Source organism: Acinetobacter johnsonii (assembly GCF_048551975.1).
Classification (GTDB): domain Bacteria; phylum Pseudomonadota; class Gammaproteobacteria; order Pseudomonadales; family Moraxellaceae; genus Acinetobacter; species Acinetobacter johnsonii_A.
The window spans coordinates 57672-115342 of sequence record NZ_JBIMCF010000009.1 but is presented as its reverse complement, the minus strand read 5'-3'; the positions used below and the strand labels follow the sequence as shown (position 1 = coordinate 115342).

Sequence of the window (57671 nt, the reverse complement as noted above, 5' to 3'; positions counted from 1 at the left end):
AATACTACTTGGATCCTTTAACCCGTTCTGCGGTTGCTGCTCCAGGTGGTGCGTTTAAAATGGCACTAAGCTATAAGTTTTAACGCGGCATAAAGGTTTTACTACATTGATTAATATATGAATATTGATGAGTTAAGATACTTTGAAATATTCATAGGAGATACCGAAGGTTGGGCACTCTATATCGGCTGAACCTTCAGTAGGAAGTCCATGTATTCATAGGTGGATGTATGGAAAATAACAAAGCTGTATTCGTACAGTTTAATTGACAATTTACATAGCCCGATCTTTTTTATGCTTTACATCTAGAGAATTGAATCAAGCATAAATACAATCTAAATATATAAATAATAATTATTAATATTAGCATTTAATTATTGCTAATCTTAAATTCTAAATAAAAGTAAATGAACAAATGAAAGTTAAGCAACTTACACTGGCATTGATTGCGTCTTTGGGCGTAGTGGGTTCTGCACAAGCAGCCTTGGTTTATGGTCAATCGGACACGACCAATTTATTATTGGGCTCAGCCTATAATCTTTCTGGCACAGCAGCAGCAGGGGGGGGGCCAAGGTCAGTTATTAAATTTGAAAGCATCATTTGAGGATCATCTGGTTAGCTTTATTAATAATCCAAATTATGGCGGTACTTATGATCCTGCAACAGGTATTTATGGGTTGGCTGCAGGGATTGATTTAGCCAGTATTCCATTTCCGCATACAGGTCTCGGTGTTTGGAAGTTCAAAAATGTAAGCCCCGCTGCAAGCAATGATGTTTGGTTTGGCGAGTGGGCAAAAGAAGTGAAAGATGGTGCAGGAAACTATACAGGTGCTGCTGATGCAGCAACCCGTACAGTCTTCTATATTGGTAACAATACTGGCGCGTCGGTACCCAATGCAGGTACTGCAACGTATAGCGTGAGTGGGATTAATAATGGAAACAACCTCACGGCCACGGGTGCCAATACATTTACTGCAAACTTCAATAATGCAACTTTGACGGGTCAATTAACGGGTACAGGTACGGTGACCAGTTTACAAGTAAATGCTGATATTGATGCAAGCTCAGCAAGCTTCTATGGAACTGCCACTGCAAATGGTTCAATCGCAGGTGATGCATCGGGTCACTTCTTTGGTAACCAAGCGACAAATACAGGCTCTTTAGCTGGTATTGCTCAGTTTGATAACCGTAACTTAGATACGGCCTTTGGTGGTGCCCAAACTTCATATACCCCTTAATTCAAAGGCGTGAAGGACTTACTTCGGTAGGTCTTTTACATTTCTATGTTTTATCTTTTGAGTGTGAGTAATGAAAAAAAAATGGTTAATTGGCATATTCCTTTTAAGTCAACAACATATATAGTCAAATCATTATAAAACCAATACAATGGTGCAATGAGTTATTCAGAACATTTTAGACGTAAAATTTTAGCTAAGCTTGAGGAAGGTTATTCTATTCGAGCGGTAGCTGCACAATTTGAAATTAATAAAAATACCATTGTTGAATGGAAGAAACGTATAGAGATTAAAAAAACTCGTGTACGTAAACCTTCTAAAATTAACGATGATGCTTTACGTGAAGATGTTGAAAAGTATCCTGATGCTTATCAATATGAACGTGCTGCACGTTTTAATTGTGGTGTTTCATCTATTGGTGCTGCATTAAAGCGCTTAAATATTACAGTTAAAAAAAGACGTTAAGCCATCCTAAAGCAGATACAAAGCTTAGGGATAAATTTATTCAGCAAGTGAATGAATTAGAAAAAAAACCATCCGATTATTTATCTGGATGAAAGTGGTTTTAAGTCACATGATTACAGACCTCATGGCTACTCACGAAAAGGAGTACCCTGTCTAGGGCAATATAATTGGCAATTAAAGAATCAGACCAATGCCATTGGAGCAATCCATAAAGGGTAAGTTATTTTCAGTCGGTTTATTTGACTGCAAAATCAATTCAGATGTTTTTCATTTTTGGATTGAGCAATTCCTCATACCAGCATTACCAGAAAATAGTGTAGCGGTTATGGATAATGCAGCATTTCATAAAAGAGCAGATATTCAGGAGTTATTGGAACAACAAGGGCATAAAATTCTTTGGCTTCCTGCATACAGCCCTGATTTAAATCCTATAGAACAGATGTGAGCATGGGTTAAACGTAAGCGTAAAGAATGGTTGATCGATTCAGTCGATGAGTTATTTCAAGTTTTTTTCGAATCCTGTATGAATAATAAAGTAGTTTGACTATATATGCAGCAGATGACGACACTCAGTTGCGTTTGAACCAAGAATTACAACAACAGCAATTACAAATAGAACAGCAGTTCAAACAGCAACAAAACATAGACTCTCATTCATTACCGACGATGGTGATTGATGGGGAGGCCGTTCAAGTTCAGCCGAATGTGGAAGAAGTTGGACGTGCTTTATACATTGCAGTCATGCAGAAACAGTGGCAGGCCGCTCAGATCTACTTAAATCGCTATTTAAGTTTTAAAGATCATGACCTATCTTTGGCTTATTTTGCGCAGGCCTCACTGGCAAGAATACAAGGTCAGACGAAACAAGCCGAGCACCTATTTCAACACGCCTTAGAATTGCAGCCTGACAATATGATGATTCGTTTAGAATTGGCAAGATTATGGACAGAGCAACAAAAAAATAAAGAAGCCAAACAGTTGTTTGAACAGGTGAAACAGCATTTAGTCGGTGCGAATGATCAAATCAGCCAAAATATTAATCACACCATCGACTTGTATTTAAAAACTTTGAATCAAAGGGATACATGGCAAGGCAATGTTGCTTTGGGGATGCGCCATGCAACTAATATTAATAACTCCTCCGAGCGCTATACACTGGTTCCAACCATTGTCGGGGTGGATACAAATGATGAATATATTATTCGCGACTTAAAGCAAGGTACTCCAGACCCAATTGATGCAAGTGCATTCGACTATGAAACAGTCATCAGTAAACGCTGGTCACTTGTAGGGCAGCATGGACTCGCACTCAAAGCGTTGGGTTATGGTAAAAGTTACCAAAACCAAAGCGACTATAATGAAACCACGCTCAATTTTAATGCAGGCTATAGTTTTCAAAATCCACGCAATCAAATTTTAGTTGCACCTGTGTTTGAACATCGACGCTATGCCAATGATACTTTGTCAAATGCTTATGGTATACGGGCTGAATGGATGCGATTTATCGGACAGGATAAAGCCTTAAAACTGGAAGCAGAAATAGAGGATATCGATCACATTTTATATGAAAAACAAAGTGGTATTGAAAAGTCGATATTCTTGACCTTTTGGAAAGTTCTACTACAGCAGTGGACGTTGTTTTCAGGGTTAGACTATGTCGATCACAATACCGAGGAGCAGTATTTTGCAGCTTATGAACAACAAGGTGTTCGCTTTGGTTTGAGTAAACCGATTATCGATGGGATGAACTTGACTGTGTTCAGCTCTTTACGCTGGAGACAGTACGATCAATATGTCAATGGTTTTGGTTTTGATACTCGACGTCATGATTTTGAACAGAATTACACTGCTGTATTACAAATGCCTAAATTTACCATGTATGGTCTGACCCCCAATTTAACCTACAACTATAACCAAAATAAAAGCAATGTAGACTGGCTATATAGCAATGATAAGCAAAGTTTAAGTTTAAAGTTTGAATATAGGTTTTAAACTAGGAGGCTCTAATTTTGACGTAGGTGACATAGTTCCCGATTTGAAAAAAATCAATCTGAGGATACTGTAACTGGATCAATTGCAGCGTTCCGACTAAGTCTTGTTGAGGGTTAATAATCCCCGTAATTTTGATTTGACTGAGCTCTTTTTCATTAAAAATCATGTAGCCAGTCTGGTAGGCATTTAAGCGATTGAGGAGATCAGGTAAAGCCAGTTCATTGGCTTGAATTTGTTGCATGTGCCATGAGGTCTTCAACATTTGTGCATCAAAGGTTTCGATTTTTCCCAGACCACTTGCGTCAACTTGTATACGTTGACCTTCTGAAACAATTAAAGGCTTAGCTTGATCGGTCAGATTAGCACTGGATCGAACACGTGAATGCAGCATACTGAGCGTACTTGTCTCGTTATATTGGTTGATGATAAAAAGTGTACCAAGTGCTTGGTAGTCAGCTTGTTTGGTATGAACAATAAAAGGACGTGTTGGGTTTTTAGCGACATCGACATAGATATCACCTTGAATCAATTCGATTCGTCTTTGCTCTGCGGTGTAATCCACTTTTATTGCTGATTTAGGCGAGAGGCTAAGCATTGAACCATCTTCAAGCACAATATTTTTCACTTCGCTGGTTGCAGTTTTATAGTCTGCAAAATAATAAGCAAAGGGAATATAAGTAAAACTCAAATAGCCAAGACAACTGACGGCCATGAATAAGAAGAAAGTTTGGTTAAACAAGGACAGCACTTTTTGCTGTTCATGTTCAATGGCTTGAAATGTCTGTTCGACAGTCTCGCCGTGTAAATTTTGTTGGTTTGATAGGCTCTGCATCTCAAGATCAAAGTCTCGAAATTCTTCAAAATAGGGTAGATATTGTGGATGATTTTTTTGCCACGCCTGAAACTCTTGCTGGACTTGTGCACGCTCGGCAGGGTTGTCGCAGTTGAGCCGAATCACCCAGAGTGCAATTTCTTTACGAATATGTCGAGCGTCATTCATTGTTCGCATTCTGCATTCATTTTATGACGTAGCTCATAACAGAGACTCAACCCATCGGCCAAATAGCCTTGTACACTGCGCAGTGATTTTCCTGTTAATTCAGCAATCTCAGTTTGGCTATAGCCTTCAATATAATAAAGAATAAAGGACTGACGTACTTTAGCGGTGGTTTTGCCTAATGCAACCGATAGGAAATCCAGAATTTGTACCGTTTCTTCAATGGTGTTGTCTTGGATTAGCTCTTGCCCAAATTGAGCTTCATCATAAAGATTTTTTAGATAATTGGTTTCAATCACATTACGTCGATGCTGATCAATCAAAACGTGTTTGGCAATATTAATCAAATAAGCTTTCGGTTCTTGAATTGAAGCTAACTTATGTTTGGCTTGGATCAAACGCACAAAAGTATCTTGGACAATATCGGCAGCATTAAAAGGATGACGAATCCGATATCTCAACCACTGAATTAACCAATCATGGTGTTGAAGATAGAGTTCACCAATTAATTGCTGTTGTGCTTTGGAAGAGGTGGGAGGTGCCATAATACTTCCCTAAGGCTTAAATGATAGTGATTATCATTTATGATGTGTTCAAATGCAATAGCTTGTAAAGTAAAAAATAGCGAATTTTCAGTGTGCGAAAAACTTTGAATATTTTTGCGTATTTTGAGCATTTCATTCGTCTCTATGTATAAGTCCAGTTTTTATGGTTTAGGAAAAATCATCAATCTTAAAATGACCTTGGGTGTTATTTAACGTTGTATGAAATTCTAAAGGCATCGAACATGGAAATCAGCGCAGAACAGCAAAGATAGGATTTTAACGTGACTACCAGTATGAACCAGCAGCTAGAAACAAGTTTATCCCAGCGTCTAAAAACGGAAACATCGACTGAACATGATCGTATGGAACAGTTAATGGAGCAGGCAAAGGTCTTTGAAAACCAAAGCAATTATGCACGTTTTACGTTATCTCAGTACTACTTCCAAAAGGATGTTGAACATTTATATGCACATCCAGATGTGGTTCAAATTATCCCTGATTTAGATGTTCGTGGTCGTTCAGATGCGGCATTACTGGACTTAAAGGATTTGGGACTAGAGCCACAGTCCACCCGCATTGCAACAGATGGGGTCAGCTTTCCTCAAGCTTTGGGTTGGATTTATGTGTCTGAAGGTTCGACTTTAGGTGCAGCATTTTTATTTAAAGCGGCACAGCACCAATTTGGTTTTACTGCGGACTTTGCAGCGCGTAATTTGGCTGCATATCCAGAAGGCCGTGCTGTGGTTTGGAAACGCTTTAAGCGAGCTATAGATGATGCAAACTTTAGTCAAGAGCAGCAGGATCAAGTGATTGAAGGGGCGATGCAAGGCTTTTCCCGTTTTGGTCAATTGTTAGCAGACTTGGAACAGTTGAAGTAAGAGGGAAATATGCAAAATACCGAGTTAAGCTTAATATCTAAATCCAAAGATGAGTCAGATGCACATCTTGCAAAATCGATTTGGGTACGTTGGTTGTGTATTGGGCTGGCTTGGATTTGTTTATGTATTGGGACTTTAGGGATTATTATTCCTGGTTTACCCACCTTTGACTTTTATTTTTTAGCGACTTTATTTGCAACCAAAGGTTCTGCACGGTTGCATCGATGGATTATTCAAAATCGGTTGATTGGACCCATTTTACAGCAGTGGAGAGAACATAAAACTCTACCAACAAAAGCAAAAATTTTTTCGCTATTCAGCATGAGCCTTGCTGCGGGGTTCATGCTTTGGAAAGTACCTCATCCTTATTTTGTTGGTATTACTATTTTGCTCATGGTCGCTGTCCAAATTTGGATTTGGTGGAAAAAATAATCTGAGCGGCAAAAATCAATAGGTACAGAAAAGTCTCAGCATGGTATTCATTTGCTGATTCGGTATAAAAAAACTAAATAAAAATAATCAGTTTTAAATCAATAAAAAAAGATGGTTTTTATTTTTATCTTATTGAATGGATTATTCTTTTATTAAATTGCATTGCAAATTACAGCTTCTGCCACACTTGATTTTCATCCTCAAAAGACACCGTAAAATTAAAACGAGAGTCCGCCGTTACCAAGTAACCTGTAGGTGTTTTCATGAGAACTTTAAGCACAGTGCCTTCTTCAAAGTTAATGGGTGGAAAGTCTTCTTTTGTCAGTGTGAGTGGTTTGATCAGTTCAATTACTAGGGTTTCCATGTCATAGATCCAATAGTTTTTAATAAAAAAGATAGTAGCATGAAGTCATTTTAAAATGTGCAAACTTCATTCTTTTATACATAAAATCAACAAGTAATCGTATGGTTGTCAGAGAAATACCGCCATTGCACTCGCTTTAAATCCTAAGCAATTTTTCAGTTTGAAACCCAAAAGTTGTAAGCAATAAAATATTACTTTAAATCTAAGGCAAAGCCTGTTCGTATTTTCATCAGTTATTGAAATAATTTATTTTGATTGTGATATGACTGATCAAATCGGAAAATAATGTCCTGAGCTCTTGTGAAGGGGCATACAAATCAAATAACGTATAACCCAATAAGGATAAGTAAAGTGTACAAACTTGCTGTAATGCGATTGCACTAAATTAAGAAATAAGGATTAGTATGCACGGATTGCATACCTGAAACATAAAAGGGATATATATCGTTCATGTTTAAGTCATTTTTCCCAAACCCTAAATGGTTTTTTATCTCATTGATAGTGTGGTTTATTGTCAATCTTTCTTTATGGTATTCGGGTGGCAGCGGATGGGGACGTTGGATTGGCTTTCCTACAGGTTATGCCGATGCTGATTTAGTTATTGGAGTGAGCCGTTTTTGGTCTCCGTCTTTTCTGTGGTTCTATCTCTGGTTTTTTATAGCGACAACACTCTTTGCCTTATTTTGGCGTTTTGTCTCAGACAATAAATGGCAACGCTGGTCGATTTGGGGCTCCGCATTTATTCTGTTTAACATCTGGTTTGGTGTACAGGTCAGTGTTGCCATCAACGCATGGTATGGACCATTTTGGGATCTCATTCAAAGCATGCTTGGCAAAGGGGGGAGCATTAAAGACCTATATATGGGTACTTTAACTTTCTTGTATATTGCGATGGTTGCGGTCACTTTCGCAGTGATCAATGCCTTTTTCACCAGCCACTATGTATTTCGGTGGCGTACTGCAATGAATGAATACTACACCCAACACTGGGAAAAATTACGTCATATAGAAGGGGCATCACAACGTGTGCAAGAAGACACTATGCGCTTTGCTACTATTTTAGAAGATTTGGGCGTTGAGTTGATCAAGGCTGTGATGGTGTTGGTGGCTTTCTTACCAATTCTATTTGAGCTTTCAAAGCATGTTCCTGAATTGCCTATTGTGGGTGAAGTAAAGCATTCCCTAGTTTGGGCTTCTATTATTTGGGCTATTTTTGGTACGGTCTTGTTAATGGTAGTGGGAAGTAAACTACCAGGTTTAGAGTTTAATAATCAGAAGGTTGAAGCGGCTTACCGTAAAGAGTTGGTGTATGGGGAAGACCATGCAGACCGTGCCCAACCTGCAACATTGGTCGAACTGTTTAGCAGAGTAAGAAAGAATTATTTTAGACTTTATTTTCACTATGCTTATTTTAACTTAGTCGCGACATGGTATCGACAACTGGATATTTTATACAGTTTGGTGGTGTTATTTCCCGCAATTGCAGCAGGGAAAATGACTCTAGGTTTAATCAACCAAATTGGTAATGTGTTTGATAAAGTACGAGAGTCATTTCAATATCTAATTTTGTCATGGAAAACCATTATTGAACTGCTCTCGATTTATAAGCGGCTAAAAGCTTTTGAATCGACTTTGGATGACTAAATATTTTTGATGTATCTCACCTGCCTTTCACGGCAGGTTTTTTTATGTGTTCAAACATCATTTTGTCTGTAACTTTTGTTGTGTGGTTCAAACTAAATTAATGAAATGTTGTTGGGTTTATCACAAAACAAGGCAGAATGATGTGTACGTCAAGCTAAAATAAATAATAAAAACAGTTGTTTAAGTTTGTTATTTTATGAGCTTTCCGCTAATGTTTTTATGCGGGTGTTTAAGAGTAAAGTCGTAGTGAATTATAAAATTTTATGTGTATTTGGGTTTTTGGGGAGTGTGTTGCAGGGCTGTACCAGTCTGGGAAATATAGCACAAACAGCTTTTACAAATATTTCATCACCACAAGAACTCATCGTAGAACGAAAAATTAATGATACCGATAAAAACAGCAAAGAATACGTGTATCACACGGTAGGCGTAAAAAATGAAAAAGATATCGAGGTGCTATATCCACGCAGCATGTTTAGTCAGTATTGCCAAGCACATGGTGGGCGTTTTACTCAAACACAAAAAAGTAGTTTTAGCTTAGTGAAAGATCCGTGGGCGAAAAAGTTACTTCGCACTTATAACAGTTTAAAACAGGGCACGGGTGCTTTTCGTTGCCAACTCAATAATGGCGAGCAGTGGTTGGTGAGCATTGAGGCATTGTCTGAACGTAAACTGCCTAACTCAAATGATACTCGTGTGGTTAATCTACAAAGCAAAGTACTGACTGAGCCAGCACCACGGAGTATGGCACCTATTACACCAAGCAAAAAAACGGTGACGAAGGCACCTGCGATCAAGGCAGATGTGAAGAAAGAGGAAGAAAGCAAAAAAGAAGTTGAGGTTAAAAAAGAAAGCAAAAAAGAAGTTGAGGTTAAAAAAGAAAGCAAAGTTGAAGTACCACCTAAAGCTCCTAAAACTGTAGAAACACCACAGCAGCAACAGGCCAAACTGTATGTGTCTGCACGCCGTGATATTAACAGCGGACGCAACCAAGTCGCTGCCTGTAACAGTGCACAACGCGCATATAACTATGGTCGTTTGCCGGGGTCGGATGCCTCAAATGTCTATACCGAATCGGGCATATTAGTTGCACGTTGTTTAACGGGTATTCCAAGTTATAGCAGTCGTTTTTCCAACCCTAAAGGGCAGGCAAAATATGTTTTGCAGAACTTAGCCAAAAACCATAACCATACAGGTGCTAAAAATATGCTCAAGCAAATGAAGTAAGATTTTCGGCTGTTTGCGACTGAACTTCATGTGAGCACCTCAACCAAAGGAAATACATCATGAGTAATGTCCAAAAAATAGCCACCTATTTTACTGCGCCTTTGCTGGATCAGACCTTGCAAGAAATAGACGTTGATATTTCAGTTCAGCCTTAATTTACAAAAATGGCGGAACACATGAGTATTTAGCCGATGTATCAGATGCTATTGAACTCATTTCTGCATCATCGACCAATGCTAGTATGAGTATGGGGCATAAATATGCTGTGCCTGAAGAGATTGAAACGATCCAAACCGATTGGGGGGGAACAAACTCAGCTTGTGTTCGCAGGAAACACTTTTGAGTTTATGCCACTCAAAGCCACGCCTGAAACGGCAGCTGCATTTGGTATGACTTTAGTCAAAGCAGGACAAGCGATTGCAGTTATAGCAACAGAGCAGATGCTATCTCAAATTGAATATCATGATGGCATGATGGCGGGTCATTTTTTCCCTTATGATCCAACTCAAATCAATCTAGCCACGAAAACCTTATACCCCTTTGTCATCACAGACCTAGAGCATCATGACTTTTCGCATGTGTTTGCTTCGACCGATCCCAATCAATTGTCGTTGGTGATCTCAGCAGGACGATATTTTCCAAAAAAACAAAAAATTTACTTGACTGATTTGTGGGTAGAACATGGTGACGCACTTTATATTCTTGAAATGCCGAAACAAGTCGCTCCCGAATTTATCGATTTACATAATAACCGTAATACTGCTTTAGCGTGTTAGAAGGGCGAAAGTAGTCAATCTACGATTCAGATGCATACTTTGCTTGACCCCAAAGGTTATTTTTATTGGTTTTGGAATGCATGCCCGACCATACACCCACAGCTCACTGCCTTTGAAACTGCTGAGTTGGATAGGGAAATCGCTTGAATTGAACGAATCAATTTTGATCCAACTACGCGGCAATTTTACAGTTCCATAACAGGCTGATTGACGGGCTTTGTGATACAAAGAATGCAATTGTTGATTGGAGTTGAGTTTATGTCACAGCCTGTTTTAAGCGTTTTATGTGGTCGGTCTTCTGCTATTTTTCGTCATGCTGTTTTTGCAGTAGCATTGTGTGGTTCAGCCCAATTTGCAACGGCTAGTACTACAGTCGACCAACTGAGTAATTGTTTGGTGAAGTCAACGACAGCAACAGATAAAACCACTGTGTTACAGTGGACGTTTGCGGCATTGGCCGCGCATCCAGATCTAAAGGTGTATAGCAATGTCACTGATGCACAGCGTACACAGCTAGATAAAAACCTCGCACAGGTTTTACAACGCATTTTGGTGGAGCAATGTTCAGCGCAGACCAAAGCCGTGATTCAAGCTGAAGGCTTACAAGCGGTTGGAGACAGTTTTCAGGAACTTGGACAGATTACAGGTGAGGAAATTTTAAAGAACCCTGAAGTGAAAGGGCAGTTGCAAAGCGTACTGCGCTATGTGGATTTGAATAAATTGGTCGCGACTTTTTTAACCCCAGAGATTTGGAATAAGTTGGGTGTAACGAGGTAGTTCGGCCTTTGAAGATTATGAATAGTGAGAGCGATTTATAAACTGAATCGAAAGCATTAATGTTATAAAAAAGTCATTAAAAAAGCTCCTTGAATCGAAGGAGCTTTTTTATTTTTGAATCTAAAGGCTGATAGGCCATCTCATAAAAGATTCATTTGAGGAACAACACAATTAAATCGTCACAGTCGCCCCTAAAGCTCGAATAAACTGCGCCATCCAAGCAGGGTGTGCAGGCCAAGCCGGTGCTGTGATCAAGTGTCCATCGGTTACAGCTTCTGTCACTTCAATGTCTGCATAAGTTCCGCCTGCTAGTTTCACCTCGGCTGCACAGGCAGGGTAAGCGGAACAAGTACGACCTTTGAGTACATCGGCTGCCGCAAGAATTTGTGCACCATGACAAACTGCTGCAATTGGTTTTTTCGCAGCATCAAACTCACGCACAATCTCAAGGATACGTTCATTCATGCGTAAATATTCGGGCGCACGTCCACCGGGAATGACTAAACCGACATAGTCCGCAGTGTGTACCGCTTCAAAGTTGTAGTTGATGGCAAAGTTATGACCGCGTTTTTCACTATAGGTTTGCTCGCCCTCAAAGTCATGAATGGCTGTGGCGATGCTTTCGCCCTCATTTTTATCGGGGCAGACTGCGTGTACGGTATAACCTAGACCTGTTAAAAACTGAAAAGGTACCATCGTTTCATAGTCTTCGGCATAGTCACCCACGAGCATTAAAATTTGTTTTGACATCTTTAAACCCTCTTAATTGTTTGTGCAGATTTGTGTTCACTTTTGATCTAAATTAGCACAGTTCAGATGTCATCTTTAAGTGGTGGTTTGCTGTCTTTAGTCGTAAAGGTTTTTTGTTTGAAATGGAATACAGGAAGCAAGTAGCTACTAGATAAAACGTGGTGTAGGCGTTACAGCGAATTCTGATTGAGCAATATTCAGCACAGACCAAAGCCGTGATTCAGGCAGATGGCATTCAAGCGGTTGGCGAGAGTTTTCAGCAGTTGGGGCGCATTACAGGCGAGGAAATTATAAAGAATACTGAAGTAAAGCAGCAGTTGAATGGTTTGTTGCGTTATGTGGATTTAAACAAGATGGTGACGACGTTTTTGACACCTGAGATTTGGAATAAGTTGGGTGTGGTGAGGTAGTTTTATCTCTTCTAACAGAGAGGGAATCTTCATTACTCTAATTATGACATTTAATTTGTAATGAAAGTTCCTTCTCCTTGTGGGATGAGCAACACTGTTGCGCAAGGGGGGATGAGGGGGGCATTACAATAAATTAGGATAAAACTGCTCAAATTCTTTATTCATAGCCTCACCACGTAATAAATAGCCTTTAGGCTGAATATAGCTATAAATTTCTCGTGCAGGTTGTTCATGCCAGCCAATATTAAATGCACAAAGTTTTGGGAAAAATTGTAGGTGATTGTAATTCAAATTATTATGAATCCAATAGGCGAGTTGTTGCCAATTGTCTTGATCTTTTTCATACAGTGCTAAAAATGATGGAATGACAATACACGCCGTTGCCTCATAACCTTTTGCATCGGGATAGTCCCAAATATGACTCGCAAAGTTTTTTTCATTATTCGCGCAGTTATGTCCTTTTTCGTTGCCAAGTTGGTTGACGCTTGGAGAACGGTATGCCGAGCGAATCGCAATTCGTCCAAATTTATCTTGGAGTGGTTCGAGCAGTTGCTCGCACAGTTGTGTACCTGTGTAGATGGGTTTTTCAGGATGATCGGGGGAAGTTGGGTACACCGTACCAATTGGCAATTTCGCTATAGAGGAAGTCACGCATAAAAAATGACTTTGAGAGTTGGATGCGTCCTAAGTCTTCAAGTTTGGCAATGGAGGACACTTTTTTGATGGATATGTTGTTTGGGTTAGGTGTATTTCATTTTTAAGTTAAAGTTATTTTTGAAAAAAAGATCTTTGATTAAACTAGATTTTTTACATTACAAGCGGATTTTTAAATCGTATAATATAAAATTACTCTAATAATTAGATGTTTATGCTCTTAGATTTAAATGAGGGGAAATTTGTAATTGGAACTTTTTTCAAATAAATATCTTTATTATTTTACATGTTTAGTTGCTGATCTAATTTACTTAATCTGGTTCGTATGGTGTATGTTTTTTCCTAAAAAGCTCTTGCAAAAAATTGCTATTTTTATTGTAGTCTACATTTTTTTAACTTTAGCATTAACTATTCTCTATTTTTATTTAGGTAGTTTGTATCCTGAAGATCTTGGGTTAAATAGTAAGGATGTAGCTAAATGGTCGAGATATGATCTTATTTCTATATTTTTAGGTGTTGGGGCATTTATGGCACCTATTGCGGTTTTACTGGGATTTGATTTATGGAAAAGACAGTTATTTGAAACCTCTAAAATAAAAATGTTAGGTGAATTAAAGAACATCGTATCCAAACAAAGAGAAATTACAGCGAAATATAGGTTAAGTGATAATGCTGAAAATCTTCGAAATCGAGAAGATGCTGTTTTTAAAGCGAATGAGAAAAAATGGTCTGATGAATTTGAAAACTATCGTTGGGAAATTATGAAAATTTTAGAAACTGATGGTTTTTATATAGGGGTTGACAGTAACGAAATTAAAAAATTATATGAGTTGAATAACTCAACATTGGACATAATCACAAAACTTGAATCAGCAGCAATGCAACTCAGGTTTTGTTGGATTGGTAATGCTACTATTGATAAGCAAGAAGATGAAAAGGATCAGGATGATAATACAGTAATTTTGAAAAGAATCTTCTTAATAAGTCCTACTAACATGTGTGTAAAAATAAATTTAGATCGAAATCCCAATTTAAAAGAAGTTTTTTCAGACTATGAAAAAGAAGTCATTTATAAAAGACTAAATGATTTTTATGATTATTTAAATATTCTATTAAAAGAAGCATATCTTTAAGAAAAAACCCGCTCTAAAGCGGGTTTTTTATTTCAAAATCAATTGGTATTAACCAATCAATTTCTTCATTAATTCATTTACTTGTGCAGGGTTAGCTTTACCCTTCGCAGCTTTCATCACTTGACCAACAAGACCATTGAAAGCTTTCTCTTTACCAGATTTATACTCTTCAACCATCTTCTCGTTCGCAGCAAGTACGTCTTTAATAATCGCTTCAATCGCGCCTGTATCGGTTTCCTGTTTCAAGCCTTTTTCCGCAATAATTTCGTCCGCAGATTTGCCTTCGTCCCACATAAAGCCGAATACTTGCTTCGCGATCTTACCGTTAATTGTGTTGTCCACAATACGTGCGATCATACCGCCAAGTTTTTCCGCAGATACAGGAGAATCAGCCAAATCTAAGCCTGCTTTATTTAAAGCACCTGAGAATTCGCCCATTACCCAGTTTGCAGATACTTTACCTTGTGCCGCACCACCAGCCGCAGCAACTACAGCTTCGTAAAATTCTGACATTTCACGAGTCAATGTAAGCACGTGAGCATCGTACTCAGTCACACCAAAGTCCGCCACGAAACGTGCACGACGTGCAGTAGGAAGCTCAGGCATAGTTGCTTTAATGGCTTCAATTTGCGCATCTGAAATAATCACAGGCAGCAAATCAGGGTCTGGGAAGTAGCGATAGTCGTTCGCTTCTTCTTTCGAACGCATCGAACGTGTTTCCATCTTCACAGGGTCGAATAGACGGGTTTCTTGGTCAATCGTGCCGTCCCATTCCAAAATTTCCATTTGGCGTTCAATTTCGACATTGATTGCTTGTTCAATGAAACGGAATGAGTTGAGGTTTTTCAACTCGCAACGTGTACCGAACGGTTGACCCGGACGACGTAACGACACGTTACAGTCAGCACGGAACGAACCTTCCGCCATGTTGCCGTCAGAAATGCCTAACCAACGTACCAAAGTGTGAATCGCTTTAATGTAGGCAACTGCTTCTTCAACCGAACGCATGTCTGGTTCAGAAACGATTTCAAGTAAAGGTGTACCTGCACGGTTTAAGTCAATACCTGACATTCCTTCAAACTGGTCATGGATTGATTTACCTGCATCTTCCTCAAGGTGCGCACGGGTCACGCCAATGCGCTTTACCGTACCATCTTCAAGTTGAATGTCGATATGACCCAAGCCCACAATCGGGTTATCCATCTGGCTAATTTGGTAGCCTTTTGGTGAGTCAGGGTAGAAGTAGTTTTTACGTGCAAACACCGACGCTTGGTCGATGTAAGCATCAATACCCAAACCAAAACGAATAGCTAAATCGACCACTTCTTTGTTTAATACAGGCAGTACACCCGGCATCGCCAAGTCAACTAGGCTAGCTTGGGTGTTTGGGTCTTGACCAAATTCAGTCGAAGAACCTGAGAAGATTTTAGATTGGGTCGCAAGCTGAGTGTGAATCTCGATCCCAATAACGACTTCCCAGCCATCAATTAATAACGACTTGGGTTTCTTTTGAGCTTGAGCCATTATGCATTCTCCTCAGCAATAGCTGCACGTTTCGTATGCCAATCCGTTGCTTGTTGGTACTGATGTACCACAGACAACAGTTGAGATTCTGACCAATAGTTACCAATCAGCTGTAAGCCCACAGGTAAGTTGTCTTTGTCAAAACCAACAGGTGCGTTAATCGCAGGAAGACCCGCAAGGTTAACCGCGATGGTGTAAATGTCGCCCAAGTACATTTCAACTGGAGACAAGTTCGCGCCAATTTTATAAGCCGTGGTTGGTGCAGCAGGTGCAGCAATCACATCCACCGATTCAAACGCTTTTAAGAAATCTTGTTGAATCAGACGACGGACTTTTTGCGCTTTCACGTAGTACGCATCGTAGTAACCCGCAGACAACGCATATGTACCAATCAAGATACGGCGTTGCACTTCAGCACCAAAACCTTCAGAACGTGAACGTTTGTATAAGTCCATCAGGTCAACAGGGTTATCTGCACGGTAGCCATAACGTACGCCATCGTAACGAGACAAGTTTGATGACGCTTCAGCAGGGGCAATCAAGTAATAGGTCGGAACATAAGCTTCAGTCATGTTGAGGTCAATCTCAACCAAAGTCGCACCCATCTCTTCCAATTTTTTCAATGATTCTTCAACGCGGGCTTTTACGTCTGCGTCTAAACCAGCGACATTGAAGTATTGCTTTGGAATACCAATGCGTAAGCCTTTGACTGCTGTGCCGTTTAGGTTCGCCACATAGTCATCAACGTCTTTTTCAACCGATGTTGAGTCTTTCGCGTCATGACCTGCCATAACATTCATCAGGTAGGCACAGTCTTCAGCCGAATGCGCCATTGGGCCACCTTGGTCTAAAGATGATGCATACGCGATCATACCGAAGCGAGATACACGACCGTATGTCGGTTTAAGACCAGTCAAGCCACAGAACGATGCCGGTTGGCGAATTGAACCACCCGTGTCTGTACCTGTTGCAAATGGAGCAAGGTCCGCTGCAACTGCTGCCGCAGAACCACCTGAAGAACCACCCGGCACATGACTTAAGTTCCAAGGGTTCGCAGTCGCGCCGTAGAATGAGTTTTCACTTGTTGAACCCATGGCGAATTCGTCCATGTTCACTTTACCTAAAGTGACTAGACCAGCGGCTTTGCCTTTCGCTACGACAGTGGCGTCGTAAGGAGAGATAAAGTTATCCAACATTTTTGAGCCCGCAGTGGTTTTAATGCCTTGGGTACAAAAAATGTCTTTGTGTGCAATTGGCACACCTGTCAGTGCAGTTGCTGTGCCTGCTTTAATTGAAGCATCGGCAGCATCGGCTTGTGCAAGCGCTTGTTCTGCTGTCACGGTTACATAAGATTTAACTTGTGTGTCTAGCTTTGCAATGCGCTTTAAATAATGTTCAGTCAGTTCGCGAGATGAAAATTTAGCCCCAGCTAAACCCTCAGAGAGTTCACGAATCGATAAGCGATGTAAATCTGTCATGAGAAATGTCTTTACGTTAATTTTTACAAAATAATGGTTTAACTGAATAGAAATTATTCAATCACGCGAGGAACAAGGTACAAACCGTCTTGCACTTGCGGTGCAATGGCTTGATATTCATCACGATGATTGGTTTCTGAAACCACATCTTCACGTAAGGGTTGTGGGTGATCAAATGGGCTTTTAAGCGGCTCAACACCATCAGTGTCGATGCCTTTTAAGGTTTCCATCATGCCTAAAATTTTATTTAGACTTTGAGCATATTCAGCAGATTGCGTATCATCTAGCGACAATCGAGCAAGATTGGCGATTGCTGAAACTGTTTGTGCATTTAAATCTGCAGAATGCTGTGCATCCGATGTAGACATAACATCACCTGAGTCAGTATTAAAAAATTTCAAAATATCGTGCGTTATAATAAGCGATTGACTTGTTCAAATCATCACATTTAGTTAAAGTTGCCACCTTGCGTCCACATAAAGTTTAATCGAGAACGTCTCCGTGATTCTAAAAAGACTAATTGGCTTGTTTTCGCCCGATCTAGCCATTGATTTAGGTACAGCAAATACACTTATTTATGCACCAGGACGAGGCATTATATTAAATGAACCGACAGTTGTGGCAATTCGTCACAGTGGTTCACAAAAAATCGTTGCCGCGGTAGGTCTTGATGCAAAGCAAATGCTGGGCCGCACACCTGCGAATATTTCTGCCATTCGTCCAATGAAGGATGGTGTGATTGCCGATTTTGAAGTGACCGAAACCATGCTGAACCAATTTATTGGTAAAGTACATGAAAAACGTTTGTTCCCACCTGCACCTCGTGTTGTGGTGTGTGTGCCTTGCAAATCAACTTTGGTTGAGCGTCGTGCTATTCGTGAAGCTGTATTTAATGCAGGCGCGCGTGATGTTCGTTTGATTGAAGAACCAATGGCTGCTGCAATTGGTGCAGGTATGCCAGTTGAACAAGCATGCGGCTCTATGGTGGTGGATGTTGGTGGTGGTACAACTGAAATTGCGATTATTTCGCTTCAAGGTTGTGTCTATGCTGACTCACTACGTATTGGCGGTGATGTATTTGATGAACAAATCATTAACTACGTACGTAAAGCACATGGTTGCGTGATTGGTGAAACTACTGCTGAAATTATCAAGAAAGAAGTGGGTATGGCTTTACCAGAAGCCGATGCCAAAGCACTTGAAATTGAAGTTCGCGGCCGTAATCTTGCTGAAGGTGTGCCACGTGCGATCACCGTGACTTCGGATGAAATCACGCAAGCGATTTCTGATCCTTTACAAAGTATTGTTTCAGCTGTGAAATCTGCACTTGAGCAAACGCCTCCTGAGCTGTCTTCAGACATCGCTGAGCGCGGTATAGTGTTGACCGGTGGTGGTGCATTACTGCGTAACCTCGATAAACTTCTTGCGCAAGAAACAGGCTTACCTGTAGTGGTTGCAGAAGATCCTCTAACTTGCGTCACTCGTGGTGGTGGTAAAGTTTTAGAATTCTTCGATAATCCAAATCACGACATGTTATTTGTAGGCTAATAAAGGAATCGGCGGGTGCAAACAAATCTGTTTTCCAGACAACCGCCATCTTTTCGCTCATTTATCATTGCAGTGATCACATGTTTGGTCGTGCTGTTTTTTAACTGGCGCATGCCGCATGTGATTCAACCTGCAAGAGATGTCTTGTACGCCGCTTATAATCCAATTTATGCCGTAGCAAGTTATCCCGTGTTATCGCGAGAGTGGCTGAATCAACAAACCAAGTCTGAAGCTCAATTGCGCCGTGAAAATACCGCGATGCAAGCTGAGTTATTGCAGGCGCAGGTGCGTTTACAAAAATTATCTGAATTATCTGCGGAAAATACGCGTTTACGCGGTCTGTTAGATACCCCATTGATCATTGATGGTCGTATGGAGATTGCAGAAGTCATTGGGACAGATGCCGATCCACTACGTCATATTATTGTGGTAAACCGTGGTGCCAACAGTCAGTTAAAAGTCGGGCAAACCGTGCTCGATGACAAAGGGATTATGGGACAGATTATTAATGTCTATCCGCATAGTAGTCGCGTCATGTTGCTTTCAGATAAAGAACATTCTCTTTCGGTTCGCTTGGAGCGATCTGGAATGCGTGCCATTGTTTCAGGGACTGGAGATTTGGGTCATTTGAAAATGGAATACGTGCCGACCAGTGCCGAAATCAAAGTGGGTGAAAAAGTGTATAGCTCTGGTTTAGGTGAGCATTTTCCAGCAGGTTATCTGGTGGGCACCATTTCAAAAATCAGTCGTCATAATTCAGGCGAGTTTGCTCAAATTGATGTTGTTCCTGCTGCACAGTTAGCGGGTGGGCATCATGTCGTTGTCTTATTTTCCGATTCTTTAGCGATGGAGCAACCGCATGCCGATCGCTAAACTTCGTGCTGCCAAAAAGCGTGACCCGTTATTTCCTATCATTTTTTCGGTGATCATTGCTTCAGTGTTGATGGTTTATCCCTTGTCTTATGCGCTCTCTGGTTGGCGTCCATTGTTTATGATGATGGTGATGCTTTTTTGGGTGCTGTGCCAGCCGACATGGAGCGGGATTTGGTTTGCCTTTGCAGTTGGGATTTTCACCGATTTACTACTTGATGCACCTTTGGGTTTAAACGCGCTCAGTTTTGTTCTGATTACTTTTGTGTCCCGTTTTTTAACGCGTGAACGTCGCATTATGACCTTTGCCAATATTTGGGTCATCACCACCTTGGCTGTGGTCGCGCATTTGTTTATTACGTGGATCGCGCAAATTATGATTGGTGCACAGTTTTCCCTTGCACGTCATTGGCAACCGCTGTTGAGTAGTGTGCTGACTTTCCCGATGGTCTATTTCATGTTGAAGAAATGGCGCGTTTAATTTTAGCGTCCAGTTCGCCGCGTCGCCGTGAGCTGCTTGAGCAGCTCGGTCTAGTCTTTGATATCTATAGTCCAGATATTGATGAGTCTGTACAAGCAGGCGAGTCGGTAGCTCATTATGTGGAGCGACTGGCATGTGCCAAAGCTGAGGCAGTGCAGCTTCAATATCCTGATGCAATTGTGATTGCTGCCGATACCAGTTTAGGGGTCGATCAAGAGATATTAGGCAAACCAGAATCTAAGCAGCATGCATTTGAAATGTGGGAAAAAATTTCCGGGCGTAAGCATGATGTATATACTGCGGTTTGTGTCCGTACAAATACGCAAATTTCAAGTATAGTAGTTCGTACTGAAGTCGAATTTCAGCATTTAAGCCTGAATGATATGGAAGCATATTGGGCTACATTTGAACCCATTGGCAAGGCGGGAGCCTATGCTATACAAGGCATTGCAGCACGTTATATTCCACGTATAGAGGGAAGCTATAGCAATGTCGTGGGACTTCCGTTGCATGAAACGGTACAATTATTACAGGCAGTTAAGGCACTAAATTAACTGTCTCAAAAGATTTTTTATAATGTTTTGAGTTTGTTATGTCTGACGAGTTATTAATTAACGTCACGCCTATGGAATGTCGCGTCGCGTTAATTGAAAACGGCACGGTCAATGAATTATTTATTGAGCGTACGGTGAAACGTGGTTTAGTGGGCAATATTTATAAAGGTAAAGTGGTTCGTGTTCTTCCGGGAATGCAGGCTGCTTTTGTCGATATCGGGCTGTCACGAACTGCTTTTTTACATATTAATGATATGGTTTGGTCACGTAATCAACCCACCCCGAATGTTTTTGAGCTCTTACAGCCGGGACAAATTCTTATTGTTCAAGTCATGAAAGACATGCTAGGAACCAAAGGGGCTCGGCTTTCAACCGACCTTTCTATTCCTTCGCGCTACTTAGTGATGATGCCTTATGGCAATCATACGGGTGTGTCTCAACGCATTGAGTCTGAAGCTGAACGTGATCGTTTACGTTCGATGATTGAGCGTATTCAAGCGGAACATAAACTTCCGGGTTCAGTGATTGTTCGTACCGCCGCTGATGGGATTGCGGAAGCTGCTATTGCACAAGATATGGCTTATTTGGCAAAACTTTGGGAATTTATTCAGCGCAAGCAAATCAGTATAGCGGTGCCATCATTAATTTTTGAAGAACTGCCTTTACCCCAGCGTATTATTCGCGATCTTGCGAGTGAAAAGACCGCTAAAATTTCAGTCGACTCACGTGAAATTCATGGCAAGCTCCAAGAGTTCGTAGAAGAATTTGTTCCGAATATTAAAGAACGCCTCATTCATTATCCGGGTGAGCGCCCAATTTTTGATTTGTATAATGTCGAAGAAGACATTCAAAGAGCATTACAGACGCGTGTTGCGTTGAAGTCCGGTGGTTATTTGATGATTGACCAAACTGAAGCTATGACGACTATTGATGTCAATACAGGCTCATATGTGGGTGGTCGCTCTTTAGAAGACACCGTGTTTAAAACCAATATGGAAGCGACACAGGTCATTGCGCGTCAGCTGAGACTACGTAATTTAGGCGGTATTATTATTATCGACTTTATTGACATGCAAGAGCAGGAGCATCGAACTGAGGTCATGACTCAGTTTGAACGGATGCTTGAGCAGGACCATGCAAAAACCAAAATTACGCAGGTTTCTGAGCTAGGTTTGGTCGAAATGACACGTAAACGTACACGTGAATCATTAGAGCACTTATTATGTGAATCTTGTCCGACCTGTCAGGGACGGGGTTATGTGAAAACAGCTGAGTCTGTATGTTACGAAATCTTTCGAGAAATCATGAGATATACACGTGCGTATCAATCTCAGACTGGCTTTACTGTCGTTGCGCATCCATCAGTGATTGACCGCTTGTTAACTGCAGAAGCCCCAGCAGTCGCTGATTTAGAGCATTTCATTGGTCGTGTGATTAAATTTCAGGTGGAAAATTTATATACGCAAGAGCAATACGATATCATTCTGAGCTGAAATTGTAACAATATATGGTTAAATAGTTGTTACAACTGAAATTTTACTTTCCATGTTAGATTTTTAATACTAGAAACACGGAAATAGCCAAAGCTTATTCTCCCAAATAGGTTTAGCAAATGAGGTGTGATATGGGTGTTAGAGAAGCAATTATTCAACCTAGTTTGAAACATTTATTAGATGCGAAAGTAACGCATAATGCGTATATCGTGGATGATCAGGGTAAAGAAGTACAAATTACAACTGCCATGATTCGTACTGCATGTCATCAATTATTAAAACAATGTCGTAGCATTAAAAACTAAGGGGCTTATCGAAGCCCCTTAGTTTTATTGGTTATTCTTGTATTTCTGATTTGTTTTGCGGCATCAACTGACCGCTTGCAACTTTGGGCCTTCGACCCCCACAATCGCTTCAAAGCGTTGAATCTCTTCTTCTAAGTGCGTAAGTAGATTCTGCATCTTCGGCAGTGCATTTCGACAAGCCGTCAAACCAACTTCAAGTTTATCTAAATAACTGGTCATGGTGATGTTGAGTGCCTGACCATCCAAAATGATCGAGGCAGGGTATAGCGCATCGAGTCGTGCCCCGTTCCAATACAATGGTTCACGTGGGCCAGGAACATTTGAAATCACCAGATTAAATGCTTGGCGCTTAGGCAGTAAGCCTGAGGCAATGTTGAGACCAGCCGCACTATAAACAAACGCACTATAGTTTAGAATTTGGTTTGAGTTCATGCGTTTGAACTTTTCTTTGGCATTTTGCACACTACGACGAACAATTGCGAGGCGCTCTAGTGGATCTTCTTTATGCGTGCCTAAATTTGCCAGAATCATGGTGATACGATTCGACATAGACGAATCATCATCGCGAACAGAGGCAGGTACCATGGCAATTAAAGGCTTTTTAGGAAGTGCGTCTTGGGACAAAAGATATTCACGCAAGGCACCTGAACAAATCGCCAGTACGATGTCATTAATCGTGACACCCAAACTTTTAGAAATATGACGTAAACGGTCAAACTCAAAAGATTGTGCTGCAAAACGGCGCGAAGAGCTAACTCGTTGGTTCAGAATAGAGCTAGGTGCTTGAAAGCTTGAAACATAATCAGGATTACGTCCCATATCTTTCATGACGGTTTGTGACAACTCATACATGACACGTGGTGTTGACCCAAGCTGGCCCATTACGCCATTCATTATTTTCTTAAAGCGACTAACATTCGGTTCTTTTAAACGCTTCGCACGAGGGCCTTCAACACACCAAGGTGGTACAATACTCTTTGCATTTGGATCTTGTGATAATGATTTTTCCACCAAACGCATACCCGCAATACCATCCACCATCGCATGGTGAATTTTGAAGTACATCGCAAAACGATTCCCTTCAATCCCTTCAATAATATGACAGGTCCATAACGGTTTAGCGCGATCAATTAAACTACTGTGTTCTTGTGAAATATAGGTGAGTAGTTCAAGAATACGCCCCGGTTGTGGGAGTGCGATATGACGAAAATGGTGATCAAGATCAAACTCTTCATCTTCATCCCAAAACAAACCATTGAGTTTGTTGTTAAATGGAGGAATAGGAATGGATTTGGAGTTACGAATATCTGCAACTAAATTTTGAATGAAGCCGGCAGGTGCATTTTCAGGGATTTGGAATAAGAATAATCCACCCACATGCATGGGTTGTTGGCGTTTTTCAAGCGATAAAAAAATAAAGTCAATCGGATGTAATGGACGCATAGTCTGGATTGCCTCACTGCAATATCTGACCGCTCCTATATGAGCAATCTTGTTAGAATTATAGAACTTAAAGCTAGTATATCGATTTTTTTTAACAATGGGAGCGCTTTGTGTGTATCCATTGGTTGCGAAAAAACCACTGCTTTGCAGTGGTTTTGATCTTTACTTTTTCAAATTACCTGCATGTAGGCCACATTCTTTGTGTGTCGCTTCCTCCCACCACCAACGTCCTTCACGTTCATGTTGGTTTGGTAACACTGGACGCGTACATGGTTCACAGCCAATAGAAATAAAACCGCGCTCATGCAATGGATTATAAGGCACTTCCATCATGCGAATGTAGCTCCACACATCGGCACTGGACCAGTTGGCAAGAGGATTGTATTTAATCAATTGTTTGCCTTCACCTGAAAAGCCTGCATCCGCTTGAACAACTGGAATCTCAGTTCGTGTGCCTGGGCTTTGGTCTTTACGTTGACCCGTAATCCAACCATCTAAAGTCGCTAATTTTTTACGTAAAGGCTCAACTTTACGGATACCACAACACTCTTTATGATCATCTTGATAAAAGCTGAATAAACCTTTTTCATTGACCAGTTGTTGAACGGCATCTGCTTCTGGGAAGCAAATTTCGATATTAATGTTGTAGTGTTTACGCACAGTTTCGATAAATTGATAGGTTTCCGCATGTAAACGTCCTGTGTCTAAGCTAAAGACACGAAAAGGTTTACCTAAGTTAGCAGCCATATCAATAAGTACGACATCTTCTGCACCTGAAAACGAGATGGCAATTTCACCCGTTTGATTCAGTGCAAGTGCTAAAATTTCACTTGGTGATTTGTCTGCATATTCAGCTGCGAGAGCATCAACAAGATCAATAGTTGTAATGGTTGTCATAAGTATCCTGGCAATAGGCTTGGAATCTAACAAGACCTATATTACGTTATTTGCTGTGCATTTTAATAGAGTTGAAATAAACCACTTATCACTAAAAAATAAATGCTTATGAAAAAAATAGATTTAAAAAACAGCAATGCATTAGACAAATATTAAGCTATGATAGTTCAAAATTTTTCCACGTAAATAAAAGGGAGTATTCATGGAAGTTGTTTGCCTTGATCTAGAAGGGGTGTTAGTTCCAGAGATTTGGATTAACTTTGCTAAAAAAACAGGCATTAAAGCGCTTGAAGCAACCACACGTGATATTCCTGATTATGATGTGCTCATGACGCAGCGTTTGAATATATTAAAAGAACATGGTTTAGGTTTAAATGATATTCAAGAAGTCATTGCTGAGATGGGCCCATTTCCAGGCGCAAAAGAATTTGTTGAATGGTTACGTACACATTTTCAGCTGATTATTTTGTCAGACACTTTCTATGAGTTTGCACATCCATTAATGAAACAACTGGGCTGGCCAACGATTTTTTGTCATAAGTTAGAGACTGATGAAAAGGGTATGATTACAGCCTATAAGCTGCGCCAACCTGACCAAAAACGTGAAGCAGTTAAAGCATTGCATGGACTAAATTACCGTGTTATTGCCGCAGGTGATTCTTATAATGACACCACTATGCTGGGTGAAGCGGATAAAGGTTTTTTGTTTGATGCACCAGAAAACGTGATTAAAGAATTCCCGCAATTCCCTGCAATTCATGGTTATGAAGCTTTAAAAGAGGCTATTCGTAATGCTTCAGTTCGTGATATTCCGGCTTAAAAAACAGCTATATCTACGAAAACAAAAAGGCGCATCTCAATAGATGCGCCTTTTTTATTGAGTATGATGCTATGGTTTAGAATTTATAACCGATATTTAAACCATAAGCGATCGCATCGTTATTAGTGAATTTTCCAGCATTCGAGTGAGCACCTGTTACAGCATCAGCATCGCCTAACCAGAAGTACTTCACGCCAGCGCCAATAAAGTAGTTTTCTGCTGGAGAAAAACGAACACCTGTACCTACACTCCAAAAACCTTCTGTTGGGCCAAGTGTTGTCACCGGGTTACCTGCACCAGAATCCCAACCTACGGACACATTGCCACCCCAGCGCTCGTTAAATTTGCGACCTAGACCAACGGTTGCAGAAATTTGATCTTCTTTATAGTCAATCAGATTAAAGCCATTTGGTTTATTAATCGTTGGGTTTTGGCCAACGACTTTTGAAAGTTTAGCAAAGTTATACGGCTGTACTTTGAAGTTTGACCAATCGACCCAACGTATATTTGCGAAAGCAACGGTATTGGCCATAATACCTGTTTGGAAATCAATATTGACAGATTGTGGCGTGGTTAACTTAGTTTCACCAGATGATGCATTTAAGGCTGTCATTAATTGATTGAGTTGGGCAGATTGGTCAGGTGCGCCAGGGATTGAAATATATCCAGCTGCGCCAAAATTTTCTGAAGCATTCATTTTGTGCTCGATTTCTGAGCGATAAGTTACTGATGCTTTAAGCGCGATTTCTGAAATTTGATACGCAACACCTGCTAACCAACCTACTGATTCGTCTTCGCCAGTTCTAAAGTCGTAACCGTTGAATACGCTATAAGTTGTACCGCGAAGTAAAACTGTACCATCTACAGTTTGGTATACCGCACCTGCATAAAGATTCCAGTTTTCGTTTGGTTGGTATCCAAAAAGTAAATTTAAATTCTGAGTATCAACAATAACAGATGTCCCGCCTTGAAATGGAACTGGGTGGTTTTCAATAAAGTTACTATTCCCAGAATATTCTGCATCTGCACCGAACGGTTGATCGTAAATAAGACCAACAGAGAAATGCTCCGTTGCTTGAATTTTTAGAGCAGCGTGAGGGAAGTAGTAGTCACTTGCCATGTCACCTGTTTTGTTGCCACTTGTATCTTTTCCTTTTACTTCAGGGTCAAGGACTGAAATACCTGCTTCAAAATAATTGCCGGGTTGAAGGAAAGCAGCAATAGATTGGCCTGAGCGATCAAGACCTGCAGCAAATACTGAAGTTGTCGGAATTAAGCTGAGCAAAATAGCTGAGCGAAGAGCTGTAAGCTTCATAGGGAACATTCCTTGTTGTAGCTTTATGTAAGTGATTGGCACGGAAAGTAACATAAATACAAAAAGAGTAAATGCTCAACTACGGTTGTAAAATGAACTGAAAAGTTAAAAAATGTACTTGTGTAGAGTAAAAACACTAAAAAAAAATATTAATTTTATGATTTATATAGATTTATTTTTGGATGCTAAGTGGTTGATTTAATATTATGCAAAATGTTTAAGTGTTTATTTGTTGCTCAAATGAATCACAAGTGTATAAAAAAGAGCGTAGATGTCATTGTTGAAAATGAAAAAACCATCTTTACAGATGGTTTTTTCATTATTAATAATTAGAACTTGTAACCGATTTTTAAGCCATAAGCTAAAGCATCATTATCTTCAAAATTTGCTACATACTCTGAACCGCCAGCTTGAGCACCAGTTTGTGCTTTCGCATCACCTAACCAGAAGTATTTTACACCGCCGGCGATAAAGGTTGCAGGTGTTGGGCTATATTGAACACCCAAGCCTAAGTTCCAGTAACCTTCTGTAGGGCCAAGCGTTGATACAGGATTACCAGCACCAGAGTCCCAACCTACAGAAACGTTGCCAGCCCATTGATCATTTAATTTACGACCTACACCTACGTTAGCTGACCATTGGTCATCAGAATATTCTACTAGAGAGAAACCATTTGGGCGTTTCACTAAAGGACCAACAGCTTCTGCTGCTTTACCAAATTTATACGGTGTGATTGAGAAGTCTTTCCAGTTCACCCAACGTACATTTGCAAATGCTACAGTGTTCGCCATGATGCCTGTTTGGAAGTCTAAGTTCACCGATTGTGGTGTTGTAATTTTAGTGTTACCTTCAGCTGAATTTGCTGCTATAAAACCACCGACTGCTTGACCAATTGCTGCGACTTGCTGTGGCGGTAATCCTGGAGGTAATTGCCCAGGAAGCACAGGCAAGACATTATTTAAAGGTGCAGCTAAACTAAGGTTCTCATTCGCAACAAATTTATGATCAATTTCAGAGCGGTAAGTGACTGAAGCTTTTAATGCAATTTCAGGAATTTGAAATGCTGCACCTGCTAGCCAACCTGCAGCAGAGTCTTCTTTAATGTTTGCATCGTATCCATTAAAAACGCTGTAAGCTGAGCCGCGTAGTTTTACATTACCTTTAATGGTTTGATATACACCACCACCATAAATATTAAAATTCTCAGTTGGTTGGAAGCCAAAAATCATAGAAATGTTTTGTGTATCAACTTCAACTGAAGTACTGCCTGTAGTAGCGCCGCCAATAGCTGTTGTTGTAATTGGTAGTGTACTTAGTACTCGATCTGTTGGTGCAGCAACAAAAACATTATTACCTGAATATTCGGCATCAGCACCAAAGGGTTGGTCGTAAAGCAGACCAAAAGAGAAGTTATCAGTAAGTTGGAATTTTAGTGCGGCACTCGGGAAATAGTAATCGCCCGCCATATCACCAATTTGACGACTTGTTGTGCTGGTGCCAGCTTCCTGTCCAGATACATCTGGATCCAATACAGAAATGCCAGCTTCAAAGTAATTACCTGGTTGCAAGAATGCAGAGATTGACTGACCTGAACGATCTAGAGCAGCAGCAAATGCCCCCGTCATTGGTACAGTTGCTAAAATCATTGCTGTCGTTAATGTTTTTAATTTCATTCTACGTCTTTCCTTGAGGTGCAAATGCAAATGTTTGTTGCTCATTTTGTGTTTATGTTTTTTGGCTTTTGGAGAAGTCGGTTAACCGAAATCATTTGTTACTCCGTGTCACAAAAATAGCACAATTAAAATAAGAGTAAATACTCTAGATATAACTAATCAGTTCAAAAAGTAATCATAATAGAGTTTTTATACTAAAAATATACATTTATACAACCTAAGTTAATGAAAAATATAAATATATAATTTGAAATATAAAATTTATTTTTTGGTTAAAAATCACCCAATTAAGCTTGAACATAAATCCTTGTTGCGATGCGTATCACTGTTTTTTTTGCTGTTTCATAAGACTTTGTTGCACAAATAAATAAGACTATGATTTTATTATATTTATTTTTTATTAAAATTTTGAAAATTATTTAAAATCAGTGTCTTGCAAAATATTTATGCACAAAACCAAGCACAACAGGAAGGTCGGAGTTTGGAACAACTCGCAGGTGGGTTGGGATATATTGTTATGATTGATAGTATCAAAGACGCAAGAACACGAGGGGTTTTGCCCAGTCGAGAGCCTTTTGCCGCATTTACTGAGCATTCGGCAGTTTGGGCTGATGGTTCAACTCAAGCGGTATATGCTGTCATTTGGTGTAGAGGGTTTAACCCTGTACTTAATCATTTAATAGGTCTTGGTGTGGTCCAACCTGATCAAACGGTTGCTGTTCATATGGGCGTTCAATGAAACTAAATAATTTATGGTTGGTTGGCTATGGTGAGTGGACAGGCATGGCATCGGTGACTTTAATTGGAGTGTCCAGAACAGCAAGAGCTGCGGCTGATGAAATTGCTGCCTATTTGACTGGTGCTTAAACCTATAAGTTTCAAGGGATGCATAGACAGGTTTGATGGATGAACAATTTGATTCGATTTTATATGGATGAGGGCTGAGATAGGATTCGCCGTGCAATAAACGCAAAGTTATTGTTGATGGCAGTCGGTGGAATTAAGTTATTCTAAGTTTCTAATTAAAATAAGAAATCCTATCTATTTAAATCAGAAAAGCAGCCGAAGCTGCTTTGCGTTTTTTTATCATCGTTGAAGTTGCCTCTAAGGCATTCACCATCCGCACAACTTCCGCCAGACTTAGGCGTCTACTTTGGCGATGCGAGAATTATGGCTTAATTCATCTGCATGTAGGAAATGCGTATGCTGCGGTGCGCGTTTGGTTTTGCTCCATTCTTCCAGCATGTCATATTTCATTTGTTCTGTAATCATGGCAATTTTTTGTGGTGCTTTTTCATCGTCATAGGCTAGTTCCAAACGGTGGCCATTTGGATCAAAGAAATAAATTGAGTGGAAAATACCATGATTGGTAATGCCCAAGACCTCTATACCATTGGCTTCTAGGTGTTCTTTCGCATCAATCAGTGCCTGACGGTCTTTGACTTTGAGTGCAATGTGCTGCACCCATTTTGGGGTGTTTTCATCACGGCCCATTTCAGGCTGGGTTGGTAGTTCAAAGAAAGCCAGCACATTGCCGTTTCCTGCATCTAGGAAGAGGTGCATATAGGGATCAAAGGCTTTGGTTGAAGGGACATGGTCTTCAGCAAAGGCGAGAATGAAATCCATATTTAGGTTTTTTTTGTACCATTCCACCGTTTCTTTGGCATCTTTACAACGGTAGGCCACGTGGTGGATTTTTTCAATTTGAATGGTCATTTTTATATCCTTATAAAAAACTTAAGCAGCTTCAGGTTGCATTTCGGGTGCAGCGTGTTGAAAGGCTTCTAAAGTGTTGCAATGGGTGTAAATCGAACAAATTTTTGGATAGTCGGATAAATCAAAATCAAAACGTAGCGCGTTATAGACTTGTGGAATCAGGCAGCAATCCGCGAGGGTCGGCTGACTGCCAAAACAGAATTTGCCATTGGACTGTTCCAACTGTGTTTCAAGGGCCTTAAAGCCCGTTAAAACCCAGTGTTTATACCAAGCTGTTTTCTGCGCATCACTTATTTCCAATGTACCCGTCAGGTACTGAAGTACCCGTAGGTTGTTGAGTGGATGGATATCGCAGGCAATACTCAAACTAAATGCACGGATCAAAGCACGTTGCTGCGAGTCTTGAGGGAGCAAGGCCATGTCTGGGAATTTTTCTTCTAAATATTCAAGAATACTTAGCGATTGAGTCAGAACAAAATCCTGCTCTGCCCATGTGGGCACCAGCTCACTAGGATTGATCTGACGGTAGCTTTCACTATGCTGTTCACCGCCATTATTGACTAAGTGCACAGGGACATGTTCAGCAGTCAGACCTTTTAAATTCAGGCCAATACGAACTCGGTAAGCCGCAGAACTACGAAAATAGGTATACAGTTTCATGGGCAACATCCTGATCTGCAATTATGGGGTAAAACCAAAATCCACTGCTGGCAGAATTGTGCCGCTGACTTCACCAAAGCCAATCCGCAAATCATCTTTTTCGCAATAGCCTTTCATAATGACGGTATCGCCGTCTTGAATGAAGTTACGCTGTTCGCCATTTGATAGCGTTAAAGGTTTGGTGGCATTCCATGTGATTTCGAGTAATGAACCATAAGAATCTGGGGTCGGCCCTGAAATGGTCCCTGAACCCATCAAATCACCGACCTGCAAGTTACAGCCCGCAATCGTATGATGTGTGAGCTGCTGAGCCATGGACCAGTACATATATTTAAAGTTGGTTTTGCAGATCACATCACTTTTGTCGTCATTCTCAGGCTGAATTTCAACCGACAAATGAATGTCATAACTATTGCTGCTGTTGTCTTCACGTAGATAAGCCAAAGGTTTCGGCTCTTGTTCAGGTGAACTGGTTTTAAATGGCTCAAGTGCTTCCAGCGTCACAATCCAAGGTGAAATAGATGACGCAAAAGTTTTGGCATTAAACGGGCCAAGTGGTACGTATTCCCATTGTTGCAAGTCACGTGCAGACCAGTCATTAAACAGCACCATACCGAAAATATGATCCCATGCGTTTTCAATTGGAACAGGTTGACCCAGCTGAGTTGACTTGCCTACGATAAAACCAGTTTCCAGTTCAAAGTCGAGTTTACGACAAGCAGAAAATACAGGACGTTCTGAATCTGGCAGCTTGATTTGTCCTGATGGACGGACAATGTCAGTGCCGCTCACAATAACTGAGCTGGCACGTCCATTATAACCAACAGGGAGTTCTGACCAGTTGGGCAGCAGCGCATTTTTCGGGTCACGGAACATGCAACCGACATTGGTGGCATGTTCTTTAGACGAATAGAAATCGGTATAGCCTGGGATGTGTACCGGCATATGCATTTTGACGTCTGATTGTTTGAAGAAAACCTGATCACGCAGGGCCTGATTGTCACGAAGATCAGGATTATCTGCGGACAACAAAACTTGTAATTCAGCGCGGACCTTAGACCAATTGGCTTGACCTGATTCAATAAACAAATTCAGTGTCGGCTGATTAAAGACCAGTTTGCCATCTGCCACTTTGCAATAACCATGCGCTTCCAGTACCGCCAGATCAATTACCCATTCTCCCAGTGCTACGCCAGCACGAGGCTGCGAATTGTGTTTTTCACTAAAGATGCCATAAGGCAGGTTTTCTAGCGGGAAATCTGAATGTGCAGCGATTTCAACAAATGACTTCAAGCGTTTGCTCATGGATATTGATCCTTTCCGTGGAAAATTTAAGTTCTAGATAGAATCATACTTATATTTTAAAATTACGCAATAAATAATTTATTTATGAATAGTGTAACTTGATAAGCTATACTACACTGAATGAGAGAGTCAGGTTTAGATGGCTTACATTTTTGATTTAAGTAGTACAATTCACCAATGGAGTTATGAAAACTAATGCAGCTATGCAGGGTAAAGCGATGAGTGTTGAGGAAGAAAAAATACAGGGAGGGGTTCAGTCTCTGGAAGTTGGATTAACCGTATTGGATGCATTGACCGTGCATAATGCACCAATGATGTTAAAAGAGCTGTCCGAAGTTTTATCCATGCATCCGGCTAAAGTACACCGTTATGTGGTGAGCTTGATTCGTAAAGGCTATGCTCAGCAATTAACGGATGGGCGTTATAGTTTAGGTGAGCGCGCACATGCTTTTGGGGTGAATGCCCTCAAGCGAACAGATATGCTAGAATTAAGCCAGCGTTATATTCAGGACATTCAGCAACATCTGAATTGCAGTATTCATGTCAGTAAATGGTTTGCCGAAGACGCGGTCGTGGTTCAGTCTTTAGAATCTAACCATGTCTTTAATATTATTACCCGAGTCGGTTCACGCATGCCGCTGCTGAAATCTGCGACAGGGCGCTTGCATGCCTGCTATCAGTCTGAGCACATCATCAAGCCATTATTGGAAAAAGAATGGGAAAGTAGCGCTAAACCAGAGCAGTATCCTGCAAATTGGGAAGATTTTTTAGAGCTGAAAGCGAAAATTCTGAGTCAAGGTTATGCTTCAGTCACAGGAGATATGATGGCTGGGATCAATGCGATTAGTATTCCAGTCTTTAATTTCACGCAGCAACTGGATCATGTCATTACTTGTATTGGCACAGAAGATCAGTTACCCGAAGAACAAATGCAGCAGGCAATAAATTATGTTCTTGGCGTACAGCGTCAGATCGATGCTTTATTTCATCCAGCTGATGCCATATAAAAGCGTCGATGACATTGAAAAGATGACTTAAGTTTTAAATCCACCCTCTGGTGGATTTTTTTATGGGATGCGGCCGTGCTAGACAGTATCAATATTTCATTTTCTGATACCTTGTCTAAAGGATAAGGGGAAACTAGGAACTAGATAGCTAAGCTGAAACCCGTAGACTGAGGTTGCCTTGATTCAAATTCTGAAAAATAACGATAAAAAAGGCTTCTAGCCCTAGAGTGAGAAGCCTAAGTGAGCATGATATATCTTAAGCAAACACAGACTCAGTGGAACGTACAGCTTTAAGCACAGTTGCCATCGACTCAGCCACATAATCAATATTGTTTAAATTCAGGCCAGCAGTACACATACGGCCGCTGCGGACTAAATAAATACCATAATCTTGTTTCAGCAAATCGACCTGTTCTGCACTTAAGCCCGTATAACTAAACATGCCTTGTTGCTGGGTCAGATAGCTAAAGTCCATATCTGGTAACGCTTGACTGAGTTTGTCTTCAAGTAAGCGACGCATCTGTAAAATGCGTTGACGCATTTCTTCTAATTCAGACTGCCATAGCTGAGACAACGCGGTGTTATTTAATACCTGACTCACCAATAACGCACCGTTAGCTGCTGGGCTAGAATAAATGCGACGGACTGTCGCTTTAAGCTGACCCAATACATTTTGGGCAATGTTTGCGTCATCACAGACAAAGCTTAAGCTACCAACGCGTTCGCCATATAGGGAGAAAATCTTGGAAAAAGAATGGCTGACAATAAAGTTCATACCAGACCGATCTAGCGCGTGTATCGCATAAGCATCTTGCTCCAATCCTTGACCAAAACCTTGATAGGCCATGTCCAAGAAAGGAATCAAGTCATTTGCTTTTAGAACCTCAATCACTTGATCCCATTCATGAGGTGCTAAATCTGCACCTGTTGGGTTATGACAGCAAGGATGCAGTAGTACGATACTTTGAGCAGGTAGCTGCCTTAAGGTATCTAGCATCGCCGTTAGATTTACGGCATGGGTGTCCGCATCATAATAAGGGTAGAAATGGGTTTGAACACCAGCGCCATTAAAGATCGCAATATGGTTTTCCCAAGTCGGCTGACTGACCCAGATCTCGGACTGTGGAAAGTATTTGTTCAAAAAGTCTGCCCCCACTTTGAGTGCACCAGAACCACCCAAAGTCTGAATGGTGACGACACGCCCTTGCTGACGAGCAGGGCTAGCCTGACCGAAAATCAGTTCTTGTGCAGCCTGATTAAAGCTCTTGAGTCCATCCATTGGCAAATAGACTCGGACTTTGTCATAGTCAGGAATTAAATGAGTATAGGCTTTTTGAACCGACTGTAGCTGCGGCACGATATTATCTTCGTTATAATAAAGTCCGATACTGAGATTGACCTTATTCTGGCGCGTATCTTTGCTGAATTCCTCCATCAGAGAAAGAATCGGGTCACCTGCATAGGCATCAATATGTTGAAACATGAATACATCCTAATATGATAAATACGATATTACGCTTCTGGTAAGGAAGTGATTTTACTTTTTTCAAGCAACGCAACATGATCTTCTTGCTTCCGTTTAAGGAAGTAAGCAGTCAGTAAAATCGCGATCCAGACTGGAATCATGAGAACTGCGATTTGCATATCTGGACTACGACTCATAATAAGCAGAATACACGCCATGAAGGCAATACATAAATAATTGGTAAATGGATAGGCCACACTTGGAAAGTGAGTTTTTACCTGCATGCGATTCATGGCTTTTTTAAACTTTAAATGTGTATAAGAAATCACGACCCAGTTAATCACAATAGCCGCTACGACCAGCATCATGAGTAAGTTAAATGCTTTTTCAGGAAATAAATAGTTAATCAGAACACATATTAAAGTAAAGAAAGCTGAAACCATAATGGCATTTACAGGAATACCACGTGGATTAATTTTGCTTAAAAATTTTGGGGCATTGCCTTGTTGTGCCAGACCAAGCAGCATTCGGCTGGTACAGTAATTGGTGCTGTTATAGACAGAAACAGCCGCAGTCAAAACTACAAAATTTAAAACAGCGGCCACGGTCTGGCTGCCTAAAGAGTCGAAAATCAATACAAAAGGACTACCGCCTTCAGCCATCATATTCCATGGATAAAGTGACAAAATTACGACTAAGCTTAAGATATAAAATAACAAGACGCGGTAAACAATTTGATTGACGGCTTTTGGGAGGGTTCTCTGAGGGTTATCTGTCTCTGCTGCTGCAATGCCCACCAGTTCAATTCCACCGAAAGCAAACATAATCATGGCCATAGCCATCACTAAGCCTGTAATACCATTGGGGAAGAAGCCTCCGAGCTGCCATAAATTTTGTAAGCTAGACTGGCTATGACCACTACCGCTGGCCAACAAGTAACTACCAAAAGCAATCATGGCAATAATTGCCACGACCTTAATAATGGCTAACCAAAATTCCATTTCACCAAATAATTTCACGTGCAGTAAATTAATGACATTAATGAAAATAAAGAAACCCAAAGCAGAAACCCACGTTGGAATATCAGGCCACCAGTAATGGATATAGAGGCCGACAGCACTGAGTTCAGCCATACACACTAAAATATTCAGTACCCAATAATTCCAGCCAGACATAAAGCCCGCAAATTTGCCCCAGTATTTATAAGCAAAATGACTAAAAGAACCACTCACGGGTTCATGCACAATCATTTCACCGAGCTGGCGCATCATGAGAAAGGCAATAAGGCCTGCGATGGCATAGCCTAAAATAACAGAAGGTCCTGCGAGTTTGATGGTTTGTGAAATACCGAGGAATAGCCCCGTGCCGATAGAACCACCGAGGGCGATGAGCTGAATATGACGATTACTTAAACCTTTTTTCAGGTTTCCTTGTTCAATGTGCTGCATTTTTATTCTTCATCCATGTGAGATAAAGCCTTGAACTGTGATGATGTTTAGTTATTTTTATATTGTCATCAGAGCAGACTTTAATTTTTTACGAGTATAATTTTTGCGCAAAAGTTAAATTTCCCTGTACATAAAACTATATATACAGGGAAATTCTAGAAATCGTTTAAGCTTTAGATACATCTAAAACGCCACGTTTAATTTGATCGCGTTCAATCGACTCAAATAGCGCTTTAAAGTTGCCTTCACCAAAACCGTCGTCATCTTTACGTTGAATAAATTCAAAGAAGACAGGGCCTAGCATATTTTGAGAGAAAATTTGCAACAAGAGGCGTTTATTACCGTCTTTAGTATTGCCATCTAGCAAGATGCCCCGTTTTTGTAGTTCATCAGCAGGTTCGCCGTGGTTAGGTAAACGTTCATCTAGCATTTCATAATAGGTATTTGGCGGAGGTGTCATGAATTTGGCACCTAAAGCTTTTAACTTGTCCCAAGTGCTAATCAGGTCATCACAAATGAAGGCAATATGCTGAATACCTTCACCGTTAAACTCATTGAGAAATTCGGCAATCTGACCATTTCCTTTATCCGAATCTTCATTGAGCGGGATACGGATTTTGCCATCGGGCGCCGTGAGTGCCTTGGATGTCAGGCCAGTATATTCACCTTTAATATCGAAGTAGCGAATTTCTTGGAAGTTGAAAATCTTTTCATAGAAATCAGCCCAATACTGCATACGGCCTTTATACACATTGTGGGTCAAATGGTCGATTTCATATAAACCTGTGCCGACAGGATGAGAGGGTACATCATCAAAGAATATGAAGTCATTTTGGTAAATGTCACAATCTACGAGGAAAATAGGAGAGCCGCCAATCCCTTTAATTGCTGGGATATTTAGCTCCATCGGACCAACTTGGTTGTAAATGGGTTCAGCACCAATTTCTATCGCCTTTTTAAATGCCTTTGCGGCATTCTTGGTGCGGAAACCCATTGCACAGGCAGAAGGGCCATGTTCTTTATAGAAATAAGCTGCATATGATTCAGGCTGATAATTTAGAATGATATTAATCTTGCCCTGACGCCATAAATACGCATTTTTAGACTTATGTTTTGCCACTTTGCTGAACCCAATGGTTTCAAATACCGCATCTAGCTGACCATCTTTAGAAACAAATTCAATAAATTCGAATCCACACAGTTCTAATGGGTTGGCTAATTCATTCATACAACGTCCTCATTTCTTTTTTAAGCAATCCTATTGCTTATCTTTTTAACGATTCCTTTCAGAGCTAACGGACTGGTCGCTACAATTCTAGAGCGAGAGAGACAAATCCGTTTGTCTGAAATGGGGCACTTGTTCAGCAGCATTCTCAATGTTGAGTGAGCAAGTGTAGAAGTTTTAATTCATCATACTTGATCTAGGTTATTATTCAATACGTAATTTAATTACGCAATAAATAAAATTGGTAAATGATTGACCTATAAAATAAATTAATATTATTCATAAAAATATGTTTTAAAATAGGGTAGCTTTGTTATACCAAGATTTAAGGATGAAATCTGTGTTATGGCTGAATACTTAATTTATTATCACACCTAAAACCATAGGAAATGAGGTTTTACAGATGTTTACATGTTCTAGTGTTTTTAGAATTTAGCTATATATGACTAAAATAGAAGGGAAAAATTGGGTATGAAATTTGACTTATTCCCTAAATCTATCGAGAACAGTGATTTGAAAATGAAATAGCCAATCAATTTATTCGAGCACGAAAATTAATTGTAAAATATCAAGAACAGTTTGACTTACTAAAACCTGACTTGAAAATCCAGATGTAGGTGGCGCCGCGAGCGAGTTTCTTCACGCTGAATTTTTTACATTAGCTTGAGCGGCTGTTGAATCAGCGTCCAAGTTTGAAGGGGATTATTAGTATCACAGTGTCATAAATCGAATTTTTAGTGTTTATGATTAGGCTTAGAGAAGTTGAAAACAACCATAAAATGGTGCGCTCTGCGGGACTCGAACCCACGTCGGTCGCTTAGGAGGCAACTGCTCTATCCAGTTAAGCTAAGAGCGCAAAAGTGCGGTTAATGTAGCTGATTTTAATCAAAAAAATAGTTATTGCCGAAACAATAACTATTTTAAAATGAATATTTTATGCTTTTCTATACAAAATTTTGTATAGGATGAACATTAATACGATCCAAATTGGAATCATGATCACAGCGCCGCTTAAACCTTGAGTCCACATGATGTAAAGCACTACAGCAATAAATCCAAGCACAAGGTAGTTACTGAAAGGCGACCAAAGTGCAGGAAATAATGGTTTTTTCGCTTCGCTTTTCATGGCCTTCATAAATTGAAGATGAGTTAAGCTGATCATGGCCCAGTTCAATACCAAAGCACCAACAACAATATAAATTAAGTTGCTGAGAGCATCTTCTGGCGCAAAATAATTCAACAGTACACAACCGAAAATCAGTAAAGCAGAGAACAAGACTGCTGGAATTGGTACACCTTGTTTATTGGTTTTACTGAATATTTTAGGTGCATTGCCTTGCTGTGCTAAACCAAACAACATGCGGCTGTTAGCATACATACCGCTGTTATATACTGAAAGTGCTGCAGTCAAGATAATAAAATTCAGCAGATGCGCAGCCCAACCAATACCTAATTGACTGAAGATCATTACAAATGGGCTCTTATCTAAGCCACCAAGTTGCAATTCATTCCAAGGTACAAGCGATAACAAAATGGTCAATGAACCCACATAGAAAATGAGGATACGGAATACCACTTGGTTGATTGCTTTAGGAATTGATTTTTGTGGGTTATCAGCTTCTGCTGCAGCCATACCAATCAATTCAATACCGCCAAAGGCAAACATCAAGAAGGCCAGCATATAGAACAGACCTTCAAAGCCATGCGGGAAGAAACCACCATGTGACCAAAGATTGCTGAATGAAGCCGTGGAATCTGCGCCTGCCGTTCCCAAAAGATAAAGACCAAATACAATCATGGCGACGACGGCCGTGACTTTGATAATAGCTAGCCAGAACTCTGATTCACCGTAAAACTTCACATTACCTAAGTTGACTAAGGTAATGATCACAAAGAAGGTGAGAACAGATGCCCACGCAGGAATGTGGGGCCACCAGTAGTTGATATATTTCGCAACAGCGGTCAGCTCGGTCATGGCCACTAGAACATATAGAATCCAGTAGTTCCAGCCAGCCAGAAAGCCTGCAAATTTGCCCCAGTATTTGTTTGCAAAATGACTAAAAGAACCTGCAACGGGTTCTTCAACGATCATTTCCCCAAGTTGACGCATGATTAAAAATGCAATTAAACCACCAATTGCATAGCCCAAAATAATGGATGGGCCAGCAGATTCAATCACATGTGCGGAACCTAAAAATAAGCCAGTACCAATTGCGCCGCCCATGGCAATCAATTGAATATGACGGTTCTTTAAGCCACGCTGAAGTTGAGACGACTCTTTATTCAAGTTATTTCAGCCCGACAATGGATAAGTGTTTTCGATTGTAATAGATCGCGAAGAAATCGCATAGTAGCTCAAAATTTATGAAAAAAAGTTATTATTCATATGAAAAATAATATGTAATAAATTGTAAATAAAAAACATACGAATCAATATATTAATTTTATTTAAATTATAAAATCGGGAATTTTATTTGGAAACCGGACGTTCACAAATGGTTTTTTTTTATACTTGCTTAGACTAAAGTCCTGTACGTTACGCATGGATATTGAAAAAAGGTATTATGAACCAAAGTTAAATCAGCATGCTTGACTTAACACAATGATAAATATGAAGGATTCAATAAAAATGAGTTTTGCACCACAAATCAAAATTCCAGCAACGTATATGCGTGGAGGGACCAGTAAGGGCGTATTCTTTAAATTAGATGATCTCCCAGAAGCCGCGCAACAGGCTGGACGCGTTCGAGATCAGTTATTGCTCCGTGTAATTGGCAGCCCTGATCCTTATGCAAAGCAAATTGATGGTATGGGTGGTGCAACATCGAGTACCAGTAAAACGGTGATTTTAGCGAAGAGCCAACAGCCTGAACATGACGTTGACTATTTATTTGGGCAAGTGTCGATTGATCAGCCTTTTGTCGACTGGAGTGGAAACTGCGGCAACTTAACCGCTGCTGTCGGTTCATTTGCGATTTCAAATGGCTTGGTCGATGCTGCACGTATTCCAGACAATGGCATCTGCACAGTCCGCATTTGGCAGGTGAATATTCAAAAAACTATTATTGCACATGTACCTATTACGCAGGGGCAAGTTCAAGAAACAGGTGATTTTGAACTTGATGGTGTGACGTTCCCAGCTGCAGAAGTGCAAATTGAATTTTTAGATCCAGCCGATGATGGTGAAGATGGTGGTGCCATGTTCCCAACAGGGAATTTGGTCGACACTTTAGAAGTTCCTGAGGTTGGTCGCTTTCAAGCTACGTTTATCAATGCAGGCATTCCGACCATTTTTTTAAATGCAGAAGACATTGGCTACACGGGGAGTGAATTACAAGACGCAATTAATGGCGATGCCAAAGCTTTAGCACGTTTTGAAACCATTCGTGCCTATGGTGCAAAACAGATGGGGCTGATTCAAGACATTTCTGAAGCTGCCAGTCGTCAACACACGCCTAAAATTGCTTTTGTTTCTAAGCCAAAACAATATGTCTCGTCGAGCGGTAAAACTATTACAGAGCAAGACACCGATTTATTGGTTCGTGCACTTTCTATGGGTAAATTACACCATGCGATGATGGGGACAGCGGCTGTTGCCATAGGTACTGCAGCAGCGATACCAGGCACCTTGGTTAATTTGGCCGCGGGTGGTGGAGTACGTGAAGCCGTTCGTTTTGGTCATCCTTCAGGGACCTTACGTGTCGGAGCGCAAGCAATACAAGAAAAGGGTCAGTGGGTAGTGAAAAAAGCTGTCATGAGTCGTAGTGCTCGCGTGCTAATGGAAGGTTGGGTGCGTATTCCAGCGGAAAGCTTGGATTAACGCGATGTAAAAAGCCTCTTTCTGGAGAGGTTTTTTTATGTCAACTCTAGGTCTGTGATAAGAAGGCTAAAAATAACTAAGACCATGAGCAGTGAATTTTAGAGCTTGATTGCTTGTGTAATGGTTGCTTGAAATAGTAGAAAAGTCATTCTTATCATCTCGTCTGCAAAAATTAATAGAATACTGTGCCTTGTTTGTGCTTTCGGCATAGAGAAAGCGGGCAGAAAGCAGTATCATGCCAACAGATCATTTCAAATGATCGGCTCAGTCAAACTGAGCACCAGATTAATTTATCCTATTGTTATTCGAGGCGAATGTGTCAGCACTAACCGACGTATCAGCAAATGCACTCCAACAGGCTCAACAACGTATTCACGATGATTTATTGACGGCACTTGATGCTTTTTCAATTCCGGAACCGTTAAAGAGTGCTGTGCATCATGCGGTCATGTTAGGTGGCAAACGTGTACGTCCTGCGCTGTGCTATGCCACCGCACATTTAAATCCAAACAATAATACAGCGGCCGTGCGCCGCGCCGCTGTGGCTGTGGAGTTGATTCATTGTTATTCCTTGGCACATGATGATTTGCCGTGTATGGATAATGATCTTTTGCGCCGTGGTCAGCCGACCTGTCATGTGGCGTATGGTGAAGATACAGCTTTGCTTGCGGGCGATATCTTGCAGTCCATGGCATTTGAAATTTTAGGTAGCCGACTGTTTGATGCTGGCCCAGTGGTTGATCAGGATATTGTACTGAAGCAGATGCAAATTTTAGCGACAGCGAGCTCTAAAATGGTGTGTGGCCAAGTCCTTGACCTACAAGCCGAAGGTAAACGTGTCGAGCAGGCTGCACTTGAAAATATCCACCGAAATAAAACGGGTGCATTGATTTCTGCTGCGGTGATGATGGCCGCGGTGACTGTATTTGACGGTTGTGATCAAGCGATTCCTAAGTTACGCGAATATGCGCAGGCAATTGGTTTGGCTTTTCAGGTACAAGACGATATTTTAGATATCATTTCAAATACAGATGTACTGGGTAAAACCGCAGGGAAGGATGAGCAAGTCAAAAAATCGACTTATCCAGCCTTAATGGGACTTGAGGCTGCACAAGACTATGCCAAGACTTTGCATGATCAAGCCTTTGCTGCTTTGGCTTATTTCCCAACGGATGCGGCAGCAGAACTGAATCAGATTTCACAGTTTTTATTGGCTCGCCAAAGCTAAGTTTCAGTGTTTAGATTAAAAAAGAGGACATAGCGTGTCCTCTTTTTTAATGCTTGTTCCTTAGAGGCTTGAGTTTTTTCATAATGCCAATAAAAAAGACAGCTCGAAAGCTGTCCTCATTCAATCAAACCAAGCATCAGTTAGATGTCTTTACGTCCCATAACACCGCGGATGGTACTTAAAATATCGGCTGGTAACACCACTGTTTTAGCATTGTTTGATTTAGACATGTCTTGCATCGCTTTGACATATTGTTCACCCAACAAGTAAGCCACAGGAATTTCCTTGTCACCCACAGCAGAAGTGACCATTTCAATGGCACGCTGAGAAGACTCTGCTAAGACCACTTGCGCTTCTGCGTCACGGCGAGACGCTTCTAAACGGCCGTCAGCCTCTAAAATCGCGGCTTGTTTTTCACCGTCTGCTTTGGTCACAGTCGCACGACGTTGACGCTCAGCTGCCGCTTGCGCCTCCATTGCTGCTTGCATGGTTGAAGATGGTTGAATGTCTTGAATTTCAACGGTTTTTAGGGTAATTCCCCAGTCTGAAATATCATCCGAAATGGCTGCTTTAAGTTTGGCTTTAATGTGATCACGAGATGATAATGCATCATCAAGATCCATTTCACCGACGATTGAACGCAGTGATGTTTGCACTAAGTTCTGAATGGCCCATGTATAGTTTTCAATCCCATAGACGGCATTTACAGGCGTGGTGATGTTGATATATGCCACTGCATTCATGAGCAAAACGGCGTTATCGCGGGTAATCACTTCTTGAGAGGGAATGTCTAATACAATGTCTTTGGTCGTCACTTTATAAGCCACTTCATCGACATAAGGAATCACAAAGTTGAGACCTGGACTCAACGTGCTATGGTATTTCCCTAGACGTTGTACGATCCATTTATAACCTTGTGGAACAATACGGACACCTTTAAAAATGGTGACAGCGGCAAAAGCCAAAATTGCTAAAACGACAATAAATCCACCAGACATATGCTTAACTCACTTTTATCTATTTTCGTTGCTTGAGAGATGTGCTTTGACCATTAAATCATTGCCGAGTATTTCAACGACACGCACTCGGTCGCCGACGTGGACTTTATCTAAAGTACGACAGTTCCATTCATCTGAACCGAGTACGGGAATGGGGAAGCGAACGCGAATGTGTTCATTTTCAGGACTTGCTTGAATCACCATGCCAATTTGACCGATGGTTGCTTCACGAGACAGTCCTGCCTTGGTTTTGTCAGTCGAAAGCGGTTTAATAAATTTAAACCAAAGTAAAGTGCATAAAATCGACAAAATAATCCACGTCACAAACTGCGTGGTAACGCCCATCATGGGGAACATCCAGTACAAAATACCGACCATAATGGCCGCAATACCGAACCACAATGCGGCAAAAGCAGGCAGAATTAGCTCTGATAACATTAACAGAACGCCCAATACAAACCAGTGCCAAGGTTCAAAAGCAAATTCCATACATCTACTCATAATATTCGTTATAGGGATATAGATGCAGAAGCATCTATATCAATTTAGCAGATGAATAAGTCTTTGAATATTAAAAATCAAATTTTTTAGAATTTGGCTTTGGGCGCAGGTTTAAAAGCAGCTGGAGTCTTTTTAAAATCGCCTATGGCTTTTTCGATCGATTTAATTTTGAGCTGCGCGGCTTTTTCACCTTCTAAAATAGATTGATTGCTGGCTTTTAAGTCTAAAGTACCTAAGTGGCCAACTTTGGGTTGAATCACTACAGTTGCTTGGCTCAATTCTTCATTGATGCTTTGCTGCCCCATAATATTAATGGTCTGGTCGAGCAAGCCCCACATATTCAGTGGCTTGTTTCCAACGGGACGGGCTGAAATATCAACTGCAATTACAATATCCGCGCCCATGTCCTTGGCTGTTTTCACTGGAATTGGGCTAACAAGGCCACCATCAACATATTTGGTTCCACCAATCACCGCAGGGACAAAAACGTTCGGAATACTGCATGAAGCACGTACTGCTTGACCCGCATTGCCTTTAATAAAGTCGGCTTTTCGTCCTGTATCCAGACGGGTAGCGACTGCAGCGAAGCGGATAGGGAACTGTTGAATCGGCTTGTTGCCGACGTGTTTATTGACATAGTCTTGCAGTTTTTGACCTTGAACAAACCCTTGGGAGTTGAGGGTTAAGTCTCGAATGTCCGATTCTTTTAAAGTCAGCGCAATTTGCTGAAGCTGGAAAGGCGTTTTACCACTGGCATAGATACTTCCCACAAAACTTCCCGCACTGGTTCCCGTAACAATTTTAGGTTTAATACCATGTGACTCTAAAACTTTAAGCACCCCAATGTGTGCAAAACCTTTGGCACCGCCACCGCCGAGTGCAATCGCAATCACAGGTTCACGAGCTTGAATGGGAGTAGTTGTTGGTGTTTTATTTGATGCAAGATCACATCCTGCCATTGTCAGTGTGAGTGCACCAATCAGAGATAAACGAGCAAAATTCATGGTCAACAGTACTAAAACGCAAAACAAATAATGCTGCACATCTCAGCAGATTAGACCTTGATTTACTAGCTATTTTTTAAGCGTTTTTGTAAAGGCTTGGCCAACCATTTTGGGTTCTTGGCTGAAAATTTGCCGATATACAGATCTAAAATATGCTCTAGGTCTTGCTCAAAATGTCCAGTAGGATGAAACACGCCCAAGCAGTGAATAGTTTTTTGCGCATAGTCAAAGGAAAACATCACAATTGGAATCTGTGCACCATAGGCAATGCGATAAAAGCCACTACGGATGGCTTCGGCTTGCTTACGTGTGCCTTCAGGCGCCATACCGACCCAAATTTTTTCTTTGCTGTGAATAATATCGATAATATTTTGGGTTAACCCTTGGGCATGGCTACGATTGACTGGAATGACGCCAATCCACTCAAGTAACGGTTTCAGTGGGGTATGAAACAAACTGTTCTTGCCAAAAATGGTGATTTGCAGGCCTAAGCCCAATAGAGCCGTAAAGCCATGCCATGCATCGATATTTGAGGTATGCGGTGAAATAATTGCTACCGCTTTAGGCAAGTTGGGAAATTCGCCAACAAAGCGCCAACCTTGCGCCAAATAAAGCTGCTTAAAAATAGCGCGAGTGAATGCAGATGAGTTACGACTTGGAACTTGATCTGGTAGTTCTGGAAAATATTGGTTCATTGTTATTATACTCAATCGACCAAGATGTATATGATCTCATCATAAGCACTGATCGGCTTGAATTCATTGGCAAAAAAAGTGAAGGGATAGCGATCTAAGATGAACATTTTGACCAATCTATGTATATAGGAACAGCATGCTACAGACTCGCAATGTATATATTTTGCTGTTTTCATTGTATTGGGCACAGGGCTTACCCGTTGGGTTTATGACCCATGCCTTGCCTGTCATTTTAAGAGCACAGGGCGTGTCACTGGCACAGATTGGGGGCTTCGGACTACTGATGTTGCCGTGGTCGATCAAAGTGTTTTGGGCACCTGTACTGGATCGTTTTGGGATCACTCGTTTCGGCCACTATCGGAGTTGGATCATCCCATTGCAGTTTCTTACGGTGCTGGTGCTGATCGGGCTGTCTTTCCTCCCGATTGATGGATTAAATCAACCTATTTATTTATGGGCTTTCTTTTTGGGTCTCCTGAGTATGAATTTGCTCGGGGCAACGCAAGATATAGCAACGGATGGATTGGCGGTCAATATTTTAAAAGGGGAGCAACAGCACTGGGGCAATACCTTTCAGGTGATTGGATCGCGTCTGGGTTTTATTGTCGGTGGTGGTGCAATCTTGTGGGCATTAGATTGGCTGAGTTGGCAGAGCACTTTTTTGATGCTGGCGGCAATCGTCTTTATAAACACGCTGCCGATTTTAATTTATCCAGAGCCAAAGCATCGAGCTGTTTCAGAAGCTCAGCCTACACCTTTTAATTTCCAACAGATCAAAAACTATTTGGCTTATTTTGTCCAGAGTCCCGTACTCACAGCATGGTTAGCAGTGCTTTTGAGCTTTAAAATAGCGGATGGTTTAGCAGGGCCACTTTTGAAGCCTTTAATGGTCGATTTGGGGCTGAGTTTTTCTCAGATAGGGATTTATGTCACCATGTTGGGTGCATGTGCCGCTTTAATAGGTGCAGGACTTGCGGGCTATAGTTTGAAGTTGATTCGCCGTGCCACGGCTTTAGTGCTGTATTCAGTGCTTAAAATATTCAGTCTGGCGGCTTATACATGGTTAGCCTTTCAATATGAAAACCAGCACAGTATTCAGCCGTGGCTGATTTATCTGATCAATGCCTTTGAAGATATGACCTCATCGATGCTGCTGGTGGTCATGCTCACCCTAGTGATGCAGTACAGTCGTAAACATCTGGCAGGTACGGACTTTACTTTTCAAGTGGCGCTGATGGCTACTGTCAGTGGCGGTTTGTATAGTGTGAGCGGTCTATTGGGAGATTGGCTCGGCTATTTTAATTATCTGTGTATGATTGTGGTCATTGCGATGTTGAGCCTGTGGTTTATCTTTAAATGGCGTGGCATTACGATGCATTCAGACCTTTCATAATTCATTCATAAATAAATCATAAAAAGTGCTAAATAGTGATGTAAACAATTAAAAAATATAACTAAATAACTTTTTAATTGTTCTGTCATATATGTCTGAACGGTAATATTTGTAACAAATTTACCGTAGGATATTTTGATAATGAAAATACAAATTGCAGCCGCAATCGCTTTAAGTTTAGTGGCAGGGGTAACATTCGCAGCACCTACTTTTTATGGTGAAATTGATGTCACGGCTGATTATTTACCTGAAGACAATGCTTCGCCAAATAAAGACCGCGATGTGGTCGAGCTGAACTCTAACAACTCCTTTTTGGGGTTAAAAGGCGAAGAGAAGCTTACAGATCGCTTAAATGCACTATACCAAGCTGAATTTACCTTCTATGTGGACAATGGTGGTAGCACAGATACTTTTGTTCCGCGTAATTTACTCGTTGGCTTACAAGACCAGAAATTGGGTACATTGAAAGTCGGTAAAATTGATACCCCCGTTAAACAACTGTCTTCAGTGGTAGATACCTTTAATAACTATGTGGCCAACAAAGCCGATGTGGCGGGGATTTTCACGGGTGAGAACCGAGTCGATAACGTGCTGGTCTATGAAACGCCTGCTTGGGGAGTGGGTACAGGTAAACTGAAAGCTGCGGCACTGTTAGCAACAGGTGAAGCTGGTGGTATTGAAAAATCTAAAGGCGGTGCAAAAGTTGCAGGGCGTGGTCTGGGCGATGCTTGGTCAGCATCAGTGGTCTATGACAGTAAAAAGTTTGTTGCAGGGATTGGTTATGATAAGGCCATTCCGTCAACCTTTGCAGGACGTGGCACCTTGAATGCGTCAGCGCCTGAAGTGACTGGCGGGGTGGCAGGCAGCGCTTTTGCCGCAGCTGATACTTTGCGTGCCATTGGTCGAGTAAATCTGAATAATGGTTTAGCGTTGAAAGCGTTATATCAAACTTCTGAAGTGGCGGATGTACAAGGCAATGATGCTGCCGCGGCTGCCATAAACGATGCACAAGGCTGGTTGGTTGGGGCTGAATATAACTTACCGACTGCCAAAGCTTGGACAGTGAAAGCGCAGTACAGTCAAAACTCAACCAGCTTTAAAACATCTAAAGATGACTTTGATGCGCAGCAGTTTATTGCAGGTGCTGATTATGCCTTTACCAAGCAAGTCAAAGCTTATGGTTACGCAGGGATTTTGACGCTTGAACAAGCATCATTTGAAACCAAACAACTTGTAGTAGGCACAGGGATTGAATACAAATTTTAATTTTTTAAGCTATAGAAAAAAGGCGCTGCGCAGACAGCGTCTTTTTTATTTAAGCGAGTTTTAAGTTTAGGAAACTACATTGGGGCATCCGCTCAGCAAGACATGATTTAAAATGTTCAATTTGCAGTCTATTTTTAAAGAAGTTTCACTTTCGCGCTTTAACGTATATTTGGCGCTGTGGTTAGCCGTAGTTTTAAACGTGATGTTCTACAAGCAAGTTCAGCTGCTTACGCCCTATCACGGTTTCAAAGCTTATGCCTTTATCGGGGCAACCATTTTGGTGGTGTTGGCTTTTTATCATTTGGTTTTTCAGCTGCTACAGTGGCGACCGATAGCTAAAGGGGTGGCTGCGTTATTGATCATCATTGGTGGAATGAGTGCCTATTTTGTTAACAGTTTAGGCGTTTCGATCACACCAGATCAAATTCAAAACATGATGCAAACCGATGGCAATGAAGTGCGAGACTTGTTGTCATGGCGTCTTGTACTGTGGATTGGGGCGATGGTGGTACTGCCTTTAGTGGTTTTATTTAAGGTCAAAATCCGCCGTGATCCTTTTAAAACCGTGTTATTGCACAAGCTCTTCGGTAGTGCAGTTTCTATTTTGCTGATTGCAGGCATGTTGTTTATTTTCTTTGTTGATTATGCCGCGATTTTCCGTGAGCATCGTGATCTCAAAGGGATGATTTCACCGCAAAATGTGATTAGCTCAACCCTGTCGTATTATAAAAAAAATCGACCACAGCAGCATTTACCGTTGGTGACTTATGGTGAAGATGCCCATTTGGTAGAGCAAGTCAAACAGCAAAACTTGCCGAAATTGATGGTTTTGGTGGTCGGTGAAACGGCACGTGCAGAAAGTTTTTCTTTAAATGGCTATGCGAAGAAGACCAATCCTGAGCTGGAAAAACTCAATGTCATCAACTTTAATCAAGTCAGTTCTTGCGGGACAGCCACTGCGGTTTCTGTGCCTTGTATGTTTTCAGGCATGCCACGTGAAAACTACGATGCACAGTTAGCGCACCACCGGGAAGGTTTATTAGATCTTGCCCAGCGTGCTGGTTACAAAGTGACATGGATTGACAATAACTCTGGCTGTAAAGGCGTGTGTGATCGGGTTGAACAGTATAAAATTCCTGAACCGATACAGAAAAAATGGTGTTCAGCCGATGGTGAATGTAGCGATGAAATTTTGGTGGATAGCTTAAAAGCCTATATGGCTGGTATTGCGGCTGATGATAAAACGCCACGTTTGGTTGTGTTACACCAAATGGGCAGTCATGGACCAGCTTACTATAAGCGTTCAATGCCTAAGTTTCAGCCTTTCCAACCGATGTGTGAAACCAATGCCATTCAAGCCTGTAAACCTGAACAGCTGAAAAATAGTTATGACAACTCTATTGTTTATACTGACCATGTGTTGAGTCAACTGATTGGTGTATTAAAGCAAAACTCAAACTTTGAAACAGGTTTTTGGTATTTATCTGACCATGGGGAGTCGACTGGTGAACACGGGTTGTATTTACATGGTTCACCTTATGCCATTGCACCAAGCCAACAGACCCACGTACCGATGCTGATGTGGTTTTCAGAAACATGGCAAAAGCAGAATCCGCAACAAATCACTTGCTTAGGGCAACAAAAAAGCCAAGAATTAAGCCAAGATCATTTGTTCCCAAGCTTACTGAGTTTACTTGGGGTAAAAAGTACGGTGATTGATTCAAAAAATAATATGTTAGAACACTGTAATGCGACCAAAGCGAGCGCTTAGACCATGTCAAAAATATTGATTATTGAAGATGATTTTATGATTGCTGAGTCCACACAAACGCTGCTGCGTTATCAGCAGTTTGATGTGGTGTGGGTCAACAATGGTTTTGATGGTTTAAAGCAATTACAACAATATCCATTTGATGTGGTGCTGCTGGATTTAGGACTACCTATGATGGATGGGATGCAGGTTCTAAAAAATATTCGCTCACTGTATCCAACTTTGCCTGTGCTGATTATTTCGGCGCGAGATCAGTTACAAAACCGAGTCGATGGTTTAAACCATGGCGCGGATGATTACTTAATCAAACCTTATGAGTTTGATGAGTTGCTAGCACGTATTCATGCACTATTACGTCGTAGTGGCGCGTTAAAACAGCAAAAGCAAAGCCAGACTTTGAGTTATGCAGGTCTAGAGTTAGATGAAGATTTGCACTTAGCCAAGTACAAAGGGCAGACCATTGATTTGTCGAACCGAGAATGGGCTATTTTAATTCCTCTAGTCAGTCATCCCAATAAAATTTTTTCCAAAACCAATTTGGAAGAAAAGCTCTATGACCTTGATTCGGAAATTAATAGCAATACCATTGAAGTTTATATTCACCATTTGCGTGCCAAACTTGGCAAAGACTTTATCCGTACCATTCGAGGTTTAGGCTATCGTTTGGGGCAGGTTGAAGCATAACGATGGCGAAGTCGACTCCTGTTTCCTTAAAGCGTCAACTGATTACCTATACCTCTTTATTTAGTATTGTGATGGGGTGTTTGTTGGTGATAGCAGCATATCGCATTGCACTTGAAGAGACCAATGAGATCCTCGATGCACAAATGCGTAATTTGGCAGAGCGTGTTGCAGCGCATGATCCCGCTCCAATTAAGAGTGAATTTGAGGCGGACAGACACTATCACGAAGAAGATTTATTTGTAGATGTCTGGTCGTATGGACTGCCTGAACAACGGCAACATGAGTTTGATTTATTAATACAACCTGTTAAAAAAGCTGGATTTTATACACATCACACAGCACAAGGCTTATGGAATACCTATGTGCTGCCAACAGAAAAGTATCAAATTCAAGTCAGTCAGCAGCGCAGTGTAAGACAAAAGCTGGCTTTAGAGCTGGCGGCCAATATGTTGATCCCATATTTACTGTTTATGCCTTTGGCTTTATGGGGGCTGAGTTGGATTATTGGACGTAGTCTAAAACCCTTGGATGAGTTTAAAGCGGAACTTGCACAGCGTGAACCATATGAACTGAGTGAGATTCGTCCAGACGGTTATCCACTGGAAATTCTTCCGACCATTAATGAAATGAACCGTTTATTTGAACGAATTTCGCTGTCGCAACAAGAACAAAAGCAATTCATTGCCGACGCAGCGCATGAGCTCAGAACCCCCATTACCGCACTGAATTTGCAAATGAAAATTTTGTTGCATGAATTTCCAGAACACCAAGCGTTAAAAAACTTAAGTCTAGGCTTAATTCGGATTCAACATTTGGTGTCACAACTGCTCAATTTGGCAAAACAGGATGCTTCTGTACCAAGTTTAGAACCTACACAAAGACTAGGGTTAAATGATGTGGCAGTTGAATGTATGGAGCAACTGATGGAGCTGGCATTAGCGAAAAACATCGATTTAGGCTTGGAACAGCATGAAGCACTTTGGATAGAAACTCAAAGTTCAGCCTTACATTCGATTGTCTATAATCTATTAGATAATGCAATTAAATATACGCCTGAACAGGGCGTGATTAATGTCTCTATTTATCAGCAAGATCAGCAAGCCATTGTTCAAATTGAAGACAGTGGGCCGGGCATTGCCCCAGAACTTTATGATCATATCTTAAAGCGTTTCTATCGCGTACATCACCATATGGAAGTCGGCAGTGGATTGGGTTTATCCATTGTCGATAAAGCCGCAGAAAAAATTGGCGCCAAACTGCACTTTGGACAAAGTACAGGATTGGGCGGCTTAAAAGTTCAAGTGATTTTTAAACTGTAGTTTCTGCTTGATTTGGGCTGGACTGTATAAACTGCTTATAACACAGCGCATATGCTAGTACATTGACCAACCAAATCACCCACGCGGTCCATAAATTGTGACTGAGGAAATGTGCACCCCGCATCATTTGCGCCCAACCCATGACAAAGCCTAGAATTAGGGCAGCAAGCAAATAAAACCACGCGCGTTTGGGTTCATTTAGACGGTATACGAAATATCCCACAAAGAGCGCAAAACCTGTTGCGGCATGTCCTCCAGGGAAGCAATGCCCTGCGCTGGCTGATAAGTCCCAAAAGAAATCATGTGCAGTGGCCAGAGTCATATCCCATGGGCAGGCATGCGCGGATTGCGATTTTAAAATCCCAATGAGACTGGTACTGATGAGGACTAAGCCAATGAAATAACCATTTTGCCAACGCTGGGGCTTGAACGTAGCCCATTTATACGAAGCGAGCCATTTCAGCAAATAAATCACATATACCGCGATGATGATGTCTTTAACATAACGGTGATTCAGTTCTGCTAAGGCCCAGTCGCGCTTTAGTGGAAAATGACCAGTTTGATCCATAAAGGGGTGAATTAGTTGTAAGTCGATGGTGCCTGCCACAGGGAAGAGCAGCCACAATATGGCAAAACCCAGCGTCAAAATAAAAAACTGAAGGATGAAAAAACGTTGCTGATCCGACACAAGTAAGGCCATGTTCTAAAAATAAGCGCTATTCCAACAGTGTCAGCTTAAACGAGGCTTAACATAAACGCTGTTTCATCTGCTTTAGCATGATCTGTGCTTTGGTTATCGTTTTAAGGCAAATATAAAGTGTCGGTTCAGTGTTAGATTTGCTCTCAAATACATGAGGTTTAAACATGTCGATACGTGCTGTTCTATTTGATTTGGATAATACCTTGACGCATCGTGGGCGAAGTATTTCGGCTTTTAGTCAAAGCCTTGCCGACACCTATCAAAGCCAACTTAACTTCGTCGATGTGGAGCAGATTGAGTCGATTGTGAATCGGATCGACAATGGTGGTTATCCCTTAAAAAAGTATTTAACCCACTCTAGTATCGGTGTTTCGGTGGCTTATGCGTTGCTACAGGAGTTAAACTGGCAGGTGCCTCCACGTTTAGAAGCGTTAAGCAATTTCTGGTTTGCACAGTTTGGTTGCAGTGCTGTGGCAATGCCTGAGGCTGAGCAAACACTTACCCGTCTAAAGCAAGCAGGATATAAACTCGCCATTATTTCAAATGGTGGTCATGCCACACGGCTGTCTATATTAAATGGCTTGGGTTTTCAGCATTATTTTGATGTGATCAATAGCTCTGGATTGTTTGGCCAAGCCAAACCCCAAGCTGATATTTTTATAGATACCGCACAGCAACTGGCCGTCGATGTGGAGCAATGCTTATTTATCGGTGATCATCCTATTAATGATGTACAAGGTGCGCAGCAGGCAGGAATGCAAGCACTGTGGTTATCAGGCTTTCATGTTCCTTCAGTACAGATGACTGCACCGAGTATCGCGGCATTGTCTGAGATTTTTGATTATTTAGAGTGCTAAAAGCCTCTTATAATGTTCAATACGAATAAAAAAGCGGCCCATGTGAGCCGCATTAAAATGGAAATGCGCTTAGAACATACTGTCATCTGAGTTGGCAGAGATTTTATGAATGGATAAATCTGCACCGCGGAATTCATCTTCTTGGCTTAAACGGATGCCCATCGTGGCTTTTAAAGCGCCATAGACCACCAATCCACCAATAACAGCAATACCAATTGCTAAGAGCGTACCAATCAGCTGTGACATCATCGCAACACCGCCTAAGCCCCCAAGCCATTTTTGACCAAAGATCCCGACTGCAAGCCCACCAAAGGCACCACATACGCCGTGCAAAGGCCATACACCGAGTACATCATCGACTTTTAGCTTGTTTTGGGTGTAGGTGAAAAGTTTGACAAAAATCAGTCCAGCAATGGCGCCAATCACCAATGCCCCAATCGGGTGTACGACATCTGAACCTGCACAAATTGCCACAAGACCCGCTAAAGGGCCATTGTGTAAGAAGCCTGGGTCATTTTTTCCTGCGAAGTTGGCTGCCAAAGTACCGCCAACCATGGCCATAAGTGAGTTAATCGCCACCAGTCCTGAAATGGCATCTAAACGTTGTGCACTCATCACGTTAAATCCAAACCAACCCACAATCAAAATCCATGAACCTAAAGCCAAGAACGGAATAGATGAAGGAGGATGCGCACTGACACGACCATCTTTTTTGTAGCGACCATTACGTGCACCGAGTAGAACCACCGCAGCTAGAGCGATCCATCCTCCCATAGCATGTACCACCACTGAACCTGCGAAGTCATGGAAACTTGCACCGAAAGTGTCTTGTAGCCACTGTTGTAAACCAAAGTTGCCATTCCATGCGATTCCTTCAAAGAAAGGATAAACTAAGGCCACCAATAACACGGTTGCAATCGCTTGTGAGCGCATTTTGGCACGTTCCGCAATACCGCCTGAAATAATGGCTGGAATTGCGGCCGCAAAAGTGAGCAAGAAGAAACAGCGCATCAGGTTATAACCATGATCCGCCGCTAAGGTATCCCCGATATGGAAAAAATGGTGTCCATAGGAAATGTAATAACCAACAAAGAAGTAGGCGATTGCGGAAAGTGAAAAGTCCGTTAAAATTTTACTTAAGGCGTTGACTTGATTTTTATGACGAACTGTCCCTAGTTCTAAAAAAGCAAAGCCCGCATGCATGGCAAGGACTAAAACCGCACCAACAAGAAGAAAAAGTAAGTCAATATTTTGCATGTTTAGGTTCCATTTGAGTGCAAAATTTTGCAAAAAGAAACTCAGTATACTGATGCCTGTAATTTCGTGAAGATTTCAGCAAAAGGGAAATATTGATTAAGTTTTGCTTAAAAATAACAAGACTCGATATAAAGCAAAAGTGTGCACCATGATGGTGTTTGTGCATTGCAGTGGTGCATGGGTTAAAGTATAAGTTAATATTAAGTTTATGAATATATTATATTTATCTAAGTTTATTTATTTTAAATATACAGGTGTATATTTTATCTCTTGAGATAAACCTAAAAAGTAGCAACACAAAAAAATGATAAAAAAATTCGGTTAGCAGCTATTGTGAGCTGAGTCTCCGTTGCTTTGTTCTCTTTTGGAACGCTCATGCCATGAAATGTGTGTGCTGATTGTGCATCAGTGAAAGTTTTTAAACATGATTGTATTTTCTCATTCTTATTTTAATCTATTGAAGATAAAACATGAATAATCACATAACTTTATGTAATTATTTGTAATTATTGTCATATATGATCAGTCCTATTTCATCGTTTTATATCTGAAACGAGAAAAAATAGTCGGGCAATATTGGCTTTTTGCTGAAAAGTGATGATTACAGAGTTTGCACAAAAAACAAAGACAAGCAGCAGAATTGGCATTTTAGGTTTTGCTGCTTGAGCGTGATTTCTTAGAGGATATTGGGGGTGTTTTAAACTGATATTTTTTGATGGATTATGATGAAGAAAAAACTAATAGCAACATTATTTGGTCTCTCATGTGTGATGGCTTGGGCCAGTAGTGAAGTAACTTCGGATTGGGGTTATCAAGCACAAACAGCACCGCAGTATTGGAGCCAGCTCAATAGCAAATACCAAACTTGTGCGGGGCATAATCAATCGCCCATTAATATCGAGCATGTGATTTCAGCAGACCTTGCACCACTTGATTTTGATTATAAAACGGCTGCAACGAGTATCGTGAAGCTTCCTCATACTTTACAAGCCAATTTTCAGCAAGGCAGTTATTTAAGTTTAGAGGGAGAACGATTTCAATTATTACAAATGCATTTACATAGCCCTTCTGAAAATACCATCCACGGCAAAAGTTTTCCGATGGAATTACATTTAGTCCATGCTTCTGAAGAAGGCGAACTGGCTGTGGTTGCGGTGATGTATGAACAAGGGAAAAAGAATCAAGCACTTGATGGACTATGGCAGCAGTATAGGCAACCCAAAAAAGCACTCAATTTAAACGCAGATCAATTTCTGTCCACATATCGCGAGTACTACCGCTTTAATGGTTCGCTCACGACACCGCCGTGTACTGAAGGTGTACGTTGGGTGGTCTTAAAAGATATTCAGCAGGCATCAGCACAGCAAATCACAAACTTCGCTGCACTGATGGGGTATCCGAATAATCGTCCTGTTCAAGCCACCAATGCGCGCTTGGTTTTAGACTAGAACGTGAATTAAAAAAGCAGATCGTATGATCTGCTTTTTTAATGTGGGATAAGACGTCTGTACTAGTGCAAGATCTTGTCTAAGAACTGTTGAGCACGATCACCACGTTTGGTGTTAAAGAAGTCATCTTTGCTACAGTCTTCGACAATTTTACCTTGATCCATAAACAATACACGGTTGGCGACTTGGCGGGCAAAGCCCATTTCATGGGTGACACACATCATGGTCATACCTTCATGTGCCAACTCGACCATCACATCAAGAACTTCATTAATCATTTCAGGGTCAAGCGCCGATGTCGGCTCATCAAACAACATGGCAATCGGATCCATGCTTAATGCACGGGCAATTGCGACACGTTGTTGTTGTCCACCTGAAAGTTGTGCTGGAAATTTATGTGCATGTGCACTCAACCCAACCCGTTCTAAATAGCCTAAGCCTTTCTTTTTCGCTTCAGCTTCAGAGCGTCCCAATACTTTAATTTGGGCAATGGTTAAATTTTCAGTAATGCTGAGATGTGGAAACAACTCAAAATGCTGAAATACCATGCCCACGCGACTGCGTAATTTGGTCAAATCTGTTTTCGGGTCTTTAATCGGAATTCCATCGACTGTGATTTGACCTTGTTGGAAGGCTTCTAGTCCATTCACTGTTTTAATCAGGGTCGATTTTCCTGAGCCTGATGGGCCACAGACCACCACCACTTCACCTTGGCAAATTTGTGTGGTGCAATCGGTTAAGACTTGAAAATCGCCATACCATTTACTGACATTTTGGAGGTCAATCATTACTTTTTGGTCGCTCATACGCTTAACCTCCTTTGTAATCGTTTTACTGCATATGTGGCTAGCATACTGATGGTGAAATACACTAGGCCTGCAAATAAAATATATTGCGTTAATAGAGACATCAAATCGCCCCGCACGTAGTTGGTGCGGAAAAAGTCGAGTAGGCCAATGGCGTACACCATGGTCGAGTCTTGGAACAAGATGATGGTTTGTTGTAACAGTAGCGGTGTCATTTTACGAAAGGCTTGCGGCAAAATGATTAAACGCATGGACTGGCCATAGGTCATGCCTAGTGCATAAGCCGCGGCAGACTGTCCTTTAGGAATTGATTGAATCCCTGCACGTACAATTTCCGAGAAATAAGCCGCTTCAAACAGCATGAATGCCACAATACTTGAGACCAAAGCGGTATCAATGGTCAGGTAATTTCCCGTGA

General features: G+C 41.1%; 57 protein-coding genes, 1 tRNA gene and 2 pseudogenes (2 of these 60 cut by a window edge). 32 read left to right on the top strand and 28 right to left on the bottom strand.

Features of this window, described 5'->3' with window-relative positions:
* The 6 genes from ACG9ZB_RS09505 to ACG9ZB_RS09480 all read left to right on the top strand — a co-directional run.
* Positions 1–83, top strand: the 3' portion of a protein-coding gene (locus tag ACG9ZB_RS09505) for a TonB-dependent receptor domain-containing protein (RefSeq protein ID WP_419325482.1). The gene continues 3130 nt to the left of window position 1, outside the view; only the last 83 of its 3213 coding nucleotides appear in the window; its start codon lies beyond the left edge, outside the window; its stop codon occupies positions 81–83.
* A gap of 332 nt (positions 84–415) precedes the next feature.
* Complete coding sequence (locus ACG9ZB_RS09500; RefSeq protein WP_419325480.1) at positions 416–604, top strand: hypothetical protein; 189 nt, start codon at positions 416–418, stop codon at positions 602–604.
* Positions 588–1238, top strand: a complete 651-nt coding sequence (locus ACG9ZB_RS09495; protein WP_419325479.1) for a Slam-dependent surface lipoprotein — start codon at positions 588–590, stop codon at positions 1236–1238. Before ACG9ZB_RS09500 ends, ACG9ZB_RS09495 begins: the two co-directional genes overlap by 17 nt.
* Before the next feature lie 156 nt (positions 1239–1394).
* Positions 1395–1700 carry an IS630 transposase-related protein gene (locus ACG9ZB_RS09490; RefSeq protein WP_000122230.1) on the top strand — a complete coding sequence of 102 codons (306 nt, stop codon included), beginning with the start codon at positions 1395–1397 and terminating at the stop codon, positions 1698–1700.
* Between the two features lie 190 nt (positions 1701–1890).
* Positions 1891–2145, top strand: a complete 255-nt coding sequence (locus ACG9ZB_RS09485; RefSeq protein ID WP_419325478.1) for a transposase — start codon at positions 1891–1893, stop codon at positions 2143–2145.
* Positions 2146–2240: 95 nt separating this feature from the next.
* Positions 2241–3692: a surface lipoprotein assembly modifier gene (locus ACG9ZB_RS09480; RefSeq protein WP_419325477.1), complete on the top strand. Its 1452-nt coding sequence runs from the start codon at positions 2241–2243 to the stop codon at positions 3690–3692.
* Between the two features lies 1 nt (position 3693).
* Here the strand turns inward: ACG9ZB_RS09480 and ACG9ZB_RS09475 are convergent, their stop codons facing one another.
* Positions 3694–4701: a FecR family protein gene (locus ACG9ZB_RS09475; RefSeq protein WP_419325475.1), complete on the bottom strand. Its 1008-nt coding sequence runs from the start codon at positions 4699–4701 to the stop codon at positions 3694–3696.
* The gene (locus tag ACG9ZB_RS09470; RefSeq protein ID WP_087014137.1) at positions 4689–5234 is read right to left on the bottom strand and encodes an RNA polymerase sigma factor; all 546 of its coding nucleotides are present in this window, start codon (positions 5232–5234) and stop codon (positions 4689–4691) included. The genes ACG9ZB_RS09475 and ACG9ZB_RS09470 overlap by 13 nt, the downstream gene beginning before the upstream one ends.
* A 281-nt stretch (positions 5235–5515) precedes the next feature.
* Here ACG9ZB_RS09470 and ACG9ZB_RS09465 point away from each other — a divergent pair, with 281 nt between their 5' ends.
* Positions 5516–6112: a biliverdin-producing heme oxygenase gene (locus ACG9ZB_RS09465; RefSeq protein WP_419325473.1), complete on the top strand. Its 597-nt coding sequence runs from the start codon at positions 5516–5518 to the stop codon at positions 6110–6112.
* A gap of 9 nt (positions 6113–6121) precedes the next feature.
* Complete coding sequence (locus ACG9ZB_RS09460; RefSeq protein WP_419325472.1) at positions 6122–6544, top strand: YbaN family protein; 423 nt, start codon at positions 6122–6124, stop codon at positions 6542–6544.
* A gap of 169 nt (positions 6545–6713) precedes the next feature.
* Here the strand turns inward: ACG9ZB_RS09460 and ACG9ZB_RS09455 are convergent, their stop codons facing one another.
* Positions 6714–6908 (bottom strand): hypothetical protein, encoded by a 195-nt coding sequence (locus ACG9ZB_RS09455; RefSeq protein WP_419325471.1) that lies wholly within the window; start codon positions 6906–6908, stop codon positions 6714–6716.
* A 450-nt stretch (positions 6909–7358) separates the two neighbouring features.
* Between ACG9ZB_RS09455 and sbmA the strand changes: the two genes are divergently transcribed.
* The 4 genes from sbmA (at position 7359) to ACG9ZB_RS09435 (ending at position 11332) form a co-directional block, all read left to right on the top strand.
* Positions 7359–8552: a peptide antibiotic transporter SbmA gene (sbmA, locus tag ACG9ZB_RS09450; protein ID WP_419325469.1), complete on the top strand. Its 1194-nt coding sequence runs from the start codon at positions 7359–7361 to the stop codon at positions 8550–8552.
* Positions 8553–8798: 246 nt separating this feature from the next.
* Positions 8799–9779, top strand: a complete 981-nt coding sequence (locus ACG9ZB_RS09445; protein ID WP_419325468.1) for a hypothetical protein — start codon at positions 8799–8801, stop codon at positions 9777–9779.
* Between the two features lie 260 nt (positions 9780–10039).
* Complete coding sequence (locus tag ACG9ZB_RS09440; RefSeq protein ID WP_419325467.1) at positions 10040–10555, top strand: hypothetical protein; 516 nt, start codon at positions 10040–10042, stop codon at positions 10553–10555.
* Positions 10556–10813: 258 nt separating this feature from the next.
* Entirely contained in the window at positions 10814–11332 is a 519-nt protein-coding gene (locus ACG9ZB_RS09435; protein WP_419325466.1) for a hypothetical protein, read from the top strand.
* 171 nt (positions 11333–11503) lie between these two features.
* Here ACG9ZB_RS09435 and ACG9ZB_RS09430 read toward each other — a convergent pair whose 3' ends face one another.
* Positions 11504–12082 carry a DJ-1/PfpI family protein gene (locus ACG9ZB_RS09430; RefSeq protein ID WP_125275100.1) on the bottom strand — a complete coding sequence of 193 codons (579 nt, stop codon included), beginning with the start codon at positions 12080–12082 and terminating at the stop codon, positions 11504–11506.
* Between the two features lie 170 nt (positions 12083–12252).
* Between ACG9ZB_RS09430 and ACG9ZB_RS09425 the strand changes: the two are divergent.
* Positions 12253–12492 (top strand): annotated as a pseudogene (locus ACG9ZB_RS09425) (hypothetical protein); the annotation flags it as partial.
* A 123-nt stretch (positions 12493–12615) separates the two neighbouring features.
* Here the strand turns inward: ACG9ZB_RS09425 and ACG9ZB_RS09420 are convergent.
* Positions 12616–13143, bottom strand: coding sequence for a hypothetical protein (locus ACG9ZB_RS09420; RefSeq protein WP_419325465.1), 528 nt, complete (start codon positions 13141–13143; stop codon positions 12616–12618).
* Between the two features lie 335 nt (positions 13144–13478).
* Between ACG9ZB_RS09420 and ACG9ZB_RS09415 the strand changes: the two genes are divergently transcribed.
* The gene (locus tag ACG9ZB_RS09415) at positions 13479–14279 is read left to right on the top strand and encodes a hypothetical protein (protein WP_419325464.1); all 801 of its coding nucleotides are present in this window, start codon (positions 13479–13481) and stop codon (positions 14277–14279) included.
* 48 nt (positions 14280–14327) lie between these two features.
* Here ACG9ZB_RS09415 and gatB read toward each other — a convergent pair whose 3' ends face one another.
* The 3 genes from gatB to gatC are packed head-to-tail and all read right to left on the bottom strand — an operon-like array spanning position 14328 to position 17649.
* Positions 14328–15803, bottom strand: coding sequence for an Asp-tRNA(Asn)/Glu-tRNA(Gln) amidotransferase subunit GatB (gene gatB / locus ACG9ZB_RS09410; RefSeq protein ID WP_419325463.1), 1476 nt, complete (start codon positions 15801–15803; stop codon positions 14328–14330).
* Positions 15803–17281 (bottom strand): Asp-tRNA(Asn)/Glu-tRNA(Gln) amidotransferase subunit GatA, encoded by a 1479-nt coding sequence (gene gatA, locus ACG9ZB_RS09405; RefSeq protein ID WP_419325462.1) that lies wholly within the window; start codon positions 17279–17281, stop codon positions 15803–15805. Before gatA ends, gatB begins: the two co-directional genes overlap by 1 nt.
* A 53-nt stretch (positions 17282–17334) precedes the next feature.
* Positions 17335–17649, bottom strand: a complete 315-nt coding sequence (gene gatC, locus ACG9ZB_RS09400) for an Asp-tRNA(Asn)/Glu-tRNA(Gln) amidotransferase subunit GatC (protein ID WP_004694671.1) — start codon at positions 17647–17649, stop codon at positions 17335–17337.
* 133 nt (positions 17650–17782) lie between these two features.
* Between gatC and ACG9ZB_RS09395 the strand changes: the two genes are divergently transcribed.
* The 6 genes from ACG9ZB_RS09395 (at position 17783) to ACG9ZB_RS09370 (ending at position 22532) form a co-directional block, all read left to right on the top strand.
* Complete coding sequence (locus ACG9ZB_RS09395; protein WP_004694670.1) at positions 17783–18829, top strand: rod shape-determining protein; 1047 nt, start codon at positions 17783–17785, stop codon at positions 18827–18829.
* Between the two features lie 15 nt (positions 18830–18844).
* Entirely contained in the window at positions 18845–19702 is an 858-nt protein-coding gene (mreC, locus tag ACG9ZB_RS09390; protein ID WP_004694667.1) for a rod shape-determining protein MreC, read from the top strand.
* On the top strand, positions 19689–20180 hold the full coding sequence (gene mreD, locus ACG9ZB_RS09385; protein ID WP_419325461.1) for a rod shape-determining protein MreD: 492 nt from the start codon (positions 19689–19691) through the stop codon (positions 20178–20180). Before mreC ends, mreD begins: the two co-directional genes overlap by 14 nt.
* Positions 20168–20734 carry a Maf family nucleotide pyrophosphatase gene (locus ACG9ZB_RS09380; protein WP_419325459.1) on the top strand — a complete coding sequence of 189 codons (567 nt, stop codon included), beginning with the start codon at positions 20168–20170 and terminating at the stop codon, positions 20732–20734. The genes mreD and ACG9ZB_RS09380 overlap by 13 nt, the downstream gene beginning before the upstream one ends.
* Positions 20735–20772: 38 nt before the next feature.
* Positions 20773–22227: a ribonuclease G gene (gene rng, locus ACG9ZB_RS09375; RefSeq protein ID WP_419325458.1), complete on the top strand. Its 1455-nt coding sequence runs from the start codon at positions 20773–20775 to the stop codon at positions 22225–22227.
* Between the two features lie 131 nt (positions 22228–22358).
* A complete protein-coding gene (locus tag ACG9ZB_RS09370; RefSeq protein ID WP_162841312.1) occupies positions 22359–22532 on the top strand; it encodes a PA1571 family protein in 174 nt (57 codons plus the stop codon).
* Between the two features lie 63 nt (positions 22533–22595).
* Here ACG9ZB_RS09370 and ACG9ZB_RS09365 read toward each other — a convergent pair whose 3' ends face one another.
* Positions 22596–23975 carry a WS/DGAT/MGAT family O-acyltransferase gene (locus ACG9ZB_RS09365; protein WP_178928424.1) on the bottom strand — a complete coding sequence of 460 codons (1380 nt, stop codon included), beginning with the start codon at positions 23973–23975 and terminating at the stop codon, positions 22596–22598.
* Between the two features lie 162 nt (positions 23976–24137).
* Complete coding sequence (locus tag ACG9ZB_RS09360) at positions 24138–24872, bottom strand: phosphoadenylyl-sulfate reductase (RefSeq protein WP_419325457.1); 735 nt, start codon at positions 24870–24872, stop codon at positions 24138–24140.
* 202 nt (positions 24873–25074) lie between these two features.
* Here ACG9ZB_RS09360 and thrH point away from each other — a divergent pair, with 202 nt between their 5' ends.
* The gene (gene thrH, locus ACG9ZB_RS09355; RefSeq protein WP_004694653.1) at positions 25075–25692 is read left to right on the top strand and encodes a bifunctional phosphoserine phosphatase/homoserine phosphotransferase ThrH; all 618 of its coding nucleotides are present in this window, start codon (positions 25075–25077) and stop codon (positions 25690–25692) included.
* A 76-nt stretch (positions 25693–25768) separates the two neighbouring features.
* On the opposite strand, the gene ACG9ZB_RS09350 is transcribed toward thrH, so the two are convergent.
* Positions 25769–27007 (bottom strand): OmpP1/FadL family transporter, encoded by a 1239-nt coding sequence (locus ACG9ZB_RS09350; protein WP_419325456.1) that lies wholly within the window; start codon positions 27005–27007, stop codon positions 25769–25771.
* Positions 27008–27336: 329 nt separating this feature from the next.
* The gene (locus ACG9ZB_RS09345) at positions 27337–28680 is read right to left on the bottom strand and encodes an OmpP1/FadL family transporter (RefSeq protein ID WP_419325455.1); all 1344 of its coding nucleotides are present in this window, start codon (positions 28678–28680) and stop codon (positions 27337–27339) included.
* A 457-nt stretch (positions 28681–29137) separates the two neighbouring features.
* Here ACG9ZB_RS09345 and ACG9ZB_RS09340 point away from each other — a divergent pair.
* Positions 29138–29547: pseudogene (locus ACG9ZB_RS09340) on the top strand (pyridine nucleotide-disulfide oxidoreductase); the annotation flags it as partial.
* Between the two features lie 273 nt (positions 29548–29820).
* Here ACG9ZB_RS09340 and ACG9ZB_RS09335 read toward each other — a convergent pair.
* Genes ACG9ZB_RS09335 through fahA form a run of 3 tightly spaced genes read right to left on the bottom strand, consistent with a single transcriptional unit; the run spans position 29821 to position 32361 of the window.
* A complete protein-coding gene (locus ACG9ZB_RS09335) occupies positions 29821–30396 on the bottom strand; it encodes a VOC family protein (RefSeq protein ID WP_279688030.1) in 576 nt (191 codons plus the stop codon).
* A 21-nt stretch (positions 30397–30417) separates the two neighbouring features.
* Positions 30418–31056 carry a maleylacetoacetate isomerase gene (gene maiA, locus ACG9ZB_RS09330; RefSeq protein ID WP_419325454.1) on the bottom strand — a complete coding sequence of 213 codons (639 nt, stop codon included), beginning with the start codon at positions 31054–31056 and terminating at the stop codon, positions 30418–30420.
* A gap of 21 nt (positions 31057–31077) precedes the next feature.
* A complete protein-coding gene (gene fahA, locus ACG9ZB_RS09325) occupies positions 31078–32361 on the bottom strand; it encodes a fumarylacetoacetase (RefSeq protein WP_419325453.1) in 1284 nt (427 codons plus the stop codon).
* Between the two features lie 185 nt (positions 32362–32546).
* Between fahA and ACG9ZB_RS09320 the strand changes: the two genes are divergently transcribed.
* Positions 32547–33368, top strand: coding sequence for an IclR family transcriptional regulator (locus tag ACG9ZB_RS09320; RefSeq protein ID WP_419325452.1), 822 nt, complete (start codon positions 32547–32549; stop codon positions 33366–33368).
* A gap of 256 nt (positions 33369–33624) precedes the next feature.
* Here the strand turns inward: ACG9ZB_RS09320 and ACG9ZB_RS09315 are convergent, their stop codons facing one another.
* The 5 genes from ACG9ZB_RS09315 to ACG9ZB_RS09295 form a co-directional block, all read right to left on the bottom strand.
* A complete protein-coding gene (locus ACG9ZB_RS09315) occupies positions 33625–34851 on the bottom strand; it encodes an aromatic amino acid transaminase (protein ID WP_419325451.1) in 1227 nt (408 codons plus the stop codon).
* A gap of 29 nt (positions 34852–34880) precedes the next feature.
* A complete protein-coding gene (locus tag ACG9ZB_RS09310) occupies positions 34881–36281 on the bottom strand; it encodes an amino acid permease (protein WP_419325449.1) in 1401 nt (466 codons plus the stop codon).
* A 166-nt stretch (positions 36282–36447) separates the two neighbouring features.
* Positions 36448–37509 (bottom strand): 4-hydroxyphenylpyruvate dioxygenase, encoded by a 1062-nt coding sequence (gene hppD / locus ACG9ZB_RS09305; RefSeq protein ID WP_183176302.1) that lies wholly within the window; start codon positions 37507–37509, stop codon positions 36448–36450.
* 777 nt (positions 37510–38286) lie between these two features.
* Positions 38287–38362 (bottom strand) — tRNA-Arg (locus tag ACG9ZB_RS09300).
* A gap of 78 nt (positions 38363–38440) precedes the next feature.
* Positions 38441–39793 (bottom strand): amino acid permease, encoded by a 1353-nt coding sequence (locus ACG9ZB_RS09295; protein ID WP_419325448.1) that lies wholly within the window; start codon positions 39791–39793, stop codon positions 38441–38443.
* A 342-nt stretch (positions 39794–40135) separates the two neighbouring features.
* Between ACG9ZB_RS09295 and prpF the strand changes: the two genes are divergently transcribed.
* Positions 40136–41326, top strand: coding sequence for a 2-methylaconitate cis-trans isomerase PrpF (gene prpF, locus ACG9ZB_RS09290; protein WP_419325447.1), 1191 nt, complete (start codon positions 40136–40138; stop codon positions 41324–41326).
* A 316-nt stretch (positions 41327–41642) separates the two neighbouring features.
* Positions 41643–42554: a polyprenyl synthetase family protein gene (locus ACG9ZB_RS09285; RefSeq protein ID WP_419325446.1), complete on the top strand. Its 912-nt coding sequence runs from the start codon at positions 41643–41645 to the stop codon at positions 42552–42554.
* A gap of 140 nt (positions 42555–42694) precedes the next feature.
* On the opposite strand, the gene ACG9ZB_RS09280 is transcribed toward ACG9ZB_RS09285, so the two are convergent.
* From ACG9ZB_RS09280 to ACG9ZB_RS09265, 4 genes are all read right to left on the bottom strand, one after another.
* The gene (locus tag ACG9ZB_RS09280; protein WP_151836515.1) at positions 42695–43552 is read right to left on the bottom strand and encodes an SPFH domain-containing protein; all 858 of its coding nucleotides are present in this window, start codon (positions 43550–43552) and stop codon (positions 42695–42697) included.
* Positions 43553–43567: 15 nt separating this feature from the next.
* On the bottom strand, positions 43568–44041 hold the full coding sequence (locus ACG9ZB_RS09275; RefSeq protein ID WP_058869116.1) for an NfeD family protein: 474 nt from the start codon (positions 44039–44041) through the stop codon (positions 43568–43570).
* Positions 44042–44139: 98 nt separating this feature from the next.
* Positions 44140–45057: a patatin-like phospholipase family protein gene (locus ACG9ZB_RS09270; RefSeq protein WP_419325445.1), complete on the bottom strand. Its 918-nt coding sequence runs from the start codon at positions 45055–45057 to the stop codon at positions 44140–44142.
* Between the two features lie 65 nt (positions 45058–45122).
* Positions 45123–45752 carry a 1-acyl-sn-glycerol-3-phosphate acyltransferase gene (locus ACG9ZB_RS09265; RefSeq protein ID WP_419325444.1) on the bottom strand — a complete coding sequence of 210 codons (630 nt, stop codon included), beginning with the start codon at positions 45750–45752 and terminating at the stop codon, positions 45123–45125.
* A 136-nt stretch (positions 45753–45888) separates the two neighbouring features.
* Between ACG9ZB_RS09265 and ACG9ZB_RS09260 the strand changes: the two genes are divergently transcribed.
* The 5 genes from ACG9ZB_RS09260 to ACG9ZB_RS09240 all read left to right on the top strand — a co-directional run bounded on the left by ACG9ZB_RS09260 (position 45889) and on the right by ACG9ZB_RS09240 (position 52185).
* Positions 45889–47145 (top strand): MFS transporter, encoded by a 1257-nt coding sequence (locus ACG9ZB_RS09260; protein WP_419325443.1) that lies wholly within the window; start codon positions 45889–45891, stop codon positions 47143–47145.
* A 141-nt stretch (positions 47146–47286) separates the two neighbouring features.
* Entirely contained in the window at positions 47287–48411 is a 1125-nt protein-coding gene (locus ACG9ZB_RS09255; protein ID WP_419325442.1) for a porin, read from the top strand.
* A gap of 112 nt (positions 48412–48523) precedes the next feature.
* Positions 48524–50182: a phosphoethanolamine transferase gene (locus tag ACG9ZB_RS09250; protein WP_419325441.1), complete on the top strand. Its 1659-nt coding sequence runs from the start codon at positions 48524–48526 to the stop codon at positions 50180–50182.
* A gap of 3 nt (positions 50183–50185) precedes the next feature.
* The gene (locus ACG9ZB_RS09245) at positions 50186–50866 is read left to right on the top strand and encodes a response regulator transcription factor (protein WP_004694591.1); all 681 of its coding nucleotides are present in this window, start codon (positions 50186–50188) and stop codon (positions 50864–50866) included.
* A gap of 2 nt (positions 50867–50868) precedes the next feature.
* The gene (locus ACG9ZB_RS09240; protein WP_419325440.1) at positions 50869–52185 is read left to right on the top strand and encodes an ATP-binding protein; all 1317 of its coding nucleotides are present in this window, start codon (positions 50869–50871) and stop codon (positions 52183–52185) included.
* Here ACG9ZB_RS09240 and ACG9ZB_RS09235 read toward each other — a convergent pair.
* The gene (locus ACG9ZB_RS09235; protein ID WP_419325439.1) at positions 52175–52885 is read right to left on the bottom strand and encodes a phosphatase PAP2 family protein; all 711 of its coding nucleotides are present in this window, start codon (positions 52883–52885) and stop codon (positions 52175–52177) included. The genes ACG9ZB_RS09240 and ACG9ZB_RS09235 overlap by 11 nt on opposite strands.
* Positions 52886–53049: 164 nt before the next feature.
* Between ACG9ZB_RS09235 and ACG9ZB_RS09230 the strand changes: the two genes are divergently transcribed.
* Complete coding sequence (locus ACG9ZB_RS09230) at positions 53050–53742, top strand: HAD family hydrolase (protein ID WP_419325438.1); 693 nt, start codon at positions 53050–53052, stop codon at positions 53740–53742.
* A gap of 69 nt (positions 53743–53811) precedes the next feature.
* Here the strand turns inward: ACG9ZB_RS09230 and ACG9ZB_RS09225 are convergent, their stop codons facing one another.
* Entirely contained in the window at positions 53812–54999 is a 1188-nt protein-coding gene (locus ACG9ZB_RS09225) for an ammonium transporter (protein ID WP_419325437.1), read from the bottom strand.
* A gap of 725 nt (positions 55000–55724) precedes the next feature.
* Between ACG9ZB_RS09225 and ACG9ZB_RS09220 the strand changes: the two genes are divergently transcribed.
* Positions 55725–56447, top strand: a complete 723-nt coding sequence (locus ACG9ZB_RS09220) for a carbonic anhydrase (protein ID WP_419325436.1) — start codon at positions 55725–55727, stop codon at positions 56445–56447.
* 62 nt (positions 56448–56509) lie between these two features.
* Here ACG9ZB_RS09220 and ACG9ZB_RS09215 read toward each other — a convergent pair whose 3' ends face one another.
* Both ACG9ZB_RS09215 and ACG9ZB_RS09210 read right to left on the bottom strand, forming a co-directional pair.
* A complete protein-coding gene (locus ACG9ZB_RS09215; RefSeq protein ID WP_010326224.1) occupies positions 56510–57235 on the bottom strand; it encodes an amino acid ABC transporter ATP-binding protein in 726 nt (241 codons plus the stop codon).
* Positions 57236–57249: 14 nt separating this feature from the next.
* Positions 57250–57671: the 3' portion of an ABC transporter permease subunit gene (locus ACG9ZB_RS09210; protein ID WP_419325435.1), read on the bottom strand. The gene runs 262 nt beyond the window's last position; the window shows 422 of its 684 coding nt (coding positions 263–684); its start codon lies off the right edge, out of view — the gene reads right to left on this strand; the stop codon is at positions 57250–57252.

Bases quoted from the DNA above. Each gene is read 5' to 3' on its own strand.
- ACG9ZB_RS09475 (WP_419325475.1), bottom strand. From the start codon at position 4,701: ATGCGAACAATGAATGACGCTCGACATATTCGTAAAGAAATTGCACTC.
- ACG9ZB_RS09435 (WP_419325466.1), top strand. From the start codon at position 10,814: ATGTCACAGCCTGTTTTAAGCGTTTTATGTGGTCGGTCTTCTGCTATT.
- ACG9ZB_RS09230 (WP_419325438.1), top strand. From the start codon at position 53,050: ATGTCGATACGTGCTGTTCTATTTGATTTGGATAATACCTTGACGCAT.
- ACG9ZB_RS09225 (WP_419325437.1), bottom strand. From the start codon at position 54,999: ATGCAAAATATTGACTTACTTTTTCTTCTTGTTGGTGCGGTTTTAGTC.
- maiA (WP_419325454.1), bottom strand. From the start codon at position 31,056: ATGAAACTGTATACCTATTTTCGTAGTTCTGCGGCTTACCGAGTTCGT.
- ACG9ZB_RS09415 (WP_419325464.1), top strand. From the start codon at position 13,479: ATGTTTTTTCCTAAAAAGCTCTTGCAAAAAATTGCTATTTTTATTGTA.
- fahA (WP_419325453.1), bottom strand. From the start codon at position 32,361: ATGAGCAAACGCTTGAAGTCATTTGTTGAAATCGCTGCACATTCAGAT.
- ACG9ZB_RS09460 (WP_419325472.1), top strand. From the start codon at position 6,122: ATGCAAAATACCGAGTTAAGCTTAATATCTAAATCCAAAGATGAGTCA.
- ACG9ZB_RS09380 (WP_419325459.1), top strand. From the start codon at position 20,168: ATGGCGCGTTTAATTTTAGCGTCCAGTTCGCCGCGTCGCCGTGAGCTG.
- sbmA (WP_419325469.1), top strand. From the start codon at position 7,359: ATGTTTAAGTCATTTTTCCCAAACCCTAAATGGTTTTTTATCTCATTG.
- ACG9ZB_RS09255 (WP_419325442.1), top strand. From the start codon at position 47,287: ATGAAAATACAAATTGCAGCCGCAATCGCTTTAAGTTTAGTGGCAGGG.
- ACG9ZB_RS09215 (WP_010326224.1), bottom strand. From the start codon at position 57,235: ATGATTGACCTCCAAAATGTCAGTAAATGGTATGGCGATTTTCAAGTC.
- ACG9ZB_RS09335 (WP_279688030.1), bottom strand. From the start codon at position 30,396: ATGACCATTCAAATTGAAAAAATCCACCACGTGGCCTACCGTTGTAAA.
- ACG9ZB_RS09265 (WP_419325444.1), bottom strand. From the start codon at position 45,752: ATGAACCAATATTTTCCAGAACTACCAGATCAAGTTCCAAGTCGTAAC.
- ACG9ZB_RS09310 (WP_419325449.1), bottom strand. From the start codon at position 36,281: ATGCAGCACATTGAACAAGGAAACCTGAAAAAAGGTTTAAGTAATCGT.
- thrH (WP_004694653.1), top strand. From the start codon at position 25,075: ATGGAAGTTGTTTGCCTTGATCTAGAAGGGGTGTTAGTTCCAGAGATT.
- ACG9ZB_RS09220 (WP_419325436.1), top strand. From the start codon at position 55,725: ATGAAGAAAAAACTAATAGCAACATTATTTGGTCTCTCATGTGTGATG.
- ACG9ZB_RS09490 (WP_000122230.1), top strand. From the start codon at position 1,395: ATGAGTTATTCAGAACATTTTAGACGTAAAATTTTAGCTAAGCTTGAG.
- ACG9ZB_RS09430 (WP_125275100.1), bottom strand. From the start codon at position 12,082: ATGTCAAAACAAATTTTAATGCTCGTGGGTGACTATGCCGAAGACTAT.
- ACG9ZB_RS09315 (WP_419325451.1), bottom strand. From the start codon at position 34,851: ATGTTTCAACATATTGATGCCTATGCAGGTGACCCGATTCTTTCTCTG.
- ACG9ZB_RS09320 (WP_419325452.1), top strand. From the start codon at position 32,547: ATGAAAACTAATGCAGCTATGCAGGGTAAAGCGATGAGTGTTGAGGAA.
- ACG9ZB_RS09500 (WP_419325480.1), top strand. From the start codon at position 416: ATGAAAGTTAAGCAACTTACACTGGCATTGATTGCGTCTTTGGGCGTA.
- ACG9ZB_RS09260 (WP_419325443.1), top strand. From the start codon at position 45,889: ATGCTACAGACTCGCAATGTATATATTTTGCTGTTTTCATTGTATTGG.
- ACG9ZB_RS09240 (WP_419325440.1), top strand. From the start codon at position 50,869: ATGGCGAAGTCGACTCCTGTTTCCTTAAAGCGTCAACTGATTACCTAT.
- hppD (WP_183176302.1), bottom strand. From the start codon at position 37,509: ATGAATGAATTAGCCAACCCATTAGAACTGTGTGGATTCGAATTTATT.
- gatA (WP_419325462.1), bottom strand. From the start codon at position 17,281: ATGACAGATTTACATCGCTTATCGATTCGTGAACTCTCTGAGGGTTTA.
- ACG9ZB_RS09270 (WP_419325445.1), bottom strand. From the start codon at position 45,057: ATGAATTTTGCTCGTTTATCTCTGATTGGTGCACTCACACTGACAATG.
- ACG9ZB_RS09345 (WP_419325455.1), bottom strand. From the start codon at position 28,680: ATGAAATTAAAAACATTAACGACAGCAATGATTTTAGCAACTGTACCA.
- rng (WP_419325458.1), top strand. From the start codon at position 20,773: ATGTCTGACGAGTTATTAATTAACGTCACGCCTATGGAATGTCGCGTC.
- ACG9ZB_RS09350 (WP_419325456.1), bottom strand. From the start codon at position 27,007: ATGAAGCTTACAGCTCTTCGCTCAGCTATTTTGCTCAGCTTAATTCCG.
- prpF (WP_419325447.1), top strand. From the start codon at position 40,136: ATGAGTTTTGCACCACAAATCAAAATTCCAGCAACGTATATGCGTGGA.
- ACG9ZB_RS09250 (WP_419325441.1), top strand. From the start codon at position 48,524: ATGTTCAATTTGCAGTCTATTTTTAAAGAAGTTTCACTTTCGCGCTTT.
- mreD (WP_419325461.1), top strand. From the start codon at position 19,689: ATGCCGATCGCTAAACTTCGTGCTGCCAAAAAGCGTGACCCGTTATTT.
- ACG9ZB_RS09365 (WP_178928424.1), bottom strand. From the start codon at position 23,975: ATGCGTCCATTACATCCGATTGACTTTATTTTTTTATCGCTTGAAAAA.
- gatC (WP_004694671.1), bottom strand. From the start codon at position 17,649: ATGTCTACATCGGATGCACAGCATTCTGCAGATTTAAATGCACAAACA.
- ACG9ZB_RS09485 (WP_419325478.1), top strand. From the start codon at position 1,891: ATGCCATTGGAGCAATCCATAAAGGGTAAGTTATTTTCAGTCGGTTTA.
- gatB (WP_419325463.1), bottom strand. From the start codon at position 15,803: ATGGCTCAAGCTCAAAAGAAACCCAAGTCGTTATTAATTGATGGCTGG.
- ACG9ZB_RS09470 (WP_087014137.1), bottom strand. From the start codon at position 5,234: ATGGCACCTCCCACCTCTTCCAAAGCACAACAGCAATTAATTGGTGAA.
- ACG9ZB_RS09370 (WP_162841312.1), top strand. From the start codon at position 22,359: ATGGGTGTTAGAGAAGCAATTATTCAACCTAGTTTGAAACATTTATTA.
- ACG9ZB_RS09455 (WP_419325471.1), bottom strand. From the start codon at position 6,908: ATGGAAACCCTAGTAATTGAACTGATCAAACCACTCACACTGACAAAA.
- ACG9ZB_RS09360 (WP_419325457.1), bottom strand. From the start codon at position 24,872: ATGACAACCATTACAACTATTGATCTTGTTGATGCTCTCGCAGCTGAA.
- ACG9ZB_RS09275 (WP_058869116.1), bottom strand. From the start codon at position 44,041: ATGGAATTTGCTTTTGAACCTTGGCACTGGTTTGTATTGGGCGTTCTG.
- ACG9ZB_RS09440 (WP_419325467.1), top strand. From the start codon at position 10,040: ATGCTGTGCCTGAAGAGATTGAAACGATCCAAACCGATTGGGGGGGAA.
- ACG9ZB_RS09280 (WP_151836515.1), bottom strand. From the start codon at position 43,552: ATGTCTGGTGGATTTATTGTCGTTTTAGCAATTTTGGCTTTTGCCGCT.
- ACG9ZB_RS09245 (WP_004694591.1), top strand. From the start codon at position 50,186: ATGTCAAAAATATTGATTATTGAAGATGATTTTATGATTGCTGAGTCC.
- ACG9ZB_RS09235 (WP_419325439.1), bottom strand. From the start codon at position 52,885: ATGGCCTTACTTGTGTCGGATCAGCAACGTTTTTTCATCCTTCAGTTT.